Annotated in this window: 62 protein-coding genes, 1 tRNA gene and 1 pseudogene (2 of these 64 cut by a window edge); 35 read left to right on the forward strand and 29 right to left on the reverse strand. The window is 28.9% G+C overall.

Going from position 1 to position 57,671, the window contains the following annotated elements; genetic code table 11:
- Positions 1 to 718, reverse strand: the 5' portion of a protein-coding gene (gene yedE / locus L8X97_RS05465; RefSeq protein ID WP_263662822.1) for a selenium metabolism membrane protein YedE/FdhT. 491 nt of this gene lie to the left of the window's left edge; only the first 718 of its 1,209 coding nucleotides appear in the window; it begins with the start codon at positions 716 to 718; its stop codon lies off the left edge, out of view.
- A gap of 155 nt (positions 719 to 873) precedes the next feature.
- Here yedE and L8X97_RS05470 point away from each other — a divergent pair.
- The 17 genes from L8X97_RS05470 to L8X97_RS05555 all read left to right on the forward strand — a co-directional run bounded on the left by L8X97_RS05470 (position 874) and on the right by L8X97_RS05555 (position 17,133).
- Positions 874 to 971: transfer RNA gene (locus L8X97_RS05470), tRNA-Sec, on the forward strand.
- Positions 972 to 997: 26 nt separating this feature from the next.
- Positions 998 to 2,248: an adenylosuccinate synthase gene (locus L8X97_RS05475; RefSeq protein WP_133319402.1), complete on the forward strand. Its 1,251-nt coding sequence runs from the start codon at positions 998 to 1,000 to the stop codon at positions 2,246 to 2,248.
- Positions 2,245 to 2,664 carry a flagellar FliJ family protein gene (locus L8X97_RS05480; RefSeq protein WP_133319401.1) on the forward strand — a complete coding sequence of 140 codons (420 nt, stop codon included), beginning with the start codon at positions 2,245 to 2,247 and terminating at the stop codon, positions 2,662 to 2,664. The genes L8X97_RS05475 and L8X97_RS05480 overlap by 4 nt, the downstream gene beginning before the upstream one ends.
- Positions 2,661 to 3,179, forward strand: coding sequence for a MotE family protein (locus L8X97_RS05485; protein WP_165955271.1), 519 nt, complete (start codon positions 2,661 to 2,663; stop codon positions 3,177 to 3,179). The genes L8X97_RS05480 and L8X97_RS05485 overlap by 4 nt, the downstream gene beginning before the upstream one ends.
- Positions 3,180 to 3,242: 63 nt before the next feature.
- On the forward strand, positions 3,243 to 3,794 hold the full coding sequence (locus L8X97_RS05490) for a DUF507 family protein (protein WP_133319399.1): 552 nt from the start codon (positions 3,243 to 3,245) through the stop codon (positions 3,792 to 3,794).
- Positions 3,791 to 4,909, forward strand: a complete 1,119-nt coding sequence (gene carA, locus L8X97_RS05495; RefSeq protein ID WP_133319398.1) for a glutamine-hydrolyzing carbamoyl-phosphate synthase small subunit — start codon at positions 3,791 to 3,793, stop codon at positions 4,907 to 4,909. Before L8X97_RS05490 ends, carA begins: the two co-directional genes overlap by 4 nt.
- Entirely contained in the window at positions 4,906 to 5,568 is a 663-nt protein-coding gene (locus L8X97_RS05500) for a sulfite exporter TauE/SafE family protein (RefSeq protein WP_133319397.1), read from the forward strand. The genes carA and L8X97_RS05500 overlap by 4 nt, the downstream gene beginning before the upstream one ends.
- Before the next feature lie 108 nt (positions 5,569 to 5,676).
- Complete coding sequence (gene ccoN, locus L8X97_RS05505; RefSeq protein ID WP_039617631.1) at positions 5,677 to 7,143, forward strand: cytochrome-c oxidase, cbb3-type subunit I; 1,467 nt, start codon at positions 5,677 to 5,679, stop codon at positions 7,141 to 7,143.
- A gap of 11 nt (positions 7,144 to 7,154) precedes the next feature.
- Positions 7,155 to 7,820: a cytochrome-c oxidase, cbb3-type subunit II gene (gene ccoO / locus L8X97_RS05510; protein ID WP_087700416.1), complete on the forward strand. Its 666-nt coding sequence runs from the start codon at positions 7,155 to 7,157 to the stop codon at positions 7,818 to 7,820.
- A gap of 8 nt (positions 7,821 to 7,828) precedes the next feature.
- Positions 7,829 to 8,032: a cytochrome c oxidase, cbb3-type, CcoQ subunit gene (locus L8X97_RS05515; RefSeq protein WP_133319395.1), complete on the forward strand. Its 204-nt coding sequence runs from the start codon at positions 7,829 to 7,831 to the stop codon at positions 8,030 to 8,032.
- Positions 8,032 to 8,910, forward strand: a complete 879-nt coding sequence (gene ccoP, locus L8X97_RS05520) for a cytochrome-c oxidase, cbb3-type subunit III (protein WP_263662823.1) — start codon at positions 8,032 to 8,034, stop codon at positions 8,908 to 8,910. Before L8X97_RS05515 ends, ccoP begins: the two co-directional genes overlap by 1 nt.
- Positions 8,910 to 9,122, forward strand: a complete 213-nt coding sequence (locus tag L8X97_RS05525) for a DUF4006 family protein (RefSeq protein WP_133319393.1) — start codon at positions 8,910 to 8,912, stop codon at positions 9,120 to 9,122. Before ccoP ends, L8X97_RS05525 begins: the two co-directional genes overlap by 1 nt.
- Positions 9,123 to 9,222: 100 nt before the next feature.
- Positions 9,223 to 9,798: a hypothetical protein gene (locus tag L8X97_RS05535; RefSeq protein ID WP_261529512.1), complete on the forward strand. Its 576-nt coding sequence runs from the start codon at positions 9,223 to 9,225 to the stop codon at positions 9,796 to 9,798.
- A gap of 2 nt (positions 9,799 to 9,800) precedes the next feature.
- The gene (locus L8X97_RS05540) at positions 9,801 to 10,313 is read left to right on the forward strand and encodes a FixH family protein (protein WP_165955270.1); all 513 of its coding nucleotides are present in this window, start codon (positions 9,801 to 9,803) and stop codon (positions 10,311 to 10,313) included.
- Positions 10,313 to 12,700 (forward strand): PD-(D/E)XK nuclease family protein, encoded by a 2,388-nt coding sequence (locus L8X97_RS05545; RefSeq protein ID WP_263662824.1) that lies wholly within the window; start codon positions 10,313 to 10,315, stop codon positions 12,698 to 12,700. The genes L8X97_RS05540 and L8X97_RS05545 overlap by 1 nt, the downstream gene beginning before the upstream one ends.
- Positions 12,697 to 15,441, forward strand: coding sequence for a RecB-like helicase (locus tag L8X97_RS05550; RefSeq protein ID WP_263662825.1), 2,745 nt, complete (start codon positions 12,697 to 12,699; stop codon positions 15,439 to 15,441). Before L8X97_RS05545 ends, L8X97_RS05550 begins: the two co-directional genes overlap by 4 nt.
- A gap of 9 nt (positions 15,442 to 15,450) precedes the next feature.
- Positions 15,451 to 17,133 (forward strand): UvrD-helicase domain-containing protein, encoded by a 1,683-nt coding sequence (locus tag L8X97_RS05555; protein ID WP_263662826.1) that lies wholly within the window; start codon positions 15,451 to 15,453, stop codon positions 17,131 to 17,133.
- An 84-nt stretch (positions 17,134 to 17,217) separates the two neighbouring features.
- Here the strand turns inward: L8X97_RS05555 and L8X97_RS05560 are convergent, their stop codons facing one another.
- Together L8X97_RS05560 and L8X97_RS05565 are read right to left on the reverse strand one after the other, a co-directional pair.
- On the reverse strand, positions 17,218 to 17,967 hold the full coding sequence (locus L8X97_RS05560; protein ID WP_263659495.1) for a WG repeat-containing protein: 750 nt from the start codon (positions 17,965 to 17,967) through the stop codon (positions 17,218 to 17,220).
- A complete protein-coding gene (locus L8X97_RS05565; protein WP_263662827.1) occupies positions 17,964 to 18,767 on the reverse strand; it encodes a DnaJ domain-containing protein in 804 nt (267 codons plus the stop codon). The genes L8X97_RS05560 and L8X97_RS05565 overlap by 4 nt, the downstream gene beginning before the upstream one ends.
- 188 nt (positions 18,768 to 18,955) lie before the next feature.
- Between L8X97_RS05565 and rplM the strand changes: the two genes are divergently transcribed.
- From rplM to L8X97_RS05615, 10 genes are all read left to right on the forward strand, one after another.
- A complete protein-coding gene (gene rplM, locus L8X97_RS05570) occupies positions 18,956 to 19,381 on the forward strand; it encodes a 50S ribosomal protein L13 (RefSeq protein WP_039617653.1) in 426 nt (141 codons plus the stop codon).
- A gap of 2 nt (positions 19,382 to 19,383) precedes the next feature.
- Complete coding sequence (gene rpsI / locus L8X97_RS05575) at positions 19,384 to 19,773, forward strand: 30S ribosomal protein S9 (RefSeq protein ID WP_039617655.1); 390 nt, start codon at positions 19,384 to 19,386, stop codon at positions 19,771 to 19,773.
- 244 nt (positions 19,774 to 20,017) lie between these two features.
- A complete protein-coding gene (locus L8X97_RS05580) occupies positions 20,018 to 21,004 on the forward strand; it encodes an OmpA family protein (protein ID WP_263662828.1) in 987 nt (328 codons plus the stop codon).
- A 3-nt stretch (positions 21,005 to 21,007) separates the two neighbouring features.
- Positions 21,008 to 21,652, forward strand: coding sequence for an HAD family hydrolase (locus L8X97_RS05585; protein ID WP_263659498.1), 645 nt, complete (start codon positions 21,008 to 21,010; stop codon positions 21,650 to 21,652).
- 117 nt (positions 21,653 to 21,769) lie between these two features.
- Positions 21,770 to 25,324 (forward strand): pyruvate:ferredoxin (flavodoxin) oxidoreductase, encoded by a 3,555-nt coding sequence (gene nifJ / locus L8X97_RS05590; RefSeq protein WP_263662829.1) that lies wholly within the window; start codon positions 21,770 to 21,772, stop codon positions 25,322 to 25,324.
- A 2-nt stretch (positions 25,325 to 25,326) separates the two neighbouring features.
- The gene (locus tag L8X97_RS05595) at positions 25,327 to 25,650 is read left to right on the forward strand and encodes a hypothetical protein (protein WP_263659499.1); all 324 of its coding nucleotides are present in this window, start codon (positions 25,327 to 25,329) and stop codon (positions 25,648 to 25,650) included.
- Positions 25,622 to 27,013, forward strand: coding sequence for a pilus (MSHA type) biogenesis protein MshL (gene mshL, locus L8X97_RS05600; RefSeq protein ID WP_263659500.1), 1,392 nt, complete (start codon positions 25,622 to 25,624; stop codon positions 27,011 to 27,013). The genes L8X97_RS05595 and mshL overlap by 29 nt, the downstream gene beginning before the upstream one ends.
- Positions 26,994 to 27,323: a CDC27 family protein gene (locus L8X97_RS05605; RefSeq protein ID WP_133319381.1), complete on the forward strand. Its 330-nt coding sequence runs from the start codon at positions 26,994 to 26,996 to the stop codon at positions 27,321 to 27,323. Before mshL ends, L8X97_RS05605 begins: the two co-directional genes overlap by 20 nt.
- Positions 27,316 to 28,833 (forward strand): GspE/PulE family protein, encoded by a 1,518-nt coding sequence (locus L8X97_RS05610; protein WP_263662830.1) that lies wholly within the window; start codon positions 27,316 to 27,318, stop codon positions 28,831 to 28,833. The genes L8X97_RS05605 and L8X97_RS05610 overlap by 8 nt, the downstream gene beginning before the upstream one ends.
- Positions 28,830 to 29,990, forward strand: a complete 1,161-nt coding sequence (locus L8X97_RS05615; protein WP_263662831.1) for a type II secretion system F family protein — start codon at positions 28,830 to 28,832, stop codon at positions 29,988 to 29,990. The genes L8X97_RS05610 and L8X97_RS05615 overlap by 4 nt, the downstream gene beginning before the upstream one ends.
- On the opposite strand, the gene L8X97_RS05620 is transcribed toward L8X97_RS05615, so the two are convergent.
- The 11 genes from L8X97_RS05620 to L8X97_RS05670 are packed head-to-tail and all read right to left on the reverse strand — an operon-like array spanning position 29,987 to position 37,906.
- Positions 29,987 to 30,739: a TSUP family transporter gene (locus L8X97_RS05620; protein ID WP_220566448.1), complete on the reverse strand. Its 753-nt coding sequence runs from the start codon at positions 30,737 to 30,739 to the stop codon at positions 29,987 to 29,989. The two genes, L8X97_RS05615 and L8X97_RS05620, sit on opposite strands and share 4 nt — an antisense overlap.
- Positions 30,724 to 31,473, reverse strand: coding sequence for a TIGR02757 family protein (locus L8X97_RS05625; protein ID WP_263659836.1), 750 nt, complete (start codon positions 31,471 to 31,473; stop codon positions 30,724 to 30,726). Before L8X97_RS05625 ends, L8X97_RS05620 begins: the two co-directional genes overlap by 16 nt.
- A complete protein-coding gene (flgK, locus tag L8X97_RS05630; RefSeq protein ID WP_263659835.1) occupies positions 31,473 to 33,302 on the reverse strand; it encodes a flagellar hook-associated protein FlgK in 1,830 nt (609 codons plus the stop codon). Before flgK ends, L8X97_RS05625 begins: the two co-directional genes overlap by 1 nt.
- Before the next feature lie 10 nt (positions 33,303 to 33,312).
- On the reverse strand, positions 33,313 to 33,747 hold the full coding sequence (gene flgN / locus L8X97_RS05635) for a flagellar export chaperone FlgN (protein WP_133319375.1): 435 nt from the start codon (positions 33,745 to 33,747) through the stop codon (positions 33,313 to 33,315).
- Between the two features lie 41 nt (positions 33,748 to 33,788).
- Positions 33,789 to 33,995, reverse strand: a complete 207-nt coding sequence (locus L8X97_RS05640; RefSeq protein ID WP_133319374.1) for a flagellar biosynthesis anti-sigma factor FlgM — start codon at positions 33,993 to 33,995, stop codon at positions 33,789 to 33,791.
- A 60-nt stretch (positions 33,996 to 34,055) separates the two neighbouring features.
- Complete coding sequence (locus tag L8X97_RS05645; protein WP_207921002.1) at positions 34,056 to 34,421, reverse strand: rod-binding protein; 366 nt, start codon at positions 34,419 to 34,421, stop codon at positions 34,056 to 34,058.
- A complete protein-coding gene (locus tag L8X97_RS05650; RefSeq protein WP_263659834.1) occupies positions 34,421 to 35,467 on the reverse strand; it encodes a flagellar basal body P-ring protein FlgI in 1,047 nt (348 codons plus the stop codon). Before L8X97_RS05650 ends, L8X97_RS05645 begins: the two co-directional genes overlap by 1 nt.
- Positions 35,468 to 35,525: 58 nt before the next feature.
- Positions 35,526 to 36,182 carry an RsmD family RNA methyltransferase gene (locus tag L8X97_RS05655; RefSeq protein WP_133319372.1) on the reverse strand — a complete coding sequence of 219 codons (657 nt, stop codon included), beginning with the start codon at positions 36,180 to 36,182 and terminating at the stop codon, positions 35,526 to 35,528.
- A complete protein-coding gene (locus L8X97_RS05660) occupies positions 36,175 to 36,570 on the reverse strand; it encodes a hypothetical protein (protein ID WP_263659833.1) in 396 nt (131 codons plus the stop codon). Before L8X97_RS05660 ends, L8X97_RS05655 begins: the two co-directional genes overlap by 8 nt.
- Positions 36,554 to 37,258 (reverse strand): hypothetical protein, encoded by a 705-nt coding sequence (locus tag L8X97_RS05665; RefSeq protein WP_263659832.1) that lies wholly within the window; start codon positions 37,256 to 37,258, stop codon positions 36,554 to 36,556. Before L8X97_RS05665 ends, L8X97_RS05660 begins: the two co-directional genes overlap by 17 nt.
- 9 nt (positions 37,259 to 37,267) lie before the next feature.
- Complete coding sequence (locus L8X97_RS05670; RefSeq protein ID WP_133319369.1) at positions 37,268 to 37,906, reverse strand: DUF5644 domain-containing protein; 639 nt, start codon at positions 37,904 to 37,906, stop codon at positions 37,268 to 37,270.
- A gap of 97 nt (positions 37,907 to 38,003) precedes the next feature.
- On the opposite strand from L8X97_RS05670, the gene L8X97_RS05675 reads away from it, so the two are divergent.
- The 5 genes from L8X97_RS05675 (at position 38,004) to fldA (ending at position 41,517) form a co-directional block, all read left to right on the forward strand.
- Positions 38,004 to 38,825, forward strand: a complete 822-nt coding sequence (locus L8X97_RS05675; RefSeq protein WP_263661058.1) for a thiamine-phosphate kinase — start codon at positions 38,004 to 38,006, stop codon at positions 38,823 to 38,825.
- Entirely contained in the window at positions 38,794 to 39,927 is a 1,134-nt protein-coding gene (gene truD, locus L8X97_RS05680) for a tRNA pseudouridine(13) synthase TruD (RefSeq protein ID WP_263662845.1), read from the forward strand. The genes L8X97_RS05675 and truD overlap by 32 nt, the downstream gene beginning before the upstream one ends.
- Before the next feature lie 86 nt (positions 39,928 to 40,013).
- Positions 40,014 to 40,331, forward strand: a complete 318-nt coding sequence (locus L8X97_RS05685) for a DUF2325 domain-containing protein (protein WP_133319367.1) — start codon at positions 40,014 to 40,016, stop codon at positions 40,329 to 40,331.
- A 1-nt stretch (position 40,332) separates the two neighbouring features.
- Positions 40,333 to 41,025, forward strand: coding sequence for a hypothetical protein (locus L8X97_RS05690; RefSeq protein WP_133319366.1), 693 nt, complete (start codon positions 40,333 to 40,335; stop codon positions 41,023 to 41,025).
- Positions 41,026 to 41,517 carry a flavodoxin FldA gene (gene fldA / locus L8X97_RS05695; protein WP_133319365.1) on the forward strand — a complete coding sequence of 164 codons (492 nt, stop codon included), beginning with the start codon at positions 41,026 to 41,028 and terminating at the stop codon, positions 41,515 to 41,517.
- On the opposite strand, the gene L8X97_RS08415 is transcribed toward fldA, so the two are convergent.
- From L8X97_RS08415 to gap, 10 genes and pseudogenes are all read right to left on the reverse strand, one after another.
- Complete coding sequence (locus tag L8X97_RS08415; RefSeq protein WP_412175783.1) at positions 41,498 to 42,658, reverse strand: methyl-accepting chemotaxis protein; 1,161 nt, start codon at positions 42,656 to 42,658, stop codon at positions 41,498 to 41,500. The two genes, fldA and L8X97_RS08415, sit on opposite strands and share 20 nt — an antisense overlap.
- A 213-nt stretch (positions 42,659 to 42,871) precedes the next feature.
- Positions 42,872 to 43,540: pseudogene (locus tag L8X97_RS08420) on the reverse strand (cache domain-containing protein); the annotation flags it as partial.
- 130 nt (positions 43,541 to 43,670) lie between these two features.
- Positions 43,671 to 44,075: a hypothetical protein gene (locus L8X97_RS05705; RefSeq protein ID WP_263662833.1), complete on the reverse strand. Its 405-nt coding sequence runs from the start codon at positions 44,073 to 44,075 to the stop codon at positions 43,671 to 43,673.
- Positions 44,068 to 44,778, reverse strand: coding sequence for an EI24 domain-containing protein (locus L8X97_RS05710; protein ID WP_263662834.1), 711 nt, complete (start codon positions 44,776 to 44,778; stop codon positions 44,068 to 44,070). The genes L8X97_RS05705 and L8X97_RS05710 overlap by 8 nt, the downstream gene beginning before the upstream one ends.
- Complete coding sequence (locus tag L8X97_RS05715; protein ID WP_133319361.1) at positions 44,775 to 45,467, reverse strand: dUTP diphosphatase; 693 nt, start codon at positions 45,465 to 45,467, stop codon at positions 44,775 to 44,777. Before L8X97_RS05715 ends, L8X97_RS05710 begins: the two co-directional genes overlap by 4 nt.
- Before the next feature lie 12 nt (positions 45,468 to 45,479).
- Positions 45,480 to 46,028, reverse strand: coding sequence for an ATP-binding protein (locus L8X97_RS05720; RefSeq protein WP_133319360.1), 549 nt, complete (start codon positions 46,026 to 46,028; stop codon positions 45,480 to 45,482).
- Between the two features lie 125 nt (positions 46,029 to 46,153).
- On the reverse strand, positions 46,154 to 47,788 hold the full coding sequence (locus tag L8X97_RS05725) for a hydrogenase small subunit (protein WP_263662835.1): 1,635 nt from the start codon (positions 47,786 to 47,788) through the stop codon (positions 46,154 to 46,156).
- A gap of 3 nt (positions 47,789 to 47,791) precedes the next feature.
- Entirely contained in the window at positions 47,792 to 48,472 is a 681-nt protein-coding gene (locus tag L8X97_RS05730; protein WP_263662836.1) for a triose-phosphate isomerase, read from the reverse strand.
- Complete coding sequence (locus L8X97_RS05735) at positions 48,469 to 49,671, reverse strand: phosphoglycerate kinase (RefSeq protein WP_263659824.1); 1,203 nt, start codon at positions 49,669 to 49,671, stop codon at positions 48,469 to 48,471. The genes L8X97_RS05730 and L8X97_RS05735 overlap by 4 nt, the downstream gene beginning before the upstream one ends.
- A gap of 1 nt (position 49,672) precedes the next feature.
- A complete protein-coding gene (gene gap, locus L8X97_RS05740; RefSeq protein WP_220566300.1) occupies positions 49,673 to 50,668 on the reverse strand; it encodes a type I glyceraldehyde-3-phosphate dehydrogenase in 996 nt (331 codons plus the stop codon).
- Positions 50,669 to 50,727: 59 nt separating this feature from the next.
- Between gap and nadD the strand changes: the two genes are divergently transcribed.
- The 3 genes from nadD (at position 50,728) to L8X97_RS05755 (ending at position 52,125) form a co-directional block, all read left to right on the forward strand.
- Entirely contained in the window at positions 50,728 to 51,273 is a 546-nt protein-coding gene (gene nadD, locus L8X97_RS05745) for a nicotinate (nicotinamide) nucleotide adenylyltransferase (protein ID WP_263662837.1), read from the forward strand.
- Between the two features lie 13 nt (positions 51,274 to 51,286).
- Positions 51,287 to 51,616, forward strand: coding sequence for a ribosome silencing factor (gene rsfS, locus L8X97_RS05750; RefSeq protein WP_133319354.1), 330 nt, complete (start codon positions 51,287 to 51,289; stop codon positions 51,614 to 51,616).
- Positions 51,617 to 51,987: 371 nt separating this feature from the next.
- On the forward strand, positions 51,988 to 52,125 hold the full coding sequence (locus tag L8X97_RS05755; protein ID WP_220566298.1) for a hypothetical protein: 138 nt from the start codon (positions 51,988 to 51,990) through the stop codon (positions 52,123 to 52,125).
- Between the two features lies 1 nt (position 52,126).
- Here the strand turns inward: L8X97_RS05755 and L8X97_RS05760 are convergent, their stop codons facing one another.
- From L8X97_RS05760 to L8X97_RS05780, 5 genes are all read right to left on the reverse strand, one after another.
- Complete coding sequence (locus tag L8X97_RS05760; RefSeq protein ID WP_263662838.1) at positions 52,127 to 52,501, reverse strand: DUF1090 domain-containing protein; 375 nt, start codon at positions 52,499 to 52,501, stop codon at positions 52,127 to 52,129.
- Positions 52,502 to 52,736: 235 nt separating this feature from the next.
- Positions 52,737 to 53,111 carry an HIT family protein gene (locus tag L8X97_RS05765; protein ID WP_263662839.1) on the reverse strand — a complete coding sequence of 125 codons (375 nt, stop codon included), beginning with the start codon at positions 53,109 to 53,111 and terminating at the stop codon, positions 52,737 to 52,739.
- Between the two features lie 41 nt (positions 53,112 to 53,152).
- Positions 53,153 to 54,544, reverse strand: coding sequence for a class II fumarate hydratase (gene fumC, locus L8X97_RS05770; protein WP_263662840.1), 1,392 nt, complete (start codon positions 54,542 to 54,544; stop codon positions 53,153 to 53,155).
- 128 nt (positions 54,545 to 54,672) lie between these two features.
- Positions 54,673 to 56,472, reverse strand: a complete 1,800-nt coding sequence (gene glmS / locus L8X97_RS05775) for a glutamine--fructose-6-phosphate transaminase (isomerizing) (RefSeq protein WP_263662841.1) — start codon at positions 56,470 to 56,472, stop codon at positions 54,673 to 54,675.
- Between the two features lie 3 nt (positions 56,473 to 56,475).
- Positions 56,476 to 57,671, reverse strand: partial view of a nucleotidyltransferase gene (locus L8X97_RS05780; protein ID WP_263659821.1) — the 3' portion only. It continues 1,159 nt past the right edge of the window; the window shows 1,196 of its 2,355 coding nt (coding positions 1,160-2,355); its start codon lies off the right edge, out of view — the gene reads right to left on this strand; the stop codon is at positions 56,476 to 56,478.

Genomic DNA, 57,671 nt, shown 5'->3' on the forward strand with positions numbered 1-57,671 from the left:
AACCAAAAACAAAACCAAATATTAACGCTAAAGGAAAAAAACTTTCTTTGTTTTTAATATCAATATTTTGTTTTTGTAGTATAAATACAACATAAGTTATAAAAATTATAAATACACCAAGTCCTATGTAAAAATATATTTTTGAAATTTTATTTTGTGTTTTTAATTTTTGATTTTCTTTGCAAACGCGTTGTAACTTTGCTTTTGGCTTAAATAAGGCAAGATTACAAACCTTAACACCTAGATAAATTCCTAAAATCATAAATAAAGTAAAAACCCAAGTATGTAAAGAAAAATAAGGTAAACCTGTAAAGAAATTTGCTAAATTACAACCAAAAGCAAGTCTTGCACCAAAGCCTGATAAAATTCCTCCTATAATAGCTTGAAAAATTCGAATTTTGCTAGCAGGCAAACGCCATTTAAATTTATTTGCTAAAAATGCAGCTACTAAGCATCCTATAAACATACCTATGAGCATGATACCATCAATTCTTGTTAAGGGACTGCCACTTAAATTTTGCTTTTGGTAGTAAGTGTAGGAGCTTAAATCCATACCAAAAAATTCTAAAATTTCTCCACCCCAGCGTGTCATTTCACCTGTAACAGCCCAAACACTACCAAAAATTCCAAAATAAATAGCACTTAAAATTCCAAGTATAATCATGCCTTTGGAATTATCCCAAAAATTTATAAAAAAAGATTGTTTGAAAGAATGCATTGATATATCCAAAAATTGTAATTGTCAAAACTTGACACTGAAAAACAAACATTATAACTAAAAAATATAATATTTCAAAGTATTTTTACACGCTTATAATTTCATATGTTTAATTTTTGTTTCAATTAAAAATATTAAGATATAATATCATTTTTGGAAGGTTAGCTTATCTGGTGATGGCCACTGACTTCAAATCAGATGAAAGGGTAGTTGACTACTTTTTGGGGAGTTCGATTCTCTCACCTTCTCGCCAAATTTAAGTCAAAATGGAGTTTTTTTATGAGTAAAGCAGATATTGTCGTTGGTATCCAATGGGGTGATGAAGGTAAGGGTAAGATAGTTGATAAACTATGTGAAAATTATGATTATGTTTGCAGAAGTGCAGGTGGACATAATGCAGGTCACACTATATGGGTTGATGGTATAAGATATGCTTTACATTTAATGCCATCAGGTGTTTTAAATAAGCAATGTATTAATGTTATAGGTAATGGAGTTGTAGTTAATCCTGATGTATTAATTAGTGAAATGGCTCAATTTGAAAATTTAGAAGGAAGATTATTTATAAGCGATAGAGCTCATTTAAATTTAAATCATCATGCTTTGATTGATCAAGCAAGAGAAAGACTTAAAGGCGATAAAGCTATAGGAACAACAGGCAAAGGCATAGGGCCAAGCTATGAAGATAAAATAAGTCGTAATGGACATAGAGTAGGGGAATTGCTAGAGCCTGAAAAACTTTGTGAAAATTTAATGAAAGATTTTGAACTTAAAAAAACTTATTTTGATGTTTTAGGTATTGCAATGCCTAGTTATGATGAAATTTTAAAAGATTTAAAACGCTTTAAAGAAGTGCTAGCGCCATATATTACAGATACTACAAGAATGCTTTGGAAAGCTTTAGATGAGGATAAAAAAGTATTGTTAGAAGGTGCACAAGGTTCTATGCTTGATATTGATCATGGAACTTATCCTTATGTAACTAGTTCAACGACTATTTCAGCTGGAGCTTTAAGTGGTTTGGGATTAAATCCAAAAGAAATTGGAAAAGTTATAGGCATAGTAAAAGCTTACACAACAAGAGTGGGAAATGGAGCTTTTCCAAGTGAGGATTTAGGTGAAGATGGTGAAAAAATAGGACTTATTGGTAAAGAAATCGGAGTAAGCACAGGTAGAAAAAGAAGATGTGGTTGGTTTGATGCGGTTGCGGTAAGATATACTGCAAGATTAAATGGCTTAGATACTTTATCATTAATGAAACTTGATGTATTAGATGGTTTTGAAAGTGTTAAAATCTGTAAAGCATATGAATATAAAGGACAAGAAATAGACTATGTACCTTGTGATTTAGAAAACGCTAAGCCTATTTATGAAGTAATGGAAGGTTGGGATAAAGTTGCAGGGATTAGAGATTATGATTTGCTACCTGAAAATGCTAAAAAATACATTAAGCGTTTGGAAGAATTAAGTGGCGTTAGAGTAGGTTATATCTCCACAAGTCCTGAAAGAGAAGATACTATCATTTTATGAAAAGCAAATATTCTTCTGTGATTAAGCTTAGAAAACAACAGCTTGATAAAGCAGAGGCAAATTTGACTAGAACAAGACAAAAGCTTTTGTTGTGTGAAGAAGAATTTAAAGAAGCTTTAAAAACATGCGAAAGCTTGACTTTGGCTGATAAAGGTTCGGTGGCTTTGTTAAGATCGTCTTTAAAAATGCAAGAGATTGCAAGAGAGGGTAAGCAAAGAATTAAACAAAAATTAGACCTAACTAAAAAAGAACTTGCACATCATCAACATTTATACAAAAAGGCTCATTTGGAATTTGAAAAAATTAAGGTTTTAGAAAATGAAGAATTAAAAAAAATCCAAAAAGCTTTACAAAAAGAAGAAGAAAAATTTATAGATGAACTTGCTATAACAAGACATTTTAATAAGGATAAATGATGAAAAAAATAATATTTTTATTGATTTTCTTAAATTTTGTAAATGCACAGCAAAATTGCGAGCAGTATTTTGAAGCAAGAAAAGAGCAAATGCAAGAGCAAATTAGAGAATATGATGAAGCAAGACAAAGTTTAGAGGCTTATAGAGCTTCTTTTGAAGCTTTGCAAAAAGAAAAAATGCAAGCTTTGGAGCAAAAAGAAGCTGATGTTAATGCAAGTTTAGAGCAAATAAAAAGTTTAAAAGAGCAAAATGAGCGTATATTAGAAGCGACTAAACAAAATCTTCAAGTTATTAATGATAAAACCATGGGGCGTATCACAGAAATTTATGCTAAAATGAAAGATGTGGCCGTGGCAGGTATATTAAGCGAAATGGAACCGGATGAGGCTTCAAAAATTCTACTTTCGCTAGATCCTAGAAAAATTTCATCCATTATGGCCAAGATGGATCCAAAAAAAGCTTCCGATTTAACACTACTTTTGAAAAATTTAGATCAAAATGCAAGTTCGCAGTAAGTTTTAAGCAGTTTTTACCTTTTTTTTAGTATTATTTCAAAATAAAAATAAAAAGGTGAATAAATGCGTATCAAACCAGCTCATATACCTTATATAGCAAATAAAATAATACTTGATTTAATGCATTCTTCTTTTGTTAAAATTAAAGATGATAGTCAAAAACTTTTAAAAACAGCAAAAGAAATTATAGAAATAGATGTTTTAAATGAGCGTAAACTTGATGAAAAAGCAAAAGAAATTTTAGAAAGCCAAGAAGATGAAATTGAGTTTATGCAAATAGATAGAAAAAGTATGTTTTGGATGATTAAGAAAAAACTAGCAAATGAGTTTAAATTTATGCTCGATAGTGAAGATAGATACAATAATCTTTCTCATAAAATTTTAGAAAATTTAGTGGAAGAAGATTTGATAAACTACAATGTGTCAGAAAATCGCGTGAAAAATCTCATTTTTTCAAGTATTATGTCTTATTTAAAAGAGTATGAAAATTTAGAAGATTTAGTCTATGAAAAAATTTCAAATTATAAAAGAAAACTTATTCCAGGTTCTGAAGAATATGAATTGGTATTTGAAAAGCTATATCAAGAAGAGCTTAGAAAAAAAGGACTTTTATGAAAGCATATATTTATATAGAGAATGATGTTTTTTTAAGCGCAAAGGCTTTTGGACAAAGTGGAACTTTTTTTGGAGAGCTTGTTTTTAATACTTCTTTAACGGGGTATCAAGAAATTATTTCTGATCCATCATATGCAGGTCAGTTTGTAGTATTTTCAATGCCAGAAATTGGTATAGTTGGTATTAATGATGAAGATAATGAAAGTAAAGATGTATTTGCTAGCGGAATGATTATAAGAGAATTAAATGAAGATTATTCTAATTTTAGAGCCAATGATTCTTTAAGTGCTTATTTGAAAAAGCATGAAAAAATAGGGCTTTGTGAAATTGATACTAGATTTTTAGTTAAAATGATCAGAGATCAAGGAAATTTGAGAGCGGTAATATCTACTGAAATTAAGGACAAAGAAGAGCTTAAAAAAATGCTTCTTTCTAGTGCTAAAATTGATGAAGTAAATTATGTAGCACAGGTTAGCACTAAAAGCTCTTATAAACATAGTAAAGGTGCTTGGGATCATAGCAACAAAGCTTATGAGAATGTAAAAGCAAATGGTAAAAAAGTAGCTGTGATTGATTATGGTGTAAAAGAAAATATTTTAAATGAGCTTGTAAGTGTTGGACTTGAGGTGGAGGTTTTTCCTTATAATACCAAGGCAAAAGATTTGATTGATTTATATCAAAAAGGTAAAATTCATGGTGTATTTTTATCCAATGGACCAGGTGAGCCAAAAATTTTAAAAGATGAAATCGCAGAGATTAAAAAACTAGCAGAAGCTAAAATTCCTATGCTTGGTATTTGTTTGGGACATCAACTTTTAAGTAATGCTTTTGGTTATGAAACTTATAAAATGAAATTCGGCCAACATGGAGCAAATCATCCTGTTATTAACCTTACTAATAACACAGTAGAAATTACAGCACAAAATCATAATTATAATATTCCTGAAGAAATAGCAGAGGTTGCAACTATTACTCATAGAAATTTGTTTGGTGATAATGTAGAGGGTGTGAGATATAAAAATTATCCTATTATATCGGTGCAACATCACCCAGAAAGTTCTTCAGGACCACATGAGAGCAAGTATATTTTTAAAGAATTTTTAGAGCTTTTGTGAGTTTAGATTTTATTGCTTTAGCAAGTATAGCTTTTCTTTCTAGTTTTGGGCATTGTTATGGAATGTGTGGAGGTTTTGTTTTAGCTTATACTCAGCTTTCAAAGCAAATTAAACTCCCTTTTTTTCTTTTAATTTTCTCATATCATCTATCTCGAATTTTTGCTTATGTTTGCTTGGGCATATTTTTTGGAGTTTTTGGAAGCTTGCTTTCATTTAGTGAATTTTCAAAAGGCATAATGTTTTTTATAATTGGAATTTTTATGATAACATTAGCACTTGCTTTGATTTTTAAAGGAAAATTTCTAAGTTTTTTTGAAAATTCTTTATTTTTTGAATGCGTAATTAAAAAAAACATCTCTAGATTGATTCAACAAAAATCTTTCAAGAGTACTCTTTTTTTAGGATTTTTAAATGGCTTTGTGCCTTGTGGTTTGGTGTATTTTTATATAGCCTTTGGAATGAGTGTGCAAAGTGTGTATTTATCGGCTTTAATTATGCTTGTTTTTGGTTTTTCAACTTTACCAGCATTGATATTTCTTGCGTATTTTTCTAAAACATTAAATGAAAAATTTCAAAAAATAGCTAGTTTAATTTCCTATATTTTAATTTTTTGTTATGGTGTGTATTTTTCTTATATAGGCTTTGTTTTTACGCGATAATTTATTAATAAATAATAAATAATTAGACATAGTTTAAGCTAAAAAAGATATTAAGTATCGTATAATATAAAGATCGCATAATTGCAGAAAAAAACTTAAGGAGAGGAAATGCACCCAGGAAATGCATTAAACTATGACTATACGGTTGCTAAATATTTTATGTTTGCTACCTTATTGTTTGGTGTTATTGGTATGGCTATTGGAACGCTTATTGCCTTTCAGATGGCTTATCCGGATTTAAATTATTTAGCCGGTGAGTATGGTACTTTTTCAAGACTTAGACCATTGCACACTTCAGGTGTAATTTTTGGTTTTATGCTCTCAGGAATTTGGGCTACTTGGTATTATATTGGTCAGCGTGTGCTAAAAGTTAGTATGGCAGAATCAAGCTTTTTAATGTTCATTGGTAAATTGCATTTTTGGCTTTACATGATCACTATGATTATAGCTGTTATTACTTTGTTTGCAGGTGTTAGCACTTCAAAGGAATACGCAGAGCTTGAATGGCCACTTGATATATTGGTAGTTTTAGTTTGGGTTTTATGGGGTGTAAGTATTTTTGGGCTTATTGGAATTCGCCGTGAAAAAACTTTATATGTTTCACTTTGGTATTATATAGCTACTTTCCTAGGTATAGCAATGCTTTATTTATTTAACAATATGGCTGTGCCTACTTATTTTGTGAGTGGAATGGGCGATTGGTGGCATAGTGTTTCTATGTATGCAGGGACAAACGATGCATTAGTTCAATGGTGGTATGGGCACAATGCAGTTGCATTTGTATTCACTGTTGGTATCATCGCTCAAATTTATTATTTTCTACCAAAAGAAAGTGGACAACCAATTTTCTCATACAAATTATCTTTATTTGCATTTTGGGGCTTAATGTTTGTTTATTTATGGGCAGGTGGACACCACTTGATTTATTCTACAGTGCCTGATTGGATGCAAACTATGGGTTCAGTTTTTTCAATCGTTCTTATTTTACCTTCTTGGGGTTCAGCAATTAATATCTTACTTACTATGAAAGGTGAGTGGAGTCAATTAAGAGAAAGCCCATTAATCAAATTTATGATTTTAGCTTCAACTTTTTATATGTTCTCAACTTTGGAAGGTCCTATTCTTTCTATTAAATCAGTTAATGCATTAGCACACTTTACAGATTGGATTCCAGGACATGTTCATGATGGTACTTTAGGTTGGGTTGGCTTTATGACTATGGCTGCGCTTTATCACATGGTGCCTAGAATGTTTAAAAGAGAATTATATAGTAAATCGCTAATGGAAGCTCAATTTTGGATCCAAACTACAGGTATAGTATTGTACTTTAGTTCTATGTGGATAGCAGGTATTACTCAAGGCATGATGTGGAGAGCTACAGATGAGTATGGTAACTTACTTTATACTTTCATTGATACTGTTGAAGCTATTATTCCTTATTATTGGATTAGAGCTGTAGGTGGCTTGTTGTACTTAGTAGGATTTTTCATGTTTGTTTATAATATTTATAAATCAATTTCAGTGGGTAGAGTGCTTGATAAAGAGCCAAAAAGTGCTTCACCTATGGCAGCATAAGGAGGAAAAATATGTTTAGTTGGTTAGAAAAAAATCCATTCTTTTTTGCTGTGGCAGTATTTATAGTGATCGCATATGCAGGTATTGTGGAAGTTTTACCTGATTTTGCTCAAAATGCAAGACCAATTGAAGGTAAAAAGCCTTATACGGTTTTACAACTTGCAGGACGCCATGCTTATATTAAAGAAAGTTGCAATGCGTGTCATTCACAACTTATTCGTCCTTTTAAATCAGAAACAGATCGTTATGGTATGTATTCAGTTAGTGGTGAATATGCTTATGATAGACCATTTTTATGGGGTTCAAAAAGAACTGGACCTGATTTATTGCGTATAGGTAATTTTAGAACTACAGATTGGCATGAAAATCACATGTGGGATCCAGTTTCAGTTGTTCCTGGTTCTATTATGCCAGCTTACAAACATATGTTTAGCAATAATGCAAATATAGAAACAGCTTATGCAGAAGCACTAACTGTAAAAAAAGTTTTCAATGTTCCTTATGATGTTGAAAATGGTACAAAACTTGGTACTTGGGAAGAAGCTCAAGCAGAAGTTAAAGCAGAAGCCCAAGCTATAGTAGATCAAATGAAAAATCAAGATGTTAAAGATGCGTTTGCTAGAGGTGAAATTAGAGAAATTGTCGCTTTGATTGCGTATCTTAATAGTTTGAAATAGGAAAAATTATGGATTTAGAACTAATAAGAGAGTTGCAAGCTTATGGCTTTTTTGCCCTTGTAGTATTCTTAGTGGTAGTTTTGTATTCTTATTGGTTTCATTTGTATAGATCTGAAAAAACAGGTAGAAGAAACTATGAAAAATATGCTGATTTAGCATTACATGATGAAATTGGTGATCGTGTTTTAGAGCAAAATAAAAGGAGTGCTTAATGCAATGGTTGAACTTACAAGATAATGTTAATTTATTATCTTTTATTGGAGCAATTCTTATCATATTGATTACGCTTGTTGTGGTAGGAAAATTGTTTAAAAGTATGAAAGAAGAAAAAAGTCAGGGTGAGCTAAGTGAACATAGTTGGGATGGTATAGGTGAATATAAAAATCCTATACCACTTGGCTGGGCTGTGGTATTTTTCTTAGCTATAGTATGGTGTATATGGTATTTTCTTTGGGGGTATCCTTTAAATAGTTATTCTCAAATTGGTCAATATAATAAAGAAGTGCAAGCGCATAATGAGAAATTTGCACAAAAATTTGCAAATTTAAACAATGAAGATAAGCAAGAAATGGGTAAAAATATCTTTTTAGTTCAATGCTCTTCTTGTCATGGTGTTACAGGTGATGGTATCAATGGAAAAGCTCAAAATCTTAATGTTTGGGGTTCAGAAGAGGGACTTATAGAAGTAATTACTAAAGGTTCTAAGGGCTTAAATTATCCTATGGGTGAGATGTTAAGTGCAGCAGATAATGGTATAGATGAAGCTGATATTCCTGCAATTGCCGCTTATGTTGCTTCTGAAATTTCAGCAATTAAAAAAACTGAAAATCCTCAACTTGTGGCAAAAGGAAAAGAATTATTTGTCACTTGTACAGTATGCCATGGTGAAGATGGAAAAGGAACTATTGATGGTCAATTAGTGGCTCCAGATTTAACAAAATATGGTAGTGCAGAATTTGTAGTAGATGTTTTAAATCGTGGTAAAGCAGGTAGTATAGGTGTAATGCCTCATTTTAACAATGGCTTGTTAAATGAGCTTCAAAAAGAAGCGGTCGGCGAATATGTGATTTCTCTTTCAAGGGGCGAATAATGGAAAATTCAAACAGATGTGTATTTTCACTTTCAGGCGTTAGCGGAATGTTAATAGCAACTATTTTATTATTATCGATTTTAGCAGGATTAACTATTTTGGGTCTAAAAACACAACAAGATGTTATGCAAAAACCTTATAAAATAGAAAATGCAGAACAAATTAAAATGTTTGACTCTAAAAGAGAAGAACATATCATTATAAAGGAATGATTATGGCAAAAGTTCTTGAGTATTTAATCATAGCAGGTTTAGTTGTAGCGGCTGGAATCACTGCTTGGTCGGTTTTAACTGCAAATCATCTTTTTATAGGATGAAAAATATATTTAAAGGCGGTTTTTTAGCCGCCATTTTTATTTGTTTTGCTAATTTTTTACATGCTGAAATATTATTAAATGATAATATCTTAAACACTGCGATAGAACAAAATATCACTACAAGTTCTAGACAAATTTATGAATTAACTGGAGTAAATATCGCTTTAGCATTAAGTGATAAAAAAGATTTTGAAAGTTTAAAAAATTATGAAGCTAATTTAAGTAAACCATATATTTTACTTGTATTTTCTAAAGCTTCACATAAGGTAGATATACTTGCAAGCGATGATGCTTTGGCTTTTTTTGATAAAGAAGGTGTTTTGAGTCCTTATCCTGAAAAAGGAACAATTTTACCTATACTTGCAAATCCTAAACAAAAAGATATTTATAATGCAGCTATTTTAAATGGTTATGCAGATATAGCCGATCAAGTAGCAAATTATTTTAATATAAAACCTTTTTATGGAAATTCAAATCGTGATACTTTAAATATCATGAGAATTTTAATCTATGGATTTTTATGTGTTGCAATTTTAATGCTAGTTCAAAGAAAAATCAAAAGGAGAAAATAAAAATGGAAAATAAGAAAACATTTTGGCCTTATGGTATTTTGATTTCTTTGGGGCTTATTGTTATAGCTTGTATTGTTACGATTTTTATTGCAAGTAAGGCTCCTGTGTATGAAGATAATTTTTATTTTGATTCTTATCAAAACGTAGAGTTAAATTATAATGAAATTCAAAACAGACAAAAGACTTTTGATGAAAATTTTAAGCTAAGCATTAAAGACAAAGAAAGCTTTATGCATAAGAAAAATCAAGTTTATTATATCAATGAAGGGCAAAATGAGCTTAGGATTGCAATTGAAAATTTAAAAGATTATGATTTAAGTAAGCTTCAAATTCAAACTTTACTTTCGCGTCCACATACAAATGTAAATGATGAGAATTTGCAAGTAAGATTAGAAGGAAGTGATTTGGTGTTTGATTTTAATATCAAAGAAAAAGGTGTTTGGCAAATACTTTTAAAAATCACTCAAGATGAAAATAGTGTAGGATTTTTTAAATTCTTTTTGCAGACTAAATAATGAAACTTTTTGTATTTAGCTCACTAAGAGCTTTAAGAAAGTATTATGAGAAAAAACTACAGGTTGATAGTTTAGTAGAACCGGCTATGAGTATAGCCGAATTTATACAAAAGTTAGTTTTTTCTCCGCATTTTCAAGCAACACACTATGAGTGTTTACTTTTGATGAAAAAGGCTTGTGAGCAAACTAAAAATTTAGAGCAAAGCTTAAAAATACCGAGTAATTTTTTTGCTTTCTTAAAAAATAATGCTTATTTATTTAGTTTCTTTAAAGAGCTTAGTTTAGAAAAAAAAGATATCAACTCATTAAAATTTCATGATGCTTACGCTCAGTATGATGAACATTTGCAAATTTTAGAAGAACTTTTTAAAAATTATCTTACCTTGTTAAAAGAGCAAAATTTATATGATGATATTTCTTTGCCGCTAGATTATGAAATTAATAGTGATTTTTTAAAAAATTATGATGAGATTATTTTTGATTTTCAAGGTTTTTTAAATGCCTTTGAAGTAGAGCTTTTGTTAAAAGTTAAGGAAACAATTCCTCTTAAAGTGCAGTTTAATTGCACTAAATTTAATAAAGATTTTTTAAATACTCTTAGCTTTTTACAAGGACTTTCTCTTAAGGCAAATTATGCTTATTTGTTTGATTTAAATCAAAAAACAATTTTAAAAGAAGAGTGCTTTTTTAAAGAAAGTAAAATTAGTTATAAAAGTTTTCATTTAAGATCTTTGCAAGCTGCTTTTGTTTTTGAAAAAATTAATTCTTTTTTAAAATCCGGTATAAGCGCAAAAGATATTGTAGTGATTACACCTGATGAGAATTTTGTAGATATTTTAAGACTTTATGATAAAAACAATGTTTTAAATTATGCAAGTGGAGAAAGTATTAAAAATACACTTTTTTATCATAGATTAAAGTCTTTGTATGAAAGTGCTAAAGATGATGAGTTCGAGTATGAAGAAAATGAAGAATTTTATGAAAGGTGTAATTTAAACAAACATTTGTGTAATTTACACTTTTTTTCTTCTAGTGTTGATTTTACAGAGTTTAAAAAGTTTTTTGATGAAAATATTTCTTTTGATTTTTTTGAGAATTTTATTTTTAATTTGCTAGAAGATAGTGATGAGGAATTAAAAAATTATATACATCAAGAGCTTATTTTTATCAAAGAGCTTGTAAAAACACACGAGTTAAGCTTTGTGCAAATTTTAGAATTATTTTTCATGCAAATTGATGGTATAAAATTAAGCAGTGTTGGTGGTGGTGAAGTTACTGTAATGGGACTTTTAGAAAGTAGGGGACTTAGATATGACGGGGTGATTATAGTCGATTTTAATGATGAATTTATCCCAAAAAGAGTTTCAAGCGAGTTATTTTTAAACAATGAAATTCGCAAAAAAGCAGGACTTATCACTCATGCTCAAAGAGAAAATTTACAAAGACATTATTATTATACTTTAATAGCCAAGGCAAAATTAGTTGGAATTTCTTATGTGGAAAATGAAGAAAAAATCAAATCAAGATTTTTAAACGAACTTGAACTTCCATTTTATGAAGACAAGATTTATAGTAATAATGCTTATGTGAAATATTTTCAAACTTATCCATGTACTTTTAATCTTGAGCCTATTGTAAGTATTAAAGCAAAACACGATTATTTTCAAAGCGATCTTTCTTTTTCAAGATTTCATCTTCTTGTGCATTATGGTTTGGATTATTATTATAAATATGTTTTAAGATTAAAAGAGCCAAAGACTTTAGATGATACACTTAGAGCAAATGAGCTGGGGAGTTTTATCCATAAGGCTTTAGAACTTTATTATACACAAAAATCTAAAAATCATTTTGATTATGAAGTTTTTATGCAAGTGGTAAAAAGCATTAAACAATACCGAGTTGATGCGCTAAATTTAGCTTTAATACAAACTATATTTAAAGAATTCCAAACACTTGAAAATGAGCATTTTAAGCAAGGTTATGTGGTAGAAAAATGTGAATTTAATCCACCAAGAAAAGAATTTATTGCAGAAAATGGAGTGAAAATTCACGCCATAGGCTTTTTAGATAGAGTAGATAATAATGGCAATGAAAGATTGATTATAGATTATAAAAGTGGTAAGGCAGATGAAAAGTCTTATCAACTTGCTTTTTATAAGTTTTTATTAGAAAATCAAAATGCCTTATTAAATACAAAAGCCTGTTTTTATGATCTTAAAAATATCAAAATCATACATGAAAATGCTAAAAGCAAGAGCGTGCAAGAACTGAAAGATTTACTTAATGAGCTTGCTAAAGAACCTTTGGAAAAAGAATTTTTTAATCAAAAAAACGACAATACTTACAGCCCTTATACTATGCTTTATAAAAAGGAGTTTAAGCTTTGAGTTATCATTTTGAGCCTTTTTTAGCTTTAGAAGCTAGTGCAGGAAGTGGAAAAACTTTTGCATTAAGTGTACGTTTTGTAGCTTTGGTTTTAATGGGAGCTAAGATTAATGAAATTTTAGCCCTTACTTTTACCAATAAAGCTACAAGCGAAATGAAAGAAAGAGTTTTTAAAACCTTTTTAGAATTTGATGTGCTTGAAAATGGAGAGAATAAAGCAGAGTGTAATGAGCTTATGAAAATGCTAGGTAAAAGTAAAAATGAGCTTATAGCTTTAAGAGAAAAATACAAAGATGAGTTTTTAAGATCTAAGCTTAATATCTACACTTTTGACAGCTTTTTTTCGCAAATCATTCGTTCTTTTGCTTTAAATTTAGGTCTTATGAGTGATTTTGACATTATAGAAAGTCAAGATAGTTATAAAAATTTCATTTCTAAATTAGACGAAGAAGAATTAAGAGCTTTAGCTTATTACATTGTCCAAACAAAAAGTAAAAGTGATTTTTTGCAAAATCTTGAAAGCTTGTATGAAAGATCTTGTGAGATAAAATCTATACAAAATGCACATTTTCCAAATAAAACTTTTTTAGAAAAAAGCTTAAGTGAGTTTATAACTTATGCAAGAAATTTAAGCACAGATAAAAACTATCAAAAAAATTTCGAATTTGAAAACATAGAAGATTTCTTTGCTAAACCTATTATTTGTGATTTAGATAAAAAATATTTTGTAAAAGTCATCGATAGCGAATTTTTACAAAAAAGAGCAGAGTTTTTACAAAGCGCAAAAGAGTATTTTATCCAAATGGAAAATTATCGCATTAGTATGCTTGCAAAGCTTTTGGCGCATTTTAAAGAAGCAAGAAATGAAAACAATGCTAAGCAAAATGCATTGACTTTTTCAGATATAGCTTTAAAAACTTATGAGTTAATTAGTGATGAAACTAATAAAGATTTGATTTATTTTAGACTTGATGGTTATATTTCGCATTTATTAATCGATGAATTTCAAGATACTAATGTTTTGCAGTATCAAATTTTAAAACCCATCATTGCTGAGCTTGTTTCAGGCGAGGGAGTGAAAAAAAATAGAAGCTTTTTTTATGTGGGCGATAAAAAGCAAAGCATATATGGTTTTAGAGGGGGTAAAAAAGAGCTTTTTGATAAGCTTTTAAAAGATTTTCCACAAATTAAATTAGAGCATTTAGATACTAATTATCGTAGTAAAAAGATCATTGTTAATTATGTAAATGAAGTCTTTAAAGATAAATTTTTTGATAGCTTTTTAAATCCTATCTTTACTTTGCAAAAAAGCATTAAAGAAGGTGGATATGTGGAAGTTTTACAAAATCATATCCCGCCAAAAAGTTCTTTGCATGAAGCAAGTGGTAAAGAAGTTTTAAAGATCATTCAAAAGCTTTTAGAAAAAGGCGTAAAGCTTAGTGAAATTTGCATTTTGGTATGGATTAACAAAGACGCTACTTTAATGAAAGAATTTCTTGAAGAAAATGACATTAAAGCTTATACGCAAAGCAATGTAGCTTTGATGGATTGTATTAGTGTAAGAGTGCTTTTTGAGTATGCAAAGGCTTGTGTGCTTAAAGATGAGTTTAGTTTGTACTTTGCAAGTAGTATTTTAGAAAAAGAGCTTGAGTTTATCACGCTTGATTTAAACCGCAGTGTAGGTGAGATTTTAAAATACCTAGTACATGTTTTAAAACTTGACTTAAGTGATGTTAATCTCATTGCATATTTAGAGTATGCAAGTGCTTTTGATAATTTTTTTGATTTTTTGTTTGCTCCATGCGAGTTAAAGTCTTTACAAGTTCAAGATGATGGAGTAAGTATTATGACTGTGCATAAATCTAAGGGGCTTGAATTTGAAAATTTAATCGTACTTGATAGACTTAGTAAAAAAGCTCCGGATAATGAAACTTTAATGTTTGAGTATGATTTAGAGCAAGGTTGGGAAGTAAAATACAGACATAGCGCTAGAAAATATCTTGAAGATCAAAATTACAATACCTTTTTAGCTAAAAGAGAAAAACTTCAAGCAGAAGATGAGATAAATTGTCTATATGTAGCGCTTACTAGAGCTAAAAACTCTCTTTTTATTATAAAAAATGATGAGAGTTTTAAAACCTTTAAGAGTTATTTTCAAGACTATGAAGAAAAACAAATAGGTATTATAGAAGAACAGCTTGTCAAAACAAATGAGCCTTTAGAAAATTTAGAACAAATAGAAAGCTTTGAAGAATTTCAAAAGGTAAATTTGCAAGAAGTCAAAGTAAAAAGTCATCTTTCAAGCACGCAAATACATTTTGGTTTGGCTTTGCATGAGTTTTTGCAATATTTTGATTTTAATACTAAAAGTAATTTTGAATTTTGCAAGCAAATGGTGTATAAAAAATATCGTTTTTACTTAGATGATGAAGGTTTTAATGAGCTTCTTAAAAGACTTACTATGCTTTTAAAAGATGAGAGCTTTAACGCGCTTTTAGTGGGTAAAAAGCTACTAAAAGAGCAAATCATCACTTATAAAGGCGAACAAAAACAACTTGATATGCTTGCATTTGATGATAATGAAGCTATCATTATAGACTATAAAACAGGCTTAAATTTAAACGAACATAAAAAGCAAGTTTTACTTTATAAAGAAGCCATAGAAAAAATCTTAGCCAAGACTTCCACTAAGGCTTTTTTGGTATATATTTTAAAAAATAAAGTGGAGATAGCGGAGGTTTAAGGAAATCGTATGAGATGTTTTATTGTAAATTCAAATTATAAATCTACTGATGGTGAAAAATTTTTAATTAAATATTTAAATGATAATTTACCAGAGGATTATGAAATTTATGTCCAACCTAATTTGAATGGAAATAGACCTGATATTATTCTTTTTCACGAGCATAAAGGTGTATTTATTATCGAAATTAAAGATTGGAAATTAGAAAGATTTGAAAAAGATAGTAAAAAGAATAAATATTATAAATATACCAATGGTGGACGTTCTGAAATAGCTAATCCAAATTCTCAGCTTAGAAGATATAAAACTCAATTTAATTATTTTAAGCAACTTCCTGCTATTTGTATTCATTATTTTTATAATAGCTACACCCAAGATGTCATTGACTTTATAGGGGAAAGAGGTATTGAAATTTTTGGATGTGATAAAAAATATAACTTAATTAAATTTATAATAAATTATCCAAATAGCTTTATAAAATCACCAAACGAAATAAGAGATTTTTTACTTCCAAAAAAACACAAAAAAGAAAATGGAGAATATATAAATTTAACACAACAACAAAAAAGACTTATAGAACATATTCCAAAAACATGGAGAAGATTAAAAGGGGTTGCAGGGAGTGGAAAAACCCTGGTTGTTGCACAAAAAGCGGTAAATATAGCAATAGCTAACAAAAAAGTATTAATTATTTGTTTTAATAGAACATTAAAAAGATATATAAGAGACCAAATAAATAAAACATGCAAAGATTTTGAATGGAAATTTATAGAATATAATCATTTTCATGAATTTATTAAATTATATGTAGAAGAAAATGGATTAGAAGTAAAAAAATATGGCAATAATTTTGATTTATATGAATGTGCTTTAATAGAGCAGGTTTTAAAACTTCAAGAAAAAAAATCAAATTCGAAAAATAGAAAATACGATGCAATATTAATAGATGAAGCACAAGATTTTAAAAAAGAGTGGTTTGATATTTTGCTTTATTTTTTAGATGAAAATAGTGAAGTTTTATTAGCAGCTGATGATAGACAAAATTTATATAACAGAAGTGTATCATGGATTGAAGAAAGTATGGGTGGATATAAATACAAATTTAAAGGTGCTTGGGGTGTTTTAAAAGAAGTGAAAAGATCTACCCGTTTGCCAAGTTTAATTCACAAGACTAATCTATTTTTTGAAACATTCTTAAAGGATTATTTAGAAAATCATCCTGATAAGAACTTTGGTAATTTTTTAAATTCAGAAATTATCATAAATGAAAATACTTTAGATTTGTATTCGTTGGTTTGGGAGAATATTGAAGAAAAAGATCTGTATGATAAAATTTTATATTATTGTAGGTTTTTCATAAATGAGAAATATAAACTAAAAGATATAAGCATTTTAGTACCCAATAAAAATATAGGGCATAGCATGATGTGTTTTTTAGTTAAAAACAATATAAACATTGAACATATGTTTGATAATAAAGATGATTTCTCGTTAGAAAGTGATGCTGTGACAATATCTACCATAAACAGTTTTAAAGGTATGGAAAACAAAGTAATTATTTATGTTAGTGAAAATAAAAGTAGTATTTGTAATGACTTTAGAACCTATGTTGCATTAACAAGAGCCAAAGAAGCTTTAGTGGTGTTAAATAACAATAAAAAATATTTAGAATATTCTAAAGAATGGATGTAGCATAATTTACAGCCATTCTCAATTGTTTTAAATTTCTAAAGTTTTGCTATATTATTTTTTATTTTTCAACCCTAGTATGATAATTTAATCTTTTATAATATTACCTTTTTTGTCAATATATACCCATTTTCCGTTTAAGTTAACTTCCGCTAATCCTTCTCTAAAATCCAGTTTTACATTATCAAATGTAGGTTCTATTGCAATTTTTCCACTTGTATCAATAAAACCCCACTTACCATTCAGTTTAACACCAGCCAAACCTTCATTAAAACCCCACGTATAATCAAATGCATTTTCAACTAAAATTTTATTATTTTCATTGACTAAATTCCATTGATTATTATCTTTGATAGCTCTTAGATCCTTATGTTTGTGTATATAAGCACCTATACAAGCTTTACTATCTCCCTTATCACATTTTTCTTTGTAGATAGCTTGGAGTATTTTACAACTTGCTTCATCGCTGTGGCATTTACTTTCAAGTTTGCTTGTGTAAATTCGGCTGTATTTTCCACCGTAAAAATACTGATACACACTTGCTAAGGCTATCAAAATCAAAATCATCACACTAGCTATGATTTTACTTTTGTGTTTTATGATGAATTCTTTTCTTTGTTTGAGTTTCTTTTCTCTTTCTTCTTGGGCTATTTTTATCTCTTCTTCGATTTTCTTCTTTCTTTCTTCTTCTAATCTTTTTAATTCTTCTTGTCTTTGTCTTTCTTTTTCTAGTTTTTCTTTTGCTTGTGGATCGTATAGTTCATTACTTCCACATCCTTTACAAAATTTAGCTACATCTAAATTTTTCATATTGCAATGTTTGCAAATAAGCATCATTCACCCCTTGCTTGTTTTATGATTTCATAGGCTAGGTTGATCTTTTTCATCATCTCTTGAGCTATCTTTAAAAGTTCAGGTGGAAGCTCTTTAGAATGAAGATTATCATAGTGGTATTCTTTAGCTAGTTTTCTATAATTTTTCTTTATACTTTCAAAATCATCATTTGGATGAGAATTTAAAATTTCATAGGCTTGTTCTAGGGTGATTTTTTTTTCATCTTGGTGTTTTTCTTGTTTTTGCTGAGTGTTTTCATGTGTGAAATTATAAATTTGCTCATATCTTATTTTTATTTCCCTAAAGCTTATGAGGTTTAATCCAAGTCCTATGATGATATTTTCTATTAAGGTGTTTTCATTTGCACTCATTTGTTTATCATAATATATTAGATCAAGCAATAAACATATAAGAAAATCTGCTTCTTTCTTGCTTATGCGTATATTAGAGCAAAGCTCACTAATGCTTCTGCCTTGACTTTTCTCATACTCAAAAATACTTGCATAAGTATTTCTAAAGCCACTATACTCTTTAGTATAAAACATTTCTATCTTATCAAGCAAAGAAGATATAAATTTAGATAAATCTTGAGTAATGATTTTATTATCTACTTTGGCAACTTTTGCTAAAAAAGCAACCATGATAGCAGGATTTTTACTATAAATAAAATCAAATTTTTGTCTTGCAGCATGGTATAATTCTTTTCCGCAAAATATACAAAATTTAGCGTCTTTATCAGGATTAAATTCTGAGCAATGCTTACAAATTCTATATTCTTGAACTTTAAATTTTAAAGAAAACAAAATAAAACCTTATTTTTAATACAATAGAAAGTTATTTTATAAAGAACTTACTTAAAAAGTACTATTTTACTTTTATCTGCAAGAATTAATCAAAATATTTAAACTTTAAGTATTCTTAAATTAAGTATTAATTAAGATAAAATAATTATAATCTCATTTTTAAAAAAATTTTTGGCAAAGGTAAGATGATGACAAAGATAACAAAGCCAAACGAAGTAAAACGTGAATGGATCGTTTTAGACGCTGAAGGAAAGCGTTTTGGTCGTCTTTTAACAGAAGTAGCGACTATTTTAAGAGGTAAAAATAAACCTTGCTATACTCCAAATGTTGACTGTGGAGATTATGTAATCATTATCAATGCTTCTAAAGCAGTTTTCACAGGTGCAAATAAAGCAGAAGATAAACTATATCACAGACATTCAGGGTATTTTGGAAGCGTAAAAAGTGAAAAATTTGGTGATTTATTAGAAAAAAATCCAGTTAAATTATATAAATTAGCAGTTCGTGGTATGCTACCTAAAACAAACCTAGGTAGAGCTATGCTTAAAAAATTAAAAATTTATGCAGGTAGCGAACATCCTCATACTGCTCAAATTGCTAATAAAGGAAAATAATCATGGCAACAACATACGCAACAGGTAAAAGAAAAACCGCTGTAGCTAAAGTTTGGGTAAAAGCTGGTAGTGGTAAAATCATCGTTAATGGTATGGATTTAAACACTTGGCTTGGCGGACATGAAGCTATAAAATTAAAAGTAGTTCAGCCTTTATTAGTAACTAAACAAGAAACTTCTATGGACATTAAAGCAACAACTTTAGGTGGTGGTTACAGTGCTCAAGCTGAAGCTTTAAGACATGGTATTTCAAGAGCTTTAGCTGCTATGGATGCGGATTTTAGAGCATTATTAAAACCAAAAGGACTTCTTACTAGAGATAGCAGAACTGTTGAACGTAAAAAATACGGTCGCAGAAAAGCAAGAAGAAGCCCACAATTCTCTAAACGCTAATATTTTTTGGATCCATTTTGGATCCATTTTCTCTATTTTTTTAAAAAAAATCATATTTTTTTCATATATTTTTATTTTATTTAAAATCAAAGGATTTTTTGTTTAGAATAAATATTTATAATTCCAAGGTCCGATCAGGGAAACCTCCTTTTTGTAGTAAATTTAAGCCCCTTACCCAAAGGGGCTTATTTTATTTTAATCTTCTTTTTTATATAATCGCTCAATTTATTTTATAAGGATTGTTATGAAAAAAATTATAAGCTTAGTTAGTTTAGCTAGTGTTTTATTTGCTTTTGATGCTAGCAAAATAGAAATAACCCCGACCTTTAACTATACAACACCAGAAGGAAATTTAGATCTTAAAAATTATGGTGGAGTTGGCTTAAGATTTGGCTATCACTATGATGATTTATGGATAGATCAAGCTGAACTTGGTTTAGAGTATTATGATAATGCAAAATATAATAATCCAAATGATAATACACATACAAATACTAGTGTTTCGAGATTTTATGTGAATGCTATTAAAGGAATTGATTTAGCTAATCATGTGTATTTATATGGATTATTAGGAACAGGTTATGAGTATTTAAGTCATGGGGTTTATGAAAATAAAAGTGGTATGTTTGCTCAATATGGTGCAGGTTTTAAATTCGCGCTTGGAGAAGATTTAGCTTTAAGACTTGAAGCAAGAGATCAAATTAAATTCAACAATGGCGAACATAATTTAATTTCTAGTGTTGGTTTAAGTTTTTATTTTGGCAATAAAGCTCCAAAAACTCCTAATGTTGAAACAAAACAAATTGAAGAAAAGCCACAAGTAAAACAAATCGATAAAACATGTTCAGAACCAAGAAAAGGTGCTTTGCTTGATCATATAGGTTGTGAAAAAACAATAGCCCTTGAGGGACATTTTGGTTTTGATCAGACTAATATAAATCCAGAATTTGCTCAAAAAATTCAAGAAGTAGGTAAGATCTTAGAAGAAAATCCTCAATACTATACTATTTTAGAAGGCCATACAGATAGTACAGGTCCTAAGGCTTATAATCAAAAATTATCATTAGAGCGCGCTAATGCCGTAGCGAAGGAACTTGAAAAAACAGGTGTTGCTAAAGAAAAAATTGTAACTAAAGGCTATGGTTTTGAAAAGCCAAAAGCAAGCAATGATACCAAAGAAGGTCGTGCGCAAAATAGACGCGTTGAAGCAAAATTTTTTATTAAAGAATAAACTTTGCTAAAAAAGACAATTTTATTTGATTTAGATGGCACTTTGATAGATTCTACAAGTGCCATTTTAGATGGATTTGATGCTGCTTTTAAAGCTTTTAATGAGCCTTTAAGAGATCATGAAGCTATTAAGGCTTTGATAGGTTTTCCTTTGGATGTAGCTTTTGAAAAGCTTGGTGTGGCAAAAGAGAAAACAAGTGAATATATTAATGCTTATAGAAATGTATATCAAAAAATCTATATAGAACAAACTTCTTTACTTCCTTTTGCAAAAGAAAGTGTATATGAGGCTAGTTTATTTGCTGATTTAGCTGTTGTTACGACTAAAAGTTCTAAATTTTCTAAACCTTTACTTGATCATTTAGGTATAGGAGAGCATTTTAAAGTTATTATAGGTAGAGACGATGTAACTTGTCCAAAGCCAGATGCTGAGCCTATTTTATTAGCTTTGAAGAAACTTTCTAAAAACAAAGAAAATGCTTTTATGGTAGGTGATACTCATTTAGATATAAAAGCTGCTCAAAATGCCAATATTATTCCTGTGGCTGTAAGTAGTGGTTATGAAAGTAAAGAAAGTTTAGCTAAATTTGAAATTCCGCTTTTTAAAAATACCTATGAAGCCATAAAATATATAAGAAATATCCGATAATTTCCCATTTAAACTCTATACCTATAAATAATAAAAAATTTTTATTATTGTTTAAGACAATTAAAGATAAAGTAGTTATTGACTTTAAGTAATTATTTAATTATAAGGATAGATTAAATGAGTAAAATAATGAAAACGATGGATGGTAATGAAGCAGCAGCTTACGCTGCTTATGCATTTACAGAGGTTGCTGGAATTTATCCTATCACTCCAAGCTCTCCTATGGCTGATTATACTGACATATGGGCTTCTCAAGGCAAAAAAAATCTTTTTGGAGTGCCAGTTAAAGTTGTAGAAATGCAAAGTGAAGCAGGTGCAGCAGGGACAGTTCATGGATCTTTACAAGCGGGTTCTTTAACCACGACTTATACCGCTTCTCAAGGACTTTTGTTAAAAATACCAAATATGTATAAAATTGCAGGTCAACTTTTACCTGGAGTAATTCATGTGGCAGCTAGAGCTTTAGCATCTCAAGCGCTATCTATTTTTGGAGATCATCAAGATATTTATGCTGCAAGACAAACAGGTTTTGCTATGCTTTGTTCACATTCTGTGCAAGAAAGTATGGATTTAGCAGGTGTTGCACACCTAGCAGCTATCAAAGGTAGAGTGCCTTTTATGCATTTTTTTGATGGTTTTAGAACCTCTCATGAAATCCAAAAAATTGAAGTAATGGATTATGCACATTTTGATCGCTTATTGGATCGTGAGGCTTTATTGGAATTTAGAAATTCCTGTCTAAATCCAGAAAATCCAAAAACAAGAGGTACGGCTCAAAATGATGATATTTATTTTCAAACAAGAGAGTTGGCAAATAAATATTATGAAGCTGTTCCTGATATTGTTAATGAATATATGCAAGAAATTTCAAAAATTACAGGAAGAGAATACAGACCTTTTGTGTATTATGGGGATAAAAATGCAACGCGTGTTGTTGTAGCAATGGGTTCAGTGACTGAAGCTTTAAAAGAAGTTGTAGATTATTTGAGTAGCAAAGGTGAAAAAGTAGGGGTTTTAAAAGTTCATTTATATAGACCATTTAGTTTAAAATATTTATTTGATGTAATGCCTCAAAGTGTTGAAAAAATTGCTGTTTTAGATAGAACTAAAGAGCCAGGAAGTTTAGGCGAGCCACTTTATTTGGATTTAAAAAGTGCATATTATGGAAAAGAAAAAGCACCTTTAATCGTTGGTGGTAGATATGGACTTTCTTCAAAAGATGTGGATCCTGCTCAGTTAATAGCAGTGTTTGAAAATCTAAATCAAGCAAACCCAAAAGATGGTTTCACCATAGGAATTAATGATGATGTAACCTTTACCTCATTGCCTGTGGGAGAGAAAATTTCTTTGGGTGATGAAAGTACTATAGAGTGTTTATTTTATGGACTTGGTGCCGATGGCACTGTAGGTGCAAATAAAAACTCTATTAAAATTATAGGAGATAAAACAGATTTTTACGCGCAAGCTTATTTTGCTTATGATTCTAAGAAATCAGGTGGTTATACAAGAAGCCATTTAAGATTTTCTAAAAAACCTATTACTTCAACTTATTTAGTTTCTACACCACATTTCGTAGCATGCTCAGTGGCTGCGTATTTAGAAATTTATGATGTTTTAGCAGGTATTAGAAAAGGAGGAACTTTCCTTTTAAATAGTATTTGGAGTGCGCAAGAAACTATTGAAAAAATTCCAAATGCAGTAAAAAGAGTTTTAGCACAAAAAGAAATTAATTTTTATATCATTAATGCTACAAAACTTGCTAGAGAGATAGGATTAGGTAGTAGAACAAACACGATTATGCAATCAGCATTTTTCAAACTTGCTAATATCATTCCTTTTGAAGATGCGCAAAAATATATGAAAGAATTAGCTTATAAATCATATAGTAAAAAAGGTGATGCTATAGTTGAAATGAATTATAAAGCTATTGATGTAGGTGCAGATGGACTTGTAAAAGTTGATATTGATCCTTCTTGGGTAAATTTAGCTAATGAAGCAAAAGAAGAAACTATAGCTTATAAAGGTACTGAGTTTGTTGAAAAAATCGCAAAACCTATGAATGCAGCTAAGGGCGATGATTTACCAGTTTCGGCATTTTTGGGCTATGAAGATGGTAGTTTTGAGCATGGTACTACTGAGTATGAAAAAAGAGGCGTTGGTGTTATGGTGCCAAGATGGATAGAAACTAATTGTATTCAGTGTAATCAATGTGCTTCAGTATGCCCTCATGCAGTTATCAGACCTTTCTTGATTGATGAAGAAGAATTAAACAATGCTCCAGCAGGTGTAAAAGAGCACAGCTTAAATGCAAAAGGCGTGAAAGAGCAAAAATTAAATTTCAAAATTCAAGTTTCGCCGCTTGATTGTACAGGTTGCGAGCTTTGTGTACATGAGTGTCCTACCAAAGAAAAATCTTTAGTGATGGTACCACTAGGTGAAGAGCTTGATCATGGTGAGCAAGAAAATGCAGATTATTTATTCAAAAAAGTAAGTTATAAAGATAATATTTTAAATAGAGAAAATACCAAAGGCATCCAATTTGCTCAACCTTTATTTGAATTTCATGGAGCATGTCCAGGGTGTGGAGAAACTCCTTATATTACTTTAATTACTAGATTATTTGGTGAAAGAATGATTGTTGCTAATGCAACTGGTTGTAGTTCTATTTATGGTGGCTCAGCTCCTTCAACTCCATATAGAAAAAGCAATAAAAATGGTCATGGACCTGCTTGGGGCAATTCTTTATTTGAAGATAATGCTGAATTTGGTCTTGGTATGAAAATAGCAACTGAAACTACAAGACATAAAATAGAACACATAATGAATAAAAGTATGCAAGAAGTACCTAACGCACTTTCTGCATTATATAAAGAGTGGATTGCAAATAAAGAAGATTCTAAAGTTTCTTTGGAATTAAGAGATAAATTAGTTCCATTGTTAGAAGAAAATAAGCAAATCAAAGCAGTTAATGATATTTTAGAACTTAAAAGCTATTTAAGTAAAAAATCACATTGGATTTTTGGTGGTGATGGCTGGGCTTATGATATAGGTTATGGTGGACTTGATCATGTTTTGGCAAGCGGTGAGAATGTAAATATTTTAGTGCTTGATACTGAAGTGTATTCTAACACAGGCGGCCAGAGCTCAAAATCTTCAAGAACAGGTTCGGTAGCACAGTTTGCTGCAGCAGGTAAGCCAGTGCAGAAAAAAGATCTTGGTCAAATTGCTATGACTTATGGTTATATTTTTGTGGCTCAAGTAAATTCTAATGCAAATTATGCACAATTGTTAAAAGCTGTAATGGCGGCAGAAGCTTATGATGGACCTTCTTTGATTATTGCTTATTCTCCTTGTATAGCTCATGGTATTAAAGGTGGACTTGGAAATTCAGGAAATCAAGCAGAGTTAGCTACAAAATGTGGATATTGGCCAACTTATATTTATGATCCGCGTTTAGAAGCTGAAGGTAAAAATCCTTTAACAATTTCTTCAAAAGAACCTGATTGGGATTTATATGAAAGCTTTTTAATGAATGAAGTTCGTTATAATTCTTTGAAAAAATCAAATCCTGAGCAAGCAAAAGAATTATTTGAAAAAAATAAAGCAGAGGCACAACGTCGTTACAGACAGCTTAAGCGTTTAGCAAGTGCTGATTTTAGCAATGAAAATTAATTTTGTTTCGAATTTTTATTCTTGTTTTATGGATAATTAACGCTTTTGGTGTTAATTATCCATTTTTAAATCAAAATTGTTATGTTGATAATTTAATTTCAATTCAAGATCCTTTTTTTAAAAAGACTACAAATATAAAATCTAATTTTTCTTTGCAAGCTATTGTTTCAAATAAGATTAAGATTAATGATAAGTGGTATGCTTTAAACGATTATATTGATGGTTTTAAAATAGTTGAAATTAGAAATTCTCAAGTTGTATTAAAAAAGGAAGAAAAAATAATGGTTTTAAATTTGTATGAAAAAAATAGTATTTTTATGTATTAATTTTTTGTTTTTTACAAATGTATTTGCCATGCAGTGTAATCAGCATTTTTTTAATATAAGAGTAGAAGACAAAACTTCTTTGCTTGAAATTTTAAATGAACTCGGAAGAGAGTGTGATTTTAGTATTATTATTAAAGATATTTTTGCTCAAGAAAAATTAATGCATGCTCAAAATTATTTACATATAAAGAAAATGTCTTTAAGAGAGATTTTTAAGCTTTTATTGGTGGAAAACAATCTTGCTTATGAATACGATAAAAATGCTTTAAAAATTTATGGAAAACAAGTTAAAACTTTTAAAGTGCATTATATAAGTTCTATTAGAGAAGGACAAAGTATTACTAAAGCTTCAGTGGATTCTAGACCAAAACAAGGAGATTATGATAATTATAAAGAAGTAGATAATTTAGTTATTAGTACTGATAAATTTGATTTTTGGGAGAAAATTTCAGAAGAAATTCAAGCTTTGTTGGATGAAAATACAACTAAACCTATTGTCAATACTAATGCAGGAATTATTACTTTAAATGCAACTCCATATGAACTTGCAAGAGTTGGAAAATATTTAGATGACTTAAATAAAAGACTTAAAAAACAAGTTTTAATTGATGTAAGTATTGTTGCTGTGCATTTAAACAAAAATCATTCAAGTGGAATTAATTGGCAAGAACTTGCTTTTAAACTTAATGGTGATGATAATGATTTTATAATTAATAAAGATGGTGTTAGAAATATTAACTTAAAAGCAAATATTGAAACCAAAGCTATTTTAAATTTATTACAAGAAAATGGTAAAACAACTATACTTTCTAACCCAAAACTTATGGCTTTAAACAATCAGCAAGCTATTATTTCTATAGGCGATACAATAAATTATCAAGTAAAAGAAAGTTCTAAAGGAACAGAAAATGGTACAATAGTTAGTGAAATATATAATAATTACTCTATTTTTGTAGGAATTTTACTTAATATATTGCCTGAGATTTCAGATGATCATAAAATTATGCTTAGGATTAATCCAAGCTTGAGTGATTTTAAATATAGTTTTGATAATCATAGACAAAGCAAACCAAGAAATATAGCGCCAGATACTATACAAAAAAAGCTTTCTACTGTAGTTGAGGTTGATGATGGACAAACTTTAATTTTAGGCGGATTGATTAGTAAAAATACCATTAATAATCATAATGAAATAAGCATTTTATCTAAAATTCCACTTTTTGGAGCTTTATTTCAAGGAAAACAAAATTATGAAGATATTAGCGAAATAGTTTTTATTATCAAACCAAGTTTAGTAAAAACTAATAATAAAATTTTAAGTTTAAAAGACCTAGGTTTTCAGCATGAAGATGATATGTTTTAAAATCTTAATATGTTTTTCTTTTTTAAATGCTATAGAAATTCAAAACAATAGTTTCGATCAAAACATATTTTATGAAAAATTCATTAATCAACCAAACTATGAAAATGCTTTAAATTTAGCAAAATATTTTTATCAAAATAAAGAATACAAACAAGCAGTTTTTTGGGCTATAGAAGCTAATGATTTTGATTTATTGCAAAAAGAAGCTTGGCTTGTTTTTATTAATGCTAAAATAAAACTCGGAAGATATGAAGATGCTTTAATAGCTAAAAAAGAATACGAAAAGCTTTTGGAGATTTATTTTGAGTGATACACATCAAAAATTAAAAAACTTAAGTGAGTATTCTTTAAAAGAAATTGCTTCTCAATATAAAATGGAATTTTTAAATTTAAATCAAACTTTTGATTTTGAAAAATATCTTCACATTTTGCCTTTTTCTTTAATAGAACAACATGATATTTTTTGTTTTTATGAAGATGATGAAAAAATCCATATAGCTTCCTTTAAACCATTAGAAGAGAATGTTTTGGAAAAAATACAAAATTTATATCGTTTTAAAACTATCAAGATTTTTCTTTGTGTTTTTACACAATTTGAATTTTTGCTAGAAAGAGTTAAATTTTTAATTAAATTTCAAAATCATCTTAATAGATTAGAGCTTAGTTTGAAAAGTGATGAAAATAAAGATGAATTTTTATTAGAGCAGTTTTTGAATTTAATTTTAACTTATGCTTGTTTTTTAAGAGCAAGTGATATCCATTTAGAGCCTTTAGAAAATGAAGTATATATAAGATTTAGAATAGATGGGGAGTTAAAATATATATATAGTTTTGATGCAAAATCATACCAAGCCTTATTGTTGCATGTAAAAATTATTGCTTTGCTTAATGTAGCTGAACAAAGACAAGCTCAAGATGGGAGTTTTTCTAAAATCATTTTAGAACAAAAATATGATTTTAGAGTTTCAATTATGCCTTTATTATTTGGACAAAGCATAGTGTTTAGAATTTTAAAACAAGATGGATATGTTTTAAAACTTGATAAACTTTTTATCAAAGAAGAAAATTTAATTCAGCTGAAAAAACACACGAATGCATCTTATGGTCTGATTTTGTTTTGTGGGCCAACAGGGAGTGGTAAAAGTACTTTTATGCATGCTATTTTAAATGAAATTGAACAAAGTAAAAAAATCATCACTCTAGAAGATCCTATAGAATATAAACTTAAATATGCTCAACAAATTCTTTTAAATTCTAAAGCCGGATTTGATTTTCACAAAGCTTTAAGAGCAGTTTTAAGACACGATCCTGATGTGATTATGATAGGTGAAATTAGAGATGAGGATAGTTTGGATATAGTTTTAAAAGCTTCTTTAAGCGGACATTTAGTTTTAAGTACCCTACACACTAATGGCGCTATAGAAGCTATTTTTAGAATGAAGCATATGGGTGCAAGAGAATACTTAATAGCTCATTCTCTTAATTTAATTATAGCTCAACGATTAGTAAGAAAACTATGTGAATGTAAAGAACCTAACAAGGAAAAATTTTACTTTCAAAATCAAGTTTTTGAAGGAAAATTTTACAAAGCAAAAGGTTGTGTTGAGTGTATGTATAGTGGATATAAAGGGCGTTTGATGGTAGCTGAATTTTTGTTTTTAGATCATAATTTAAAAAATATGATAGAAAATAATGCAAATTATGAAAATATTTTAACATACGCTTTAAAAAAAGGTTTTTTGACTTTAGGTATGGATGCTTTAGAAAAGGCAAAACTTGGCTTAACAAGTATAGATGAGTTAAGAAAGATTAGTTTTTGAAAAAATTTGTTATTTTTTATGTATTAAATAAAGAGCAAAAACAATATATAATAAGGGCTAGAAATTTATATGAAGCTAGAAATTTTGCGTTAAAGTCATTTGTAAATATTATTAGTGTTGAAGAATATTTCAAACCGATAAAACATAAAATCAAAGAAGAAGAGCTTATTTTCATTCTTAAGGATTTAAATATGATCTTAAAGGCAGGATTAAGCTTACAGGAAGCAATTTTAGAATTTTTAAAATCAAGCTATGAAAAACAAAATATTAAAATTTTTAATACAATTTATAATAAACTCAATAATGGAAGTTCTTATAATGAAGCCTTTAAAGATATTTTAAATTCTAGAGAATGTGCTATTTTAAAAATTTGTGATGGCAGAGAAGATTTACATAAGGCTCTTGATATTATTATTAGTTTAAAAGAAAAAAATCTTTATAGTTTTAAGCAGTTAAAAAAGGCTATAGCTTACCCACTTTTCGTTTTTATGTGTATTATTTTTGCTTTTTTTATTCTTATAACTTTAGTTTTGCCTGAATTTAAAACTTTATTTTTACAACTTGAATTGGATTTGCCAAAAATCACTCAAATTCTTTTTATTATAGCTGATTTTTTTAGTCATTTTTACATGATTATTTTATTAAATATAGGATTTTTTATAATACTTACTTATTTTTTTAGGAAGTCTTTGTTTTTTCATAAAATTCTTTTTTATTTTCCCATTTTTGGAAAAATAATATTTTATCAAGATAAATTTTGCTTTTTCTTAATTTTTTCATATTTATTAAAAGCAGGGGTGGATATAAAAAGAGCTTTTAAACTTGCTTGTGAAGGTATAGAAAATCAATTCTTTAAAAACAAAATGTTTATTATAAAGACTTCATTTGAATCAGGACTTGATTTAGCTCAGGCTTTTTCTAACACAAAGCTTTTTGAGTCTTTTGTGATAAGAATGTTAAATTTAGCTTTAAAAAGTTCTAAATTAGATGAAAGCACTTATGAGCTTGCTTTGTTTTATGAGTATAAAAAAGAAAATTATACTCAAAAGCTTTTGAGTGTTTTGGAGCCTTTGATGACAATTTTTATGGCGAGTTTGATTTTAGTTTTAGCCTTGGGTGTATTTTTACCTATGTGGCAAATTAGTCAAGAAATTTAAGCAAGATAATCATAAGCAACCTTAGCTATAGTTAAAGCAACCATAATCAAAAAGAGTTTTTTGATAAAAGTTCCTTGCGTTTTTAAGACTAGTTTTGATCCTATAAAAGCACCTAAAATTTGACCTATACCCATTAAAATACCAACTTTCCAAAGCACCTCATAAGAGTATAAAAATACCCCTAAAGCTACTACATTGCTAGTAAAATTTAAGATTTTAGTATTAATGCTTGCATTTTTCATGCTAAAACCAAGAAATATCACGCAAGCAAAAATCCAAAAAGAACCAGTACCAGGTCCTAAAAAACCATCATAAAAACCAAGTAGCAAGCCAAAGATGATTTGAAAGCTTGTAGTACTCATTTTAGCTTTATTATGTACATGGCCTAAATCAGGCTTGAAAATAGTGTAAAAAAAGATTAAAACAAGGCAAATTAATACAATGATTTTAACAGCATTTTGATCTATTAGTAAGACTGCATAAGTTCCAATGGCAGCTCCAATAGCAGTAAATAAAATTCCCAAAGCTATCTTTTCTATATGCATAGATTTTCTATAAGCTAAAACCGCAGTGAGTGATCCAAAGGTACTTTGAAGTTTATTAGTAGCTAGGGCTAAATGAGGAGGAATACCACAAGCAAATAAAGCAGGTATGGTAATAAGCCCACCACCACCTACAATCGCATCAACACAACCTGCAAAAGCAGCAACAAAGAATAAAATCACATAATAAGTTAATTCAAGCTCCATAAGCTTTCCTTGTTTTGTCCGATTCTATATAGAGCAAAATCATATTTTATAGGATCAGCAGGATCGAATTTTTTAAGACTTTGCGTAAGTTCTAAAACACTTTTAAAATCATAAATCTTACGCTTTAAAAGCTTAAGTTTTAATGAAACTTTATGAGTATGAGTATCTAAGGGTATGAGTAAGTCTTTTTTATCGATATTTTTAAACAAACCTAAATCTAATTCATCTTTTCTTACCATCCACCTAAGATACATATTGTATCTTTTTAAAGGACCTTTTGGAATGTTAAATTCTTTTGAAAAGAAAAATTCATAACCATAACTTTTATAAGGATTAAGCTTGTAAATTGTTTCTATGAAAGCTTTTATCGCTTGTGTTATGTTTTGTTCTTTTTGATAAGTTTTGGTAAAAATATTTTCTATACTATCTTCATTTTTTAAGCGCTTGAGTGTGATGAAAATTTGAGCTATATCTTGAGAGTTTTGAAAGCGGTATTTTAGATTTTTACATTCTTTTTTAATAATCTCATCGCTTTTCTCAAGCAAGGAAAAATCAAGTTTATTTAAAAAATTTACAATATTTTTAGCATTTCCATAGGCAAATAAAGCACAAAGCAAGGCTATATTTTCATCTTTATAAACACTTGCAATTTGTAAAGGATCAGGATGAGAGAAAAGCTCTTTTTGAGTGTTTTTGCTTAAAATTGCTTCATCTAAAAGAGCTTTAATTTGCATTAAGATTTTAAACCAAGTAAGGTTTCAAGCATTTGATCAACGGTAGTTACGATTTTAGCTGCAGCGCCATAACTTGCTTGATATTGTATGAGTGCTGCTAATTCTTCATTGGTATTTACACCACTTTTTGATTGATATTCTGCATAAGCTGTATTAAATACCGTCATATTAGTTGCATGCGCAAAGCCATTGCTTTCAGCATCTGAAGCAATTTGGCCTGTAAATTTTCTATAATATCCATCTAAAGTCATAGTATCTACTGTACCATCTTTATTATAAAAATTTACTTTTTGATTTTGAAGTTGCAACATAGCATTAGCTACATCGTTATTTCCATCAACTCCGTTTGAACTAGCTTTTAAGCTATTTGGATCATTTCTAATGCTTGAATTTACATTAATGCTACTTGCATCTTGACCATTGAAAAATGAAGATACATTTAAAGCGCCTGGGAAATTTGTGCCATTATCCTTAAAAGCTATTTTATAACCTTTTTTTAAGCCATTGATTTGGAAATTTCCACTATCACTTTTTCCATCATAATGATAAAAGGCTTGAAAATAATCATTTAAATCATTACCGCTAACACCATCTTTATTATCATCAACATCTGCATTGATTTGTTTAATAACATCTTCTATAGTGGTATTGACATCTATTTTTATAGTTCTAGTAGCTACTGCATTACCTTTTTCATCATAAACTGTGATGTCAAAGCTTCCTGCTTGGATGTTTTTATCATAACTCATTAAAGAAGTATCAGATTTTAAACCTTTTAAATCATCTGAATTTACTTTATCGGTTGCTGCTTGAGCATAGACATTATTAGTTTGAGTTATGAGTGTTTTTGTAAAGGTATTGAGCATATCTTTATACTCTTGTAATTTTCCATCGCTGTAAGTATCATGATTGCCATCATAATTTCTACCTCTAAGATCAAGTTGAGCACCAAGCTGCCCACCTGAAATTTTGCTTGTTAAATCATAGCGGTTTTCATCATTTACTTCATAATAAATTTGATAAAAACCATTAGGGTTGTTATTATCTAATTTTAAAGGGTGAAAGCTAGAGCCATTTACTATACTAAAGCCTTGAATGCTTAAATCATAATATCTTCCAGAATCAGTCATGGTAGATTCTAAAGTACTATCTTGAGAGCTTGTTCCTTTCCAAGCAACAGCATTAACTAACTTTGAAAGTCTAAGTTCAAGTTCATCTCTTTTATCTCTTAGTTGATTTGCATTATCGGTAGGTAAAACTTCTTCATTTTCAAGTTGTTTATTAATATTTGCAATTTCTTGACCAATGTTATTAATCTCATCTACGGTTTGTTGAATTTGCTCATTAACTGTTTGTTGCATTTTGCTAAGATCTTGTAATGTTTTTTGTATGTTTTGAGCTAATGTGTTTGCGCTATTAACAAGATCTATTTTACTTGCTCCATCGCTTGGGTTGGAAGCAAAGTTATTCCACGCATCATAGTAATTTTTATAATCTTGTAAAATACCAGTTCCTTGCATATCAGGAAATCTTTGACTTGCTTCTTGTAAAATTTGTCCTAAATAATTTGTATAGTTTTGTTGAGTAGTGGCGTTTTTTAGCTCATAATAAGAATGCTCATCATGCAATCTTTTAATAGTATCAATTTGCGTACCTGTTCCTAAGTGTAAGCCACCTCTATCAAGAGACATACCTGAACTTTGCACCGCTCTTTGTCTAGTATAAAATACTGCATTTGCATTAGAGATATTGTTACCTGTGGTATTGATTTGAAGTTCAGCAGCTCTTATACCACTAACCCCTGTATATAAACTATCAAAAATTCCCATGACTTAGCCTTTAAACATTGATCTTAAATAATGAATCTGGAATTGTCTTATTATCCCCATAAGCATTATTTGTTCCATTTTGTTCAAACATTGTATTTAAAAGATTGTCGTAAAAATTTTTAATAATAAGAGCCAATTTAGCATATTCTTTATTTTTTTGATGTAAGGTGTTTAAATTTTGCTTTAAAAGAGCAAGTTTTTCTTTATCTTCATCATCTAAAAGTTCGTCTAAACCTTTATTGTTTCCTTGATTACTAAGTTCTACTAAAGCCTTATCAAGATTTTTTTTAGCAATTTGAAAATCATTTACAAGTTTAGTTTTTTCTTCTACGCTTTTGCTAACATGTTGGTGATTAGCAGCTTGAATTTGAGCTATATCTTCTAAAGTAAGATTGATGAGTTTTTCTAAAATAGAATTTGTTTTGTCTAAGTGTTGTTTAACCATTTTTATCCTTTCTTAGGCACTAACCCAAAAAAGGATAAAAATTATAATAAAGAATCTACTATTGCTTTTGAAGTGGCTTGCAAGTCTATTTTATACTCGCCATTCTTTATTTGTGAAGCAATAAAAGATGCCTTATTTTCTTCTACCTTTTGAGTTTCTTTTGCCTTGTTATTTTCTTTGTTTTCTGTTTTATTTATATCGCTAGTAGCAACTTGAGCCACATAGCTTTGATGTATAGGGTTTATCATTTTAAGCCTCCAGTTCTATTGAAAAACTCTAAGAACCATATCGACACTTAAAAAAATAACTTAACGCCTTTCTTTTAAATAATCAAATAATAATTTTGAAAAACCTAAACCACCACTTAATGCTTTGCTCATAGTATCATTATACATAGATGAATAAATTTCATCACTTGCATCTTTTCCAAATAAAGAATTTTCTTGTTTTAAAGAAATATCCAAAACACTTTTAATTAAGAAAGCTTCAAAAGCATCGGTTTGTTCTTTTAAAGCTTTATCTTCATCATTTAATGCTTGTATATGAGTTAAATCATTTTTAAAAGCACTATCTGCATAGTTTTTAGCAGCCTTATAGCTATTATTATGCTTGGTAATGTTTTCATAAAGCTCACTGCTGTAATTTTTGCTCGCTAAATAATTATCAACTCTCATCATATCACCTCTAATTCAGCACTGATTGCACCAGCTCTTTTTAGATTTTGCATAATAGCTATGATATCATTTGGTGCTGCTCCAAGTTTATTTAACATTCTAGCTATGTTTGCTACTGTTGTTTTATTGTTTGTGATTTTTAAAGTATTAGATACAGGGTCTAAAATACCACCATCTTTCATATCGATTTCATTTTGTCCTAAAGCTACGGTATTGTTTGGATCAATTTTTATAGTAATATCTTTATGAGTAATTAATATAGGTTCAACTTCTATATTTACTCCCGCTACGATAGTTCCTGTTCTTTCATCAATAATCACTTTGCTTTCTGGGGTATAAGCTATATCTTGTTCTAATACTCTTGCCATAAATTCAACATGAGAAAATTCTTCAGGTTTTGTTAATTTTATAGTTCTAGAATCTAAAGCTTTTGCTATATCTGTGTCAAAAATAGTATTTAAAACTCTTTCTATATTATTAGCTGTTTTAAAATCTGCTTCTTTTAAGCTTAAAATCAAATCTTCACTTTGGCTAAAGTTTTGTGGAATTTCTCTTTCTACTACAGCGCCATTAATAACATTTGCTGAGGTTGAGTGTGTTCCTGCTGCACCCGGTCTTGGGCTAAGTCCACCTATAGCTAATGAACCTTGAGCTACTGCATAAATCTCTCCATCAACTCCTTTTAGAGCTGTCATAAGTAAGGTTCCACCTTGTAAAGATTTTGCATCACCTAAAGAAGCCACACTTACATCAAGCTTATCCCCACTTCTTGCAAAAGCAGGAAGCTTTGCTGTTACCATTACTGCTGCTGTATTTTTTGATTTTATATCACCTGGGCTAACTTTTACATTCATACCCTGAAGCATATTTGAAATAGATTGTAGAGTAAATTCACTACTTGTACCATCTCCACTTCCGTTTAAGCCAACAACCAAACCATATCCTATAAGTTGGTTATCTCTAACACCTACTACATTAGTAAGTTCTTTAATAGTAGCTGCAAAAATGCTTAGATTTAATACCAAGCAAAATAGTAATATTCTCATCGATTCTTCCTTTAATCTATGCTATTTTCATAAAATTAAAGCAAAAAAAGTTCCAAATTTATATAAAGGAGTAAAAACTTAGAGTAGTTGAGCCAAATTTTTTTTCTTTAGTTTTTTCATAATCTTGTATTTTAGTTGGAGTTTTAAAAGTGCTGTGGTGTTCTATGATAATGATTTTTACATTTGAATTTTGTATATTTTCTATCAATTTTAAAGTTTTTTCATAAATATCAAAAAAACCTTCTCTAATATCAAATGGAGGATCAAGATATAAAATAATATCTTCTTTAGAATTTTGAATAATTTGAGGAGTTTTTTTAAAAGTATCATCATTAAAACAAAGGGTATTTTGATCAACACCAGAAGCGTTTTTTAAAGCTATTTCATAAGCCTTTTTATCTTTTTCTATGGCATAACTTTTTAAACAACCATTGCTTCTTGCTTCTAATGCCATCAAAGCACTTCCTCCAAAGGCCTCTATAAAAACCTTATCTTGTAAAGAAAAACGCAAAACATTAAAAACACATGATTTTACTATGCTTTTAGTGCTTCTTGTGGTATCTAGGCTAGGAAGTAAAATTTTTTTACCCTTATAAATTCCACTTTCTATAGTGGTGTAAATTTTTTGAGCTTGTTTTTTTGAGCTTGTTTTTTTATCCTCTTTGTAATTTTTTAAAAAATCTCTTACGCTTTGATATTCTTGTGTTTTATGCATTATTATTTTCTTCTTTGATAAGATTTTTTAACTCTGTTTTATAAAGATCAAATATTGCATCGATTTTTTCATGACTTTCTTGGCGTAGTTGTTCTAAAATGGCTTCACATTTTTGATTCATAATTTTTTTCTCACGCATTGCTATTTTATAGGCAATATTTTGCAAGCTTGCATTGAAATCATTTAAAGCACATAGCAACTCTTCTATGTTAAAAGGGTGAGTTAAGAAATTTGATTTTTTGTTGATGATAAATTGTGGCTTTTGTGTGTTGATTTTTTCATCACAGACTAAAAAATCACAATCTTTTTTTAAAACTAAAAAATCTTTTAAAGCAATTTCTAAAGTTTTTTCTAAAATTAAATCCTTGCATTCAAGAGCGATTTTCATTGACTAAACTCACTTTTAATTTGTGTTTTTTTAAAGTGTATGGTACTATACCTAGAGCTAAATTTGCAAGCTCTGCGAAACTTAAAATATAAAAATCTTCAAAATTTCTATTTGAAATTGCTTGTAATTCTTTAGAACACTTATCAAACATATAAAAAGAATAAAAATCTTCTACAACTAAAAAATCACAACCACTATCATAAGCATCTAAAATGATTGCTGCTGCACTTTTATAAGCTAATTGCGCATTTAAACTTAAGAACCCATAGCCACAACTCTTATATTTTCTTTCAAAATCAATTATATTTGCTTTAAGAATCTTAGCAAGTTCTAAAGAGCAATTAGCATAGGAAAATCCTTGATATACACCTATGTTAAATTTATCAAAAAAATATTTAATGTGTTCTGTTTTTAAGTATTTTAAAAAAAACTCTGGAGCGTATTTAATCTTATCGATTTTACTCATAATTTCATAAGAGCTATATTCGCAAGCTAAGATATTATTCTCATCCATCATTCTAGAATATTCATCTAAAATATCTTTAGGATCATAGTCAATAATAAAATAATTTTTACCCAAAGGTTTTTCACATAATGTGCTTTCAACACTGACTGTATCTAAGACATTTTTGATAATATCAAAATAACAAAATAAATCATTATTGCTATTGGTGTAAATTTTATACATTTTAATTCCTTAAAAAATACTTCTTGCAAGACCTGATTTTACAAGCATAACTTTTAATTCTTTGATGTAAGATTCATAGTCAAGCTCATTAGATGAAATAAAATTTTTGAATTTAGTATGATAATAAATTCCTTTTTCTTCATCTGCTATCAATTTTAAAAATTGTGGAGTTTTTTCTGGATATTTAAGTAGCATTTTATAGGCAAATATAAAGAAACTATCTCCTAGATATTCAGGTAGAAATTCTCTTACTTCGCTTGTATAATATAAAAAGTCATATTGCTTGTAAAGCTCTATATCATGTATGTCAATAAGTCCTTTAAAAAGTTCAAGTTTTTCTAAAAAATCACTCTTATCCATGATCAAGTCTTTAATAGCTCTTTTAGTATCGAGTGGTTCTATGATGAGTTCTTTTCCAAATCTTTCAATAATATTACTTAAATCTCTTCTTTGTCTAATGGTAACTTGATTAACTTTAATACAACTTTCTGGATTTTCTTCAAAATCAAAATATATATCATCTTTTTTAATCTGACTTAAAATATCATAAACACTTTTAAAATTTTTACTATCATAAACATATGGTTTATAATAAGCTAAATAATCACTATCTTTATCAAAACGAAAAATTCTTAAAGTTATTTGCATTTTTTATCCTTGGTATTATTTTTGATTATATACATTTTAAACTTATAAAAATTTGATTATTATATAAAATTAAAAGCTTTTTGTATAAAATATTCACATGGATAAAGAAAAATTTATTATAAATGCTTTTGCAAATTCTATCAACGGAGATGATGGAGCAATCATCGATGGATATTGTTATTCTAAAGATTTATTTTGTGAGGATGTGCATTTTAAACGCTCTTGGATGAGTTTAGAGCAAATTGGTGCAAAAGCTATGCTCGTTAATATTTCTGATGCAATTGCTATGAATGCTACACCAAAATACGCTCTTTTAGGGCTTTCTTTACCAAAATGTTTAGAAATGAAACAAGTTAAAGCTTTGCAAAAAGGCTTGCTAGATAGCGCAAAAGAATTTGGGGTGCAAATTATAGGCGGAGATACTATAGCAGATAGGAAAATTAATATTAGTATAACTATTATTTCTAAAGTGAATAAAAGGGCTATTTTTAGAAAAGGTTTAAAAAAGGGAGATTTGCTTGCTTTTAGTGGGAAATTAGGTGAGAGTTTAAAAGGTTTAAATATACTATTTCGCGGTGGAAAATTGCATTCTAAACATCGTTTTATAAAACCGAATTTAAGGCAGAAATTTTTTTATGATATAGCAAAAAAAGTCAGAGTGAGTATGGATATTTCAGATGGTTTAAATAAGGATCTATCGAGAATACTCTTTATAAATCAACTTGGTATAAAATTTCTTAAAAAATTAGATAAATTTAGCTTAAATAGTGCAGAAGAGTATGAAATTTTATTTGCTTTTGATAAAAAACATAAAGTATTTATACAAAATATGGCTAAAAAACATAGAATTAAACTAAATATTTTTGCAAAAACAACAACAGGAAGGTATAAATTTTATGGAAGAGAACATCATTTTTAAGCCCTTATATACTTTAAAACACAGCCCGATAAATGTGTATTTTTCAAAAAATAGTAATGATTTTGTAGTAAGAGAAAAGCCTTTGTATGAATTTAGTGGTAAAGGTGAACATCTTATTTTACATATACAAAAAAAAGATCTAAGCACCAGTGAAGCTTTGAGAATTTTAAGTGAGCAAAGCGGTGTTAAAATGAGAGATTTTGGTTATAGTGGTTTAAAAGATAAACAAGGCTTAACTTTTCAATATATTTCTATGCCTAAAAAATTTGAAGAGGGCTTAAAAAATTTTAAACATGATAAGATGAAAATTTTAGAAAGTTTTTATCATGATAATAAACTTAGAATAGGGCATTTAAAAGGAAATTCATTTTTTATAAGATTAAAAAAAGTTTCAAAAGTAGATGCTTTAAAAATAGAACAAGCTTTCAAAAATATCCAAGAACAAGGTTTTGCTAATTATTTTGGATATCAGCGTTTTGGTAAATTTCAAGATAATTTTTTACAAGGACTAGAAATTTTAAAAGGTAAAAAAATCAAAAATAAAAAAATACAAGAATTTTTAATTTCTGCCTTTCAAAGCGAACTTTTTAACAGATATTTGAGTAAAAGGGTGGAATTATCACATTTTATCAATGATTTTAGTGAAAAAGAAATAAAACAAATTTATGATTTAGATAAAGATGAAATTAAAAGTTTAAAAAATCAAAAGCAGTTTTTTAAGATTTTAAAAGGTGAAGTTTTAGGGCATTATCCTTTTGGTAAATGCTTTGTATGTGAAGATTTGCCAAGTGAAGTAGAAAGATTTAATCAAAAAGATATTAGTTCTATGGGGCTTTTAATAGGCTCTAAAGCTTATGAAACAAATGAAGGTCTAGCTAAAAAATTAGAAGATGAGATTTTTTCTTTTGCATATGAGTTTAAAGATAAAATGCAAGGTTCAAGACGCTTTATGTGGTCTTATTTGCAAGATTGTAAAAGTTATTATGATGAAGAAAAAGCTCATTTTACTTTAGAATTTTTCTTGCAAAAAGGTTCATATGCTACAGTGGTTTTAGAAGAGATTTTACACGCAGATATTTTTGATCAAACCTATAATACATAATTTTAAAAATTGATATTGAGTATCAGTTAAAATTTATCTTTTATAAATTATAATAACAATTATCATTTTTATAAAAGGAAAGCTCAATGTCAGTTTTGGTTATAGGTGCAGATGAAATTACTCCAATTAAGGCAGTTTTGACAAATTTAGGCGCAAAAAGTATAGAGCATTGGGATGCTAGAAATGAAAATAGGGTAAATAGAAAACCCATTCCGCAAAATACTGAATGCATAGTCATGCTTACTAGTTTTTTAAATCACAACACCATGAAAAAAATTAAAACAGAGGCAAAAAAACGCAATATACCTTTGGTTTGTGCTAAACGCAGTGTGAGTTGTGTATATTGCGAATATTGCAAGGTTTTTGGTCTTGAACAAACTTATGAATGTACAAAAAAGGCATAATATGTTTGGTTTTAATAACAAAGAGGATTTGGTACCTAAAATATTTAGAGATTTAGAACAAGAAAATATTAATTTTATTTTTTTAAATTTGTATAATTCTTTGGTGGAAAATGATCTAAAAATACCTTATATTTATGCAAAAAAAGCTACTAGTTTAAGAAATATTTTTGAGTTAAAAATCCAAAATATGATCACAGAAAGGGTTTTGAAATTTAGTAAAATAAAACAATTTTGTCCATATTCTCATAAAATCATCAAAGCATATAAAGAAGGAAATTTAAATAAATTACAGCTTGAAGCAAAGATGCCAAAATATGCTTTAGCTAGATTAATACAAAATGTTTTTATGTCATCAAATTTTATCTTAGATCCACAGGTGGCTTTTGAGTCTTTTGTGTATGATAAAATTTGTAAAAGCAATGTAAAGGCTAGGGTAGATATTCAAGAAAATATCATTATTATCAATGATAAAATGGCTATTATGCCTTCTTTTTTTGAAGATAATAAAAAGGATATAAATTTAGCTTTGCAAATTATCAAAAAAAATGTTTTTGAAATATTTTATATTGTGTATCCAAGAAATAAAAATTTTACTCAACATAAAGAAATAAGACATAATTTATGTGAAAATAACAAAACTTTGCTAAAATTAGTTCCCTATACTATTAATAATCAAATTTTAAGGAGATGTTAAATGTCAGTAGCAGTAATTTATGGTAGCTCTATGGGAAATACCGAAGGTGCGGCAAATATGATCGCTCAAAAATTAGGAATTTCAGATGTGTTAAATATTGCAGATATTAATGCAGAAAAAATCAATTCTTATGATAAATTAATCTGCGGAACTTCTACTTGGGGAAGTGGAGATTTTCAAGATGATTGGGATAGTTTTGATTTTTCAGCTTTAAATCTTAGTGGAAAAACCGTTGCAGTTTTTGGTATGGGAGATAGTGAAAGCTACTCAGATACATATTGTAGTGCTATGGGAAAACTTGCTCAGGCTTTAAAAGCAGCAGGTGCAAATTTAGTAGGTTCAGTTTCTACAGGTGGTTATACTTTTGAATCAAGTGATGCGGTAGAAGGAGATAAATTTGTAGGGCTTGCATTAGATAATGATAACCATGAGGATTTAACCGAAAGTAGAATTGATGCTTGGTTAGAACAAATTAAACCTTCTTTTTCTTAAATCTAGATGCCAAAAAGGCATCTTTTAAAATTTTCTTTTTTTTTGTTTCACTTAATATATCTTGTGCTAAAGAATCTACTTCATTTGCAATAGCATTTGTATGTATTGCTGTTTGAGAATTTTGTTGTGTAAGTTTTTCTATAGTAGCCACTGACTCATTAATTTGGCTAATATCATTAGCTTCTTCCTTTATAGCTTCGCCCATATCATTTATAGACTGGGCTAAGATATTAGTATTAGCTTCAATCTCACCTAAAGACTTTTGAGTTCTTTCTGCTAAGTTTCTAACTTCATCAGCAACAACAGCAAAGCCACGACCATGTTCTCCTGCACGAGCTGCTTCAATAGCTGCATTTAATGCAAGTAGGTTAATTTGATCAGCAATATCTGAAATCATAGTGGTAACACTTTTAATATCATTACTTTGTTTAACTACATCTTGTGCTTTGATAGAAATTTCACTCATAGTTGAATTCATTTGCTCTAAAGCTCTTGCACTTTCTTGTAATGATGAGGTTTGATGTGTGGCATCATTTGTAAGTTCATGCATACTTTGTTTGAGTGCTTCGGCTTTTTGATTTAATAACTCACCTTGGTTTAGTGATTTTGAAAGCATGTTTTTGATTTCATTCCCAAGGGCATTGATTGCTTTTTCAACATCGCCTTTTGGGGTATTAATAGCTGCAGTAAAATCTAATTGTTTATAACTATCAAATACCGCTTGAATTTCGTTTAAATTATTACCAATTTTTTGTTGTAAAGTATCAAGCATTTTATTTAAAACATCTATGAGTTCTTGAATTTGTGGATTGTTAGCATGAGAGCTAATGTGTAAATTAAGCTCACCTGTTTCTATTTTTCTAGCAACATTTACAGATTCTTCAATAGCTTTTGCATCTTTACTTAAAGCCTCTTTGATAATATTAATATTTTCATTAATCTCATCAGCCATTTTTCCAAATTCATCTTGAGTTTTTAGTTTAATAGGGTGTGAATGAATGTCTTTATGATTTAAATAGTTAAAGAAATTATGCAAGCCTGAAGATATAATAGCAATTGGCTTAAGATTATAAGAAATGATTATTCTAATAAAAATCAAAGTAATAAAAATAGCAATTAAGGAAATAATAATTTGTTCCATCAATGTTTGTTTAGCTGTATCGCTGTAAAAATCATAATCAGCTATAGAGCAAATAGTATATTTTGGATTGATACTACCATTACAAATTAAAGCTTTGATCCCTTCTTCTTTAGTTTGAATTTTGAAAATATCCCTAGAAAGACCTTTGTTTGCACCTTCAGTTGTTTTAAAATAATTTGAAATAATATCTTTACTAATATTAGTTGAGGTTAAGATTTTGGAAGAATCGGTATGAAAAAGATAAGTTCCATCATCAGCTAAAACAGCAGCATGTGAATAAGGTGTTTTACTTATAGCCAAAACTTCTTCTGAGAATTTTTTCAAATCATAATCAGCAGCAACTACACCTATAACTTCTCCATTGTCTATAATAGGACTAGCATAAGAAATGGTTGGTTTTTGCATACTAGATGATATGTAAGGATCTGTGACAATTAACTCTCTTTTTTCCTTGGCTTCTTTATACCATCCTCTAGATCTAGGATCATAACCACTTTCTGGAGTTTGATTATTGCCATTTGATCTAAATATAGTTCCATCTTCAAAACCCACATAGGTTAAATCAAAACCCAAAGAATTTCCTATAGAATTTAATAAACTAGTATATTGTGTTGAATTTAGATTATTTTTATTTTCTTTGATGTATTTTGTTAAAGAATTGATCACATTGCGTCTATCGCTTGCGTATAAATCAAATCTTTTACTCACATCAAAAGCAACCTTTTGTTGAAACTGAACTAACAGTGTATGGCTATTGGATTTAGATTTAACATAATTAAAAAAACCTAAAACACATAGCAAAACTACAACAAAAATACAAACTAAGAAAGCTATTTTGTTGGAAAAATTACCTAGTAGGTATTTCTTAATAGAAGAGAGCATTTTTTCTCCTTGACAAAGTCAATATTTGACTTTATGATTATGATAGTTTGTATGATTTTATTAAAAAAATATTTAAAAAATTATAAAAAAATTAATTTTTATTAAAAAATATTATATTTTTAGGATATTTTTAAATAAAAAATTCTAATTTTTTAGAAAGTAGAATTTTATTATCGGTATATTTTGCCCATTGTATATTTAGAGCAAAAATACAAGCTTTTGCAAGTTTTGCAAAGGGAAATTTTTCATAATATATTTTTTCTTGTTCTGCGGTAGCTTTTCTAAAAATAGCTTTAATTTGTACTCCTTTAATAAGATTGATAATATTTGTATCTAGTGCTATATTAACTCCTACTTTTGGATTTTTATAAGAAAGCTGAATGTGTCTAGTATGTTCTTCGCTAGCAAAAATCAATGCAAGATTTTTATCATCAAAAGTATAATAGCAACTTGCGCAATATATTTCATCATTATCTTGCACGCTCAAGGTTAAGAGTTTTTGAGAATGAATGAATTTTTTAATTCTCTCATCCATTATTTTTAGCTTCTAAATTTAAGATCTTTTGGTAACTTAAATGAGTTAAAAAAATTACATAAAATACTTGTAAAAATAGTCCAAGTAAAGGAATGCTTGATAAAATAAAAAATATTAAAGTACTTATTTTAAAGTTCAAAGGTGAAGAGTTCTTATAAAAATTATTAAAAGAATTTTTATCCAAGACATTGCTTAATACATCTAAGAGTAAAAGTTTATGAAATAAATAATAAAAAACTCCATAATAAATCAGAATACTTATAAAAGGTATGATTAGTAAAAAAGTAGCGATTATAAATAATACGCAAAAAGTCAATATAAATTTAAATGTTTTGAGTAAAACTTCTAAAGAATTTACTTCTTTTTGTATGAAATAGTTGTAGTATTTTTGATTTATTTTTTTTACTATATAAGGCGTTAAAAAAGAAATAATTAGCATGGATAAAAATACTGAGGCAAAAACTACTATGAAAAATCCACCTATGGCACTCAAAAATGTAAGTGAAAATTGTACTATGGAAAAGCTAAAAAACCAAGCCATGAAAGTTCTGCTAATGACATCTTCAATATAAGAAAAAAAGATATCATAGGTGTAGAATACAAGCAAGGCTAAAATAATTAAACTAACAAAAAAAGGCAAAAAAGAAAATTTTAAAAAAGGTTTACTAAAAAAATTTTGCAAGCTTAGATATAAAATATTCATTTTAATTCATCGTAATAATTTTGAAGTTTTTTGTAAATTTCTTTATAATCTAAGGTTTCTTTTAAAATTTGATTTAAAACTTCATTGTCTTCTACACCATTCCATGTTTTTTTATATGTGCCTTCTTTATAGCCATTTTCTTGTCTGAATTGATTTAAAATATTTTTTCCAATATATGTTTTGTAAAGTTTAAAGAAATTTAAGCCACATTTTCTAGCTAGAATAAAATAGACACTTAAAAGCTCACCTAAATCATAATCAAATCCACTGCATTTATGGATAATAAGCTCAATATCATTTAAAATTCCATAAATATCTGCTTCGTTTGGATTAGAAGTTTCTTTGCAAAAATCATCAAAAAAACTTACAGAAGAAACTTCTTCTGCTATGAAATTTTTATCATTAATTTGTTTTTCTTTGTATTCTTCTAAAATTAAACTCAAGATAAAATGCCATATATCTACTATTTCAATACATACATTATCCCAGTTTGCAGGAGTGTGTATACTTTTCCAATGCTTCCAGGCAAAAGAGTCAATAAGTTCAGCACACTCCATATAAATGCATCTTCTAAAGCTAATTAATTTACCTTCTTTGGTATAGCCATTTTCCCATCCTATACCATTAGTATCATCATTTAATTTTTGCTGGAGTTCTAGCATGCTTTTTAAAATATCTTTTACTTGCATTTATTTTCCTTCTTAAGCGTAAAATCCAAATTCTTTATTATTTTCTTCTTCTTTTTTCTTTTCTTGATTGTTATATTGCTTCCAAATTTCTTCTAATAATTTAGCACTATCTTGGAAAATCTGTTTTTTAATATCTTCAAGATCAGTTTTTGTCATTTCTTTATTTAAACTTTTATCCATAATATTAAATAACTCATGCAAGGTTGCTTTTTTGTGCTCTTCATTTTTTGGTATAGGCAGAGCATCACCAATTTTCATCGCAGTGGTGATAAGCTCTTTTGGCTTTAAGGTTCCTACTCTTGAGTTTTTCATAAATTCATCAATTTGAGGCTGTACTTTGGCTACTGCTTCTTTAATTTCTTCAATTTCTTCTTGCGAAAGTTTTGTGCCACTATATGAAAACGAAAAACCAAATTGATTTCTTAAACTCAAAGATGCTGAATTTCCATCTTTATCTAATTTTGCTTCTTTTTTATCGTACATAGAAAAAGAAAGATGATTGCCATTTTTTGTTTTTATATCCATAGAAAAATTTTGAGAGTTGTAGCTAGAAATTTGCATAATGTTCCTTTCAAATCAAGATAAAGTTATATCGTCAAAATAACTAAATCTTAAATAAATTTGCAAAGTTTTTAAGCTTTGCAAATTTCAAATACTAGGGAGATAAATATTTTATCATTAAGTCTTTAAACACTCGTTAAATCCCAAAATAATTTTAGTATTTTTTCATTATTTGAGTGTATTAAAATTTGTTTTTTGTTATGTATATTTTTACATGCTTTTAAAGCCTGTTTTAAATTTTCTTTTAAAGAAAAAATCAATCCAAAAGCAATAGCTTCTTTATCTAAACCACCTAAAATATAAATCAAAGGCATACGCATTGATTTAGAAATATCAAGCTTTGCTTGTTCATTAATGGTAGTTTTAAAATCAAATTTGCTAGGATGTTTGAACTTATAAGCTAAAGCAAGATCTAAAAACTCATCTAAATGGCTTAATTTTTTTCCGCTAATAAAAGGATATATAAAATAAAATAAATCTAAGATATTATTACTAATTTTGCTTTCATTATTATAATTTTCTTGTATAAAATTATAATATGTTTTAAATTGCTCTTGATAGTTTTGTACTAAAGTCATAGCCATTTTAGTTTTTGCAAAATTATTTAAAAAAACTTTAGGATTAGCTTCAAAACTAAAGTCTAAAAAATTAATCTTTGTGTCATTTTGATAAAAAATTCCACTAATATCGCTTTCTAAATCTAACAAAATATTATCTGAATTAAGCTCATTGTTAGAGCTATTATGGACTATTTTATTATCCAATATAATAGAAAAATTATTATAAGCAAATTCATTGCTCATAGGTTTTTCATAAAAACCAAAATCATCCCAAAAATTCTCTTCACTACAGGCAATACAGCCATGTCCTGCAGCTACTGGCCAAGAGGTTTTGGAGTTAAATTTAACCTTAGGGCAATTATTATAAGCATAAGGTCCTTTACAACCTACTTTAAAAAGACAATAACCTTGTTTTATATTTTCATCGTTAAAACTTTGAGCAAAATTACCTGCTTCAAATTTAGCTTTTCTTTCACATAAATCATGCAAACATTTACCATAAAAAGCCAAAGGTCTATTTTGTTCATCTAAAGCCATGTCTTGCTCAAATAATATATAAAAGCAAAGCGCTGCAATGATATTTACATCACTTGGAGGACAACCTGGTATATTGATTACTTTTTTTTCCAAGACTTTAGAAATTCCTATGCTTTTGGTAGGGTTTGGATGTGCAGCTTGAATTCCTCCATAGCTTGAGCAAGTTCCCATAGCAAAGATTGTTTTAGCATTTTTGGCACATTTTTGTAAAATTTCATATCCATTTTCACCATGTGCCCCTATAGTTAGATAAAAAGGATCTATAGCACAAACCCCGCCTTCAACGGCCAAAAGAAAATCTTTTTTTTCTAAAACTTCCTCTAAATGCGATTCTGCTTGGTGTCCGCTTGCACTCATAAAGGTTTCATGATATTCTAAAGAAATGAAATCAAAAATCAGATCTAAAAAGTCAGGCAATGAAGTTCTAAGCAAACTCTCACTACATCCTGTGCATTCACTTAAATGAAGCCATATGAGACTAGGTGGGGTGTGAAGTTGAAAATATCTATGTGCTAAAGGGCTAAAATCATTTGGCAAACCTAAAGTTTTAATGATAGAATTTACGGCTTCTAATGAGATATTTTTCTCTTCTTTATGCGAGTTTTCTAATAGAGCAATTTTATGCTCTAATATGCTTTTTAATTCTTCATTGCTTAAAGACATTTTTTAACCTTTGGCTATTTGTATCATATTTAAAAAATCATTTGCATTTAATGCGGCTGAACCTATTAATACTCCATCACAATTTTTTAAAGCACAAATTTCTTTAATATTGTTTTGATTAACACTTCCACCGTATAAAAGCTTAGCGTTAGTAAATTCTCTTAAAAAATTAAGTATGGTATTAATATCATCAAGATTAGCACTAACTCCTGTACCTATAGAATAAATAGGCTCATATGCTATGATAAGTTTTTTATAAGATAAATCAATATTTTCAATTTGTTTTTTTAAAAAATCTAAGCTTTTATTAGTATTTTTGGTTTCTAAACTTTCGCCTATACAATAAATGATATTAAAATCAAGATTTTTTGCAAAATCAAATTTAGCTTTTAAAAAGCTTTCATTTTCATTTAAAGCTCTTCTTTCAGAATGACCTATTAAAACACTTTTGATATTAAATTCTTCTAAGTGAATTTTACCAATTTCTCCGGTATAGGCTCCATTTTCACAAGGGTAGAAATTCTGCGCGCCTTGCTGAAATGAAAAATTGTCTTTTAAAAAAGCTATGCTAGGAGGGAAGATGAAAATTTCATCTTCTTTGTTTAAGTTTTGGTTTAATTTTTGAGCGTAAAGTTCAAAGCTTGATCTTGTATGATTACACTTTAAATTTGCTGCAAAAATCATTCATTATCCTTTATGGTCAAAGGTTTTACACCAGGAAGTTCTTTTCCTTCTATAAGCTCTAATGATGCTCCACCACCGGTTGAAATGAAAGTCATCTCATCAGCATCACCTGCTCTTGCTACAACATCAGCAGTATCACCACCACCTATTACAGTTGTTGCATGAGATTCACTAATATAATGACTCATTTTAATGCTACCTTTTGAGAATTTATCGATTTCAAAAACTCCCATAGGCCCATTCCACCATATAGTTTGAGCATCAGAAAGTGCCTCTTTAAATAATCTTACGCTAGCAGGACCTATATCAAGTCCCATCCAACCTGCAGGAATTTCTTGCACAGGGGTGTATTTCATTACTGCTTCTTGAGAGCAAGTTTGCGCTGCTGTAACATCCACAGGAAGATAAATTTTTACACCTAGATTTTTACCTTTGAGTAAGATTTTATTTGCTTCTTCAATTAAATCTTCTTCTAAAAGAGAATTTCCTATATCATAACCTTGAGCTTTTAAGAAAGTAAAGGCCATACCTCCGCCTATGATTAATTTATCTACTTTTGGAAGTAAGTTAGTCAAAGCTTGTAATTTCCCACTTACTTTAGAACCACCTACTACGGCCACAAAAGGACGCGCAGGGTGTTTGATAAGATTGCTTGCAAACTCAATTTCTTTTTGGAGTAAAAATCCCGCACCCTTGTTTGTATTATCAAAGTATTTTGTAATAGCTTCAACGCTAGCATGGGCTCTATGACAAACCCCAAAAGCATCATTAATATAAACATCAGCCATAGAAGCAAGTTCTTTGGCTAAATTTTCATCATTCTTAGTTTCACCCTTTTCAAAGCGTAAATTTTCTAAAAGCAAAATTTCACTTGATTTTAATTCGCTAGCTTTTTTCTTTGCATCTTCACCTATAACATCTTTAGCCATGATGACTTCTTTAGCCATTAAGCGTGCAAGTCTTTTTGCAACTGGTTCTAAAGAGTATTTTGAAGCTATTTCTTTTGGACGCCCTAAATGTGAAGCTAAAATAACCGCACAGCCATTATCTAAACAATACCTTATAGTAGGGATGGCCGAGCGAATACGACGATCGTCGGTGATATTTAAAAACTCATCTTGAGGAACATTAAAATCACATCTTATAAATACTTTTTTCTTTGCAAGATCAATATCTTTAATCGATAAAATACTACTCATCTTAAGCCTTTGCTATAAATACTGCCATATCTACTAAACGAGAAGAATAACCCCATTCATTATCATACCAAGCAACCACTTTAACAAAATCATCACAAATAACTTGAGTTAAATCACTTGCTACAATTGCACCATAAGAGCAAGTTATAAAATCACTAGAAACTCTTTCTTCATCATCTACCAATAATATGCCTTTTAAATTACTAGCAGCTGCTTTTCTAAAGGCTTCATTGATTTCTTCTTTACTTACTTTTTTCTTTAAAGTTGCAGTTAAATCTACAGTTGATACATCAGCTACAGGCACACGCATGCTTTGACCATGTAATTTTCCATCAAGTTCAGGCATAACAAGCTTCATAGCTTTTGCTGCACCGGTAGAAGTAGGGATGATATTTTGTGCAGCAGCGCGTGATCTTCTTTTATCTCTTGCTTTTGCATCAATAATACTTTGACCATTGGTGTAAGCATGTATAGTAGTCATTAAACCTTTTTCTATGCCAAAATTATCTTGCAAAACTCTACAAATTGGTCCTAGGCAGTTGGTGGTACAACTTGCATTTGAGATGATATTTTCGCCTTTATATTCGTGAGCATTTACTCCTAAAACATAGGTTGGAGTTTTATCTTTTGCAGGTGCACTCATGATGACTTTTTGCACCCCATGATCTAAAAATCCTTGACATTTTTCCATAGTTAAGTGTGCACCGGTACACTCTAAAACAATTTGTGCGCCATATTTTGCAAAGTCTAAATCTGCTACATTTCTACTTTTTAAAACTTTTATTTTTTTATTATCAATTATTAAATCATCATTTTCATTTTCAACACTACCATCATATACCCCATGAACGGTGTCGTATTTAAAAAGATATTTTGTGAGTTCAATATCAGTAGTATCATTAATCGCTACAAGTTCTATATCATCGCGTTTCATGATAATTCTTGCAACACATCTTCCAATGCGTCCAAAGCCATTTATTGCAACTTTTACAGCCATTTTCATTTCCTTTTTATGATTAAGTAGATAAAATTCTACTAAAAAAAGGTTAAATTTTAATGAAAATCGCACTTTTTGGCGGTAGTTTTGATCCGCCTCATTTAGGTCATAATGCTATAGTCTTAAATGCATTAGAAAATTTAGAGCTTGATAAGCTCATTATTATGCCTACTTTTATTAGTCTTTTTAAACAAGAATTTACTGCAGATGAACAAAGACGCTTAAAATGGTGCAAGGAAATTTGGGAAAGCTTAATAAAAGTTGAAATTTGTGATTTTGAAATAAAAAAGCAAAGACCTGTGCCTAGTATAGAAAGTGTTGAATTTTTATATAAGCAATATGAAATTTCAAAATTTTATCTTATTTTAGGAGCTGATCATTTGCAAAGTCTTGAAAAATGGCATGAATTTGAAAGATTGCAAAATTTGGTAGAATTTGTTATAGCTAAAAGAGATGATATTTTTATACCAAAACATTTTAAAACTTTAGATACTAAAGTAAATATCTCTTCATCTTTTATAAGACAAACTTTACAAACAACGCAAGTTTGTGAGCAAATCAAAGAAGAAGTTAAGCTTTATTATTCTAAATTTAAAAATATTTAACAAAAGGAAAACAATGCAAGAAAGAATTAATAATATAGTGCAGATTTTAGATGATAAAAAGGCAGATTTAATAGAAAGCTTTGATATGCAAGATAAGGATTATTTTGTTAAATTTGTAGTGATTGCTACTACTATGGGGGAAAGACACGCGCTTTCTTTGATTGATGATTTAAAAACTAATCTTAAAAGCAAGGGTGAGGAGTTTTTAAATATAGAAAGTAGTGAAGAATGGACTGTGCTTGATTTAGGAGATATTTTGATTCACTTAATGAGTGAAACTTATAGAACAAAATATAATATAGAAGAATTTTTGAAAAGTTTAAATAAAGAAAATCAAAACTAGGGTTAAGATTTAGATAATTTAATTACTGAGTTATCAGATTTAGCTAAAGAATATTTTGAAAATTCAGAATTTGAAAAATGCGATGAAGTTTTAAGCGAGCGTATTGTTTTTGGAAGCTTATCATAATAGAGCATTTTGTGGATTTAATTGTTTGAAATTTCAAGAAGTACTTTTGACTTTCATAAAACCATGTACTAGATAATATATATTATTTAGTATATTTTAACAGAGCTAGAGTTTATATACTTTTAGATAAGCAAATAAAAGCCTTAAAAAAATTGTAAACTTGTATTGATCTAGCTCTTGTTTAAGAAGCGACTTTGAGAATTTGGAAGATTATCAAAAGGCTATAGAATTTTTTAATAAAATGATTGAGTAAACAAGTTTTAGAATATACCAAAGAATTATCAAAGCTTGATGGAGAAAATGAGTTTGCATTAAAAAATCAAAATATTTTAATGCAAAAATTAAAACAACAAAATAAAAAATGGTGGCAAATTTGGAATTAAATTAGAGTTTGTTGATGTATTCTTTAATCTCTTTTTTGATTTTGTCTTTTTTGTCTTTTAAAGCTTGTTTTTTATTTTTATACTCTGTTTTACTCATATAATCTTTTTGTTTTTTTAATTCTTTTAATTCTTGTTCGATTTTTTCTATCTCTTGCTCTTTAAGTTTTTTGCCCTCTAATTTTTTATCATAAAAAAGAGGATCTTTTGCGCAATCTGCCTGAACTTCTTTTAAGGCTAATTCTAAACTTAAAGCTTTTTCTTGATGATTGTAATTTTTAGCATAAGCTATTTCTTTTTGAATTTGCTTTATTTTAACCTCACATTGCGTGGAAAATGCAAGTGAGCAAAGTGTAAGTAAAAATAACAATTGCTTCATAGTTTAAACCTTTCTTTTTTCAAATTTTAGTTTATTATATTAAATAATTTATTTGCTGTTTTTAATAAAAACATGAGTTTTAAAAAAAGTTATTTGACCTTTTATAAAAATAAAGATGAATTATTATCAAGCTTATAGTTTGATTTTCTCATATTTTAAACTTATATGATTTTTATACTAAAATAATCCTAAGTAGATAATGTAATAGGATTTGATAACTAGAATTAATAAATTTTTAAACATGAATATTGTTTATTTTTTTAAGTAAAATTGATACAAATCCTTCAAAATCAGGCAATTTTAAATCCTTAATTTCTCTTTGTTGTTTTCCCCACATGCATTCAGGAAAAAACCCATCTTCTTTAAAGCGTGCCATAACATGAAAATGCACTCTTGGCACATAGTTTGCAAAGGAAGCTATGTTGATTTTTTCTGGGTTGTAGTATTCTCTAAGGCTTAACTCACAAGCTAAAACATACTGAAAAAGCATATTTTGCAAAAAGGCTGGACAATCACTTAATTCTCTGTAATTTTCTTTAGTAAAAATTTTTACCCAAGGAATTTGAGAATCTTCTTTTTCTATAAATAAAAAATCATTTTCATAAATCATCTAAATCCTTAAAAAGACTAGGGTTATTCCTAGTCTTTTGATTATTTTTTTACTCCTATCATTTTTGTAGGATCTACAAATTTAGCAAAGTCTTCTTCGCTTACTAAGCCAAGTTCCATAGCACTTTCTTTTAAAGAAATACCTTTTTTATGAGCATTTTTTGCTACTTTAGCTGCATTTTCATAGCCAATATGTGGATTTAGTGCAGTTACTAGCATTAAAGAATTATGCAAGTTAAAATCAATTTTTTCTTTATTTGGTTCTATACCAACAGCACAATGGATATTAAATGAATGCATAGCATCAGCTAATAAATCAAGGCTTTGCAAGAAGTTATAAATAATCACAGGTTTGAAAACATTAAGCTCGAAATTTCCTTGGCTTGCTGCAAAGCCAATAGCTGTATCATTTCCCATAACTTGCACTGCAACCATAGTTAAAGCTTCGCATTGAGTAGGATTAACCTTGCCTGGCATGATAGAACTTCCTGGCTCGTTTTCAGGTATGTTTAATTCCCCAAGACCACATCTAGGACCACTTGCTAGCCATCTAATATCATTTGCTATTTTCATTAAATTTGCAGCTAAGCCTTTCATGGCTCCATGGGTAAAATTAATTGCATCATGGCTTGTTAGGGCATGGAATTTATTTGGACTTGAAACAAATTTAGTGCCTATTAGCTTGCTTAATTCTTCGCTTACTTTTTCACTAAGTTCTGGATGCGCATTCAATCCTGTACCAACAGCTGTCCCACCTATTGCAAGTTCTCTTAATGTAGGTAAAGAAGCGATGATTTGCTCTTTTGAGTGAAGTAACATAGAAAGGTATCCGCTAAATTCTTGAGCTAGGGTAAGTGGTGTAGCATCTTGAAGGTGAGTTCTTCCTATTTTAATAATTCCTTCAAATTCTTTTACTTTTTTTTCAAAAGTTGCAATAAGCTCATCTAAAGCAGGGATAAGTTTTTTCTCTACTTGCTCTACCGAAACTATACTCATAGCAGTTGGAAAAGTATCATTTGAACTTTGACTCATATTTACATGATCATTTGGATGAACAAGCTTTTCTTTTCTAAAATCTCCACCCATAATTTCAGTTGCACGGTTTGCTATAACTTCATTCATATTCATATTGCTTTGAGTGCCTGAACCTGTTTGCCATATTGCTAGTGGGAAATTATCGTCAAATTTTCCTGTTACAATTTCATTGCAAGCTTGCACGATAGCATTTTTTTTAGCATCATCTAATTTACCAAGTTTATTATTTACCAAAGCCAAAGATTTTTTAAGATTTGCAAAAGCATAAATTAAAACTTTTGGCATTTTTTCACAACCAATTTTAAAATTTTCAAAACTTCTTTCAGTTTGTGCTCCCCAATATTTATCATTAGGAACTTTAATCTCTCCCATAGTATCGTGTTCGATTCTGTATTCCATGGCCTTTCCTTGTAATAAAATAAGTTGTGATATTTAAACTAAATAAACCCTAAAGTTTGCTTATAATTTAAGAAGTATTTATAAAATTTTTGAAGAAAGGTGTAGTTTTTTTCAAAACTACACAAATATTATTCTACTGTAACACTTTTTGCTAGATTTCTTGGCATATCCACATCATTGCCAAGTCTTATAGAAACTTCTAAAGCTAGAAGTTGTAAGATTACCATCATTTCGAAAAATTCGCACATATAGTGCTCTTGCTTTGAAGTTTTTATAAAATCATCACTTAAATCAAAATCAAGTGGAGAGATAGCAAGTAAAGTAGAATCCCTTGCAGCTAATTCTTCTACATTTGATTTTGTTTTTTCATAAAGACAATTTTGCGGCATTAATGCAACGGTAAAAAGCTCACTATCTGCTAGAGCAATAGGTCCATGTTTCATCTCTCCTGCTGGATAGCCTTCAGCATGTAAGTATGAAATTTCTTTAAGTTTTAAAGCTCCTTCTAGTGCTAGTGGATAAAATACATCTCTTCCTATAAAGAAAAAGCCATGGCCATGTAGGTATCTTTTTGAAATTCTATGTACTTTTTCATGCAAGTTTTGTTCAACTTTAACTATACTTGGTAAACTTCTTAGAGCTTTGATTTCTTTACTCATATCTAAATTTGCTTTTTGTGCAAGATAGATTGCAAGCATCCATAAAGTTGCTACTTGAGTGGCAAATGCTTTAGTTGAAGCTACGCCTTTTTCAATACCCGCTCTAGTAAGTAAAGATATATCAGCCAAACGCACGATGTTAGAATTATCCACATTGCATATTGCTAAAGTTTTAACTCCTTGTGTTTTTGCTATTTTTAAAGCTTCTAGTGTATCAGCTGTTTCGCCGCTTTGAGAGATTACTATAAAAAGAGTATTTTTACCTATAATGGCTTCTCTGTATCTAAATTCACTTGCTACTTCAACTTTAGTTTTAATTTTTGCAAGTCTTTCAAGTAAATAAGCCCCACTTAATGCTGCATGATAGCTTGTACCACAAGCACAAAGTGTGATTTCATCTATGTTTTGTAAAAGAGTTTCATTTATATCTTCAAAAACAATCTGCTCACCTTGTAATCGTCCCATTAAAACTTCGCCTAAAACTCTACTTTGCTCATAAATTTCTTTTTCCATGAAAAACCTATAACCATCTTTTTGAGCATAACTTTTATCTTGACTTAAAGCCACAAAAGTAGGTTGTATACAAGCTTGATCATGACAAATTTTACATTCGTTTAAATTAACATATCCATAATCTCCATCTTCAAGATAGGCTACTTTATCCACTAAAGAAACTAAAGGTGCATCACTTGATGCAAAATAATATTCATTTTCATCGCCATTTTTTCCGATGATGAGTGGCACAGCATTTTTAGCAAAATAAATTGTATTAGGATCTTTTTTACTCACAAGCAAGATTGCAAAAGCACCTTTTAGTTCAGCTATAGTCTTTTTAAAAGCTTCAAATGGTTCTAAATTACTCGCATGATATTCAAATAAATGTACAATAACTTCAGTGTCTGTTTGACTTAGAAAATTAATACCTTCTTGTGTGAGTTTTGTTTTTAATTCTTGGTAATTTTCTATGATTCCATTATGTATTACACAAGAGTATTGTCCTAAATGTGGATGCGCATTTATTTCGGTTGGTTTTCCATGAGTTGCCCAACGCGTATGGCCTATAGCAAGCCCAAATCCATCACTATTAAAATTAGCAGTTTTGTTAGCTAAATTTTCTAATTTTCCAACTGCTTTAAAAAAGTCTAATTCTCCATCTTTCATTACTGCTATACCGGCGCTATCGTAGCCTCTGTATTCAAGCTCTTTTAAACCTTCTAATATGATTTTTTTCTTTTCTTTAGTTCCTATATAACCTACTATTCCACACATCTTTTACTCGCTTATTAGTGATTTAAGAATTTGATCTTTATGATCTTGCAAGCTTTCATTTTTATGCAAAATCAAAACATTTCGCGTTCTTTCTTTTATGGTTTGAATTTTTGCTGCACTTAAGATAATATCATATCTTGCAAGTACATCCATTACATAAGCCATTAAACCTTTTTGATCTTTTGTGTTTAAGGTTATTTTGGCATAGCTTTTGGAATAATTCATGTCTAATTTTAATTCATCTTTTTTAATGTTTGGTTTTTTTGCCTTTTTTTGTACTTTTAAATGCAATTTAGAATTAAGTAAATTTTCTAAACTTTGTTTTTGATTATCACTTACTATATCTGAATATTCAAATTTCAGATAAACTTTTTCATCAAATAATTCAAAAAAACTCATAAAGACTAAATTTAAAGAACTTAAAGTGTTGAGTATATTTTCAAGATTATTTTTTCTATTCATTATAAGCTCTAGAGTAAAATTATCTTGATTGTCAAGCCAAAAAGTAAAATTTTCTTTTTGCGCAATCTGTGTTATTTTAATAATTTTTTCAAAGCTATTTTTTATAAAAAAGAGATTAGATTTAATATGAGTGATATTGTTTTGAGTTTGCTCATCAAGATCTAAAAAAGCCTTGCTTCTTTTTAGAGTTTGTTCTTTTTTTACCCTTCTTTGACTCTCATCAATTAAATTTTCATCCTCAAAACCTTCTAGTGCATTTTGAAACAATCTTTCTAAACTTTTATAATAAAAATGATTTTCTATACCCAAAGCTTTAGCATTGCAAAAAGATAAAAGATGTAAGGTTTTTAGGGTATGAGTATCATTTAATTTGGAAATAAAATTTAATACAATAGTAGAATTATAAATATCTTCTTTTTCTATAATATCTTTAAAAGCATTGAAATTTTTAAATAATCTTAAGCCAAAATCTAAAAATTCATTATCAACTTGGAATTTTCCAACATAAGCTCTGTAAATATTAGCTAAAGAAATTTCATTTTCTTCATGAATAGCACTTAAAAGTATGGTAAGCTTTATTATTAGAAGTGTTTTTTTATCAAATTTGCAATCTTTTTCTTCAAAGTATTTTAAGCAAAGTAATGCTCTATCTAATGCGCTATAAACACCTTCTTCTTCGAGTAAAAATTTACTTTGAATTAATGGTTTGCAAAAATCTTTTAAAATGTTTGCATTGT

It is taken from the genome of Campylobacter sp. CNRCH_2013_0671h (genome assembly GCF_025773055.1).
In the GTDB taxonomy this organism is placed as follows: Bacteria; Campylobacterota; Campylobacteria; order Campylobacterales; family Campylobacteraceae; genus Campylobacter_D; species Campylobacter_D lari_D.

Bases quoted from the DNA above. Each gene is read 5' to 3' on its own strand.
- L8X97_RS05685 (WP_133319367.1), top strand. From the start codon at position 40,014: ATGTCAGTTTTGGTTATAGGTGCAGATGAAATTACTCCAATTAAGGCA.
- L8X97_RS05490 (WP_133319399.1), top strand. From the start codon at position 3,243: ATGCGTATCAAACCAGCTCATATACCTTATATAGCAAATAAAATAATA.
- rpsI (WP_039617655.1), top strand. From the start codon at position 19,384: ATGGCAACAACATACGCAACAGGTAAAAGAAAAACCGCTGTAGCTAAA.
- flgK (WP_263659835.1), bottom strand. From the start codon at position 33,302: ATGGGAATTTTTGATAGTTTATATACAGGGGTTAGTGGTATAAGAGCT.
- nadD (WP_263662837.1), top strand. From the start codon at position 50,728: ATGAAAATCGCACTTTTTGGCGGTAGTTTTGATCCGCCTCATTTAGGT.
- L8X97_RS05655 (WP_133319372.1), bottom strand. From the start codon at position 36,182: ATGCATAAAACACAAGAATATCAAAGCGTAAGAGATTTTTTAAAAAAT.
- L8X97_RS05705 (WP_263662833.1), bottom strand. From the start codon at position 44,075: ATGGATGAGAGAATTAAAAAATTCATTCATTCTCAAAAACTCTTAACC.
- L8X97_RS05765 (WP_263662839.1), bottom strand. From the start codon at position 53,111: ATGATTTATGAAAATGATTTTTTATTTATAGAAAAAGAAGATTCTCAA.
- L8X97_RS05640 (WP_133319374.1), bottom strand. From the start codon at position 33,995: ATGATAAACCCTATACATCAAAGCTATGTGGCTCAAGTTGCTACTAGC.
- L8X97_RS05625 (WP_263659836.1), bottom strand. From the start codon at position 31,473: ATGCAAATTAAAGCTCTTTTAGATGAAGCAATTTTAAGCAAAAACACT.
- L8X97_RS05485 (WP_165955271.1), top strand. From the start codon at position 2,661: ATGATGAAAAAAATAATATTTTTATTGATTTTCTTAAATTTTGTAAAT.
- ccoP (WP_263662823.1), top strand. From the start codon at position 8,032: ATGCAATGGTTGAACTTACAAGATAATGTTAATTTATTATCTTTTATT.
- L8X97_RS05620 (WP_220566448.1), bottom strand. From the start codon at position 30,739: ATGGAGCTTGAATTAACTTATTATGTGATTTTATTCTTTGTTGCTGCT.
- L8X97_RS05525 (WP_133319393.1), top strand. From the start codon at position 8,910: ATGGAAAATTCAAACAGATGTGTATTTTCACTTTCAGGCGTTAGCGGA.
- L8X97_RS05665 (WP_263659832.1), bottom strand. From the start codon at position 37,258: ATGTATAAAATTTACACCAATAGCAATAATGATTTATTTTGTTATTTT.
- L8X97_RS05720 (WP_133319360.1), bottom strand. From the start codon at position 46,028: ATGCAAATTTCTAGCTACAACTCTCAAAATTTTTCTATGGATATAAAA.
- L8X97_RS08415 (WP_412175783.1), bottom strand. From the start codon at position 42,658: ATGGAACAAATTATTATTTCCTTAATTGCTATTTTTATTACTTTGATT.
- L8X97_RS05555 (WP_263662826.1), top strand. From the start codon at position 15,451: ATGAGATGTTTTATTGTAAATTCAAATTATAAATCTACTGATGGTGAA.
- L8X97_RS05535 (WP_261529512.1), top strand. From the start codon at position 9,223: ATGAAAAATATATTTAAAGGCGGTTTTTTAGCCGCCATTTTTATTTGT.
- flgN (WP_133319375.1), bottom strand. From the start codon at position 33,747: ATGGTTAAACAACACTTAGACAAAACAAATTCTATTTTAGAAAAACTC.
- L8X97_RS05650 (WP_263659834.1), bottom strand. From the start codon at position 35,467: ATGAGAATATTACTATTTTGCTTGGTATTAAATCTAAGCATTTTTGCA.
- L8X97_RS05515 (WP_133319395.1), top strand. From the start codon at position 7,829: ATGGATTTAGAACTAATAAGAGAGTTGCAAGCTTATGGCTTTTTTGCC.
- L8X97_RS05715 (WP_133319361.1), bottom strand. From the start codon at position 45,467: ATGCAAGTAAAAGATATTTTAAAAAGCATGCTAGAACTCCAGCAAAAA.
- L8X97_RS05725 (WP_263662835.1), bottom strand. From the start codon at position 47,788: ATGTCTTTAAGCAATGAAGAATTAAAAAGCATATTAGAGCATAAAATT.
- L8X97_RS05545 (WP_263662824.1), top strand. From the start codon at position 10,313: ATGAAACTTTTTGTATTTAGCTCACTAAGAGCTTTAAGAAAGTATTAT.
- L8X97_RS05735 (WP_263659824.1), bottom strand. From the start codon at position 49,671: ATGAGTAGTATTTTATCGATTAAAGATATTGATCTTGCAAAGAAAAAA.
- fldA (WP_133319365.1), top strand. From the start codon at position 41,026: ATGTCAGTAGCAGTAATTTATGGTAGCTCTATGGGAAATACCGAAGGT.
- carA (WP_133319398.1), top strand. From the start codon at position 3,791: ATGAAAGCATATATTTATATAGAGAATGATGTTTTTTTAAGCGCAAAG.
- L8X97_RS05475 (WP_133319402.1), top strand. From the start codon at position 998: ATGAGTAAAGCAGATATTGTCGTTGGTATCCAATGGGGTGATGAAGGT.
- rplM (WP_039617653.1), top strand. From the start codon at position 18,956: ATGACAAAGATAACAAAGCCAAACGAAGTAAAACGTGAATGGATCGTT.
- gap (WP_220566300.1), bottom strand. From the start codon at position 50,668: ATGGCTGTAAAAGTTGCAATAAATGGCTTTGGACGCATTGGAAGATGT.
- L8X97_RS05480 (WP_133319401.1), top strand. From the start codon at position 2,245: ATGAAAAGCAAATATTCTTCTGTGATTAAGCTTAGAAAACAACAGCTT.
- L8X97_RS05560 (WP_263659495.1), bottom strand. From the start codon at position 17,967: ATGATGCTTATTTGCAAACATTGCAATATGAAAAATTTAGATGTAGCT.
- L8X97_RS05690 (WP_133319366.1), top strand. From the start codon at position 40,333: ATGTTTGGTTTTAATAACAAAGAGGATTTGGTACCTAAAATATTTAGA.
- L8X97_RS05675 (WP_263661058.1), top strand. From the start codon at position 38,004: ATGGATAAAGAAAAATTTATTATAAATGCTTTTGCAAATTCTATCAAC.
- L8X97_RS05645 (WP_207921002.1), bottom strand. From the start codon at position 34,421: ATGAGAGTTGATAATTATTTAGCGAGCAAAAATTACAGCAGTGAGCTT.
- ccoN (WP_039617631.1), top strand. From the start codon at position 5,677: ATGCACCCAGGAAATGCATTAAACTATGACTATACGGTTGCTAAATAT.
- L8X97_RS05605 (WP_133319381.1), top strand. From the start codon at position 26,994: ATGAAGATGATATGTTTTAAAATCTTAATATGTTTTTCTTTTTTAAAT.
- L8X97_RS05660 (WP_263659833.1), bottom strand. From the start codon at position 36,570: ATGAAAATCGCTCTTGAATGCAAGGATTTAATTTTAGAAAAAACTTTA.
- nifJ (WP_263662829.1), top strand. From the start codon at position 21,770: ATGAGTAAAATAATGAAAACGATGGATGGTAATGAAGCAGCAGCTTAC.
- L8X97_RS05540 (WP_165955270.1), top strand. From the start codon at position 9,801: ATGGAAAATAAGAAAACATTTTGGCCTTATGGTATTTTGATTTCTTTG.
- glmS (WP_263662841.1), bottom strand. From the start codon at position 56,472: ATGTGTGGAATAGTAGGTTATATAGGAACTAAAGAAAAGAAAAAAATC.
- L8X97_RS05580 (WP_263662828.1), top strand. From the start codon at position 20,018: ATGAAAAAAATTATAAGCTTAGTTAGTTTAGCTAGTGTTTTATTTGCT.
- L8X97_RS05710 (WP_263662834.1), bottom strand. From the start codon at position 44,778: ATGAATATTTTATATCTAAGCTTGCAAAATTTTTTTAGTAAACCTTTT.
- ccoO (WP_087700416.1), top strand. From the start codon at position 7,155: ATGTTTAGTTGGTTAGAAAAAAATCCATTCTTTTTTGCTGTGGCAGTA.
- rsfS (WP_133319354.1), top strand. From the start codon at position 51,287: ATGCAAGAAAGAATTAATAATATAGTGCAGATTTTAGATGATAAAAAG.
- fumC (WP_263662840.1), bottom strand. From the start codon at position 54,544: ATGGAATACAGAATCGAACACGATACTATGGGAGAGATTAAAGTTCCT.
- L8X97_RS05760 (WP_263662838.1), bottom strand. From the start codon at position 52,501: ATGAAGCAATTGTTATTTTTACTTACACTTTGCTCACTTGCATTTTCC.
- L8X97_RS05730 (WP_263662836.1), bottom strand. From the start codon at position 48,472: ATGATTTTTGCAGCAAATTTAAAGTGTAATCATACAAGATCAAGCTTT.
- mshL (WP_263659500.1), top strand. From the start codon at position 25,622: ATGAAAAAAATAGTATTTTTATGTATTAATTTTTTGTTTTTTACAAAT.
- L8X97_RS05670 (WP_133319369.1), bottom strand. From the start codon at position 37,906: ATGCAAATAACTTTAAGAATTTTTCGTTTTGATAAAGATAGTGATTAT.